Source organism: Rhodococcus sp. C-2 (genome assembly GCF_027854095.1).
GTDB classification, from domain to species: Bacteria; Actinomycetota; Actinomycetes; order Mycobacteriales; family Mycobacteriaceae; genus Rhodococcus_F; species Rhodococcus_F qingshengii.
The window spans coordinates 114,357-172,027 of sequence record NZ_JAQGFI010000015.1 but is presented as its reverse complement, the minus strand read 5'-3'; the positions used below and the strand labels follow the sequence as shown (position 1 = coordinate 172,027).

Annotated in this window: 47 protein-coding genes (2 of these 47 cut by a window edge); 21 read left to right on the top strand and 26 right to left on the bottom strand. The window is 62.6% G+C overall.

What is annotated here, in order from left to right; genetic code table 11:
- Positions 1-241, top strand: the final stretch of a protein-coding gene (locus PCS43_RS28110; protein ID WP_054827480.1) for a GlxA family transcriptional regulator. 731 nt of this gene lie to the left of the window's left edge; the window shows 241 of its 972 coding nt (coding positions 732-972); its start codon lies off the left edge, out of view; its stop codon occupies positions 239-241.
- A 30-nt stretch (positions 242-271) separates the two neighbouring features.
- Positions 272-649, top strand: coding sequence for a DUF5313 family protein (locus PCS43_RS28105; RefSeq protein WP_003943558.1), 378 nt, complete (start codon positions 272-274; stop codon positions 647-649).
- A 7-nt stretch (positions 650-656) separates the two neighbouring features.
- On the opposite strand, the gene PCS43_RS28100 is transcribed toward PCS43_RS28105, so the two are convergent.
- Together PCS43_RS28100 and PCS43_RS28095 are read right to left on the bottom strand one after the other, a co-directional pair.
- Positions 657-2,384: an oleate hydratase gene (locus PCS43_RS28100; protein ID WP_270923143.1), complete on the bottom strand. Its 1,728-nt coding sequence runs from the start codon at positions 2,382-2,384 to the stop codon at positions 657-659.
- A gap of 46 nt (positions 2,385-2,430) precedes the next feature.
- Positions 2,431-3,309, bottom strand: coding sequence for a TetR family transcriptional regulator (locus PCS43_RS28095; RefSeq protein WP_230359344.1), 879 nt, complete (start codon positions 3,307-3,309; stop codon positions 2,431-2,433).
- Positions 3,310-3,472: 163 nt separating this feature from the next.
- Between PCS43_RS28095 and PCS43_RS28090 the strand changes: the two genes are divergently transcribed.
- From PCS43_RS28090 to PCS43_RS28080, 3 genes are all read left to right on the top strand, one after another.
- Complete coding sequence (locus PCS43_RS28090) at positions 3,473-4,426, top strand: cyclase family protein (RefSeq protein WP_003943547.1); 954 nt, start codon at positions 3,473-3,475, stop codon at positions 4,424-4,426.
- Positions 4,423-6,072: a class I adenylate-forming enzyme family protein gene (locus tag PCS43_RS28085; protein ID WP_209910737.1), complete on the top strand. Its 1,650-nt coding sequence runs from the start codon at positions 4,423-4,425 to the stop codon at positions 6,070-6,072. Before PCS43_RS28090 ends, PCS43_RS28085 begins: the two co-directional genes overlap by 4 nt.
- A 378-nt stretch (positions 6,073-6,450) precedes the next feature.
- Entirely contained in the window at positions 6,451-7,899 is a 1,449-nt protein-coding gene (locus PCS43_RS28080) for a histidine-type phosphatase (protein WP_209910734.1), read from the top strand.
- Here PCS43_RS28080 and PCS43_RS28075 read toward each other — a convergent pair.
- Entirely contained in the window at positions 7,845-8,228 is a 384-nt protein-coding gene (locus PCS43_RS28075; RefSeq protein WP_143542652.1) for a helix-turn-helix domain-containing protein, read from the bottom strand. The two genes, PCS43_RS28080 and PCS43_RS28075, sit on opposite strands and share 55 nt — an antisense overlap.
- A 152-nt stretch (positions 8,229-8,380) precedes the next feature.
- Positions 8,381-8,839 carry a hypothetical protein gene (locus PCS43_RS28070; protein WP_003943607.1) on the bottom strand — a complete coding sequence of 153 codons (459 nt, stop codon included), beginning with the start codon at positions 8,837-8,839 and terminating at the stop codon, positions 8,381-8,383.
- Positions 8,840-9,010: 171 nt separating this feature from the next.
- On the opposite strand from PCS43_RS28070, the gene PCS43_RS28065 reads away from it, so the two are divergent.
- Positions 9,011-9,907 carry an oxygenase MpaB family protein gene (locus tag PCS43_RS28065; protein WP_209910730.1) on the top strand — a complete coding sequence of 299 codons (897 nt, stop codon included), beginning with the start codon at positions 9,011-9,013 and terminating at the stop codon, positions 9,905-9,907.
- Positions 9,908-9,969: 62 nt separating this feature from the next.
- Here PCS43_RS28065 and PCS43_RS28060 read toward each other — a convergent pair whose 3' ends face one another.
- Positions 9,970-10,428 carry a GNAT family N-acetyltransferase gene (locus PCS43_RS28060; RefSeq protein ID WP_063315305.1) on the bottom strand — a complete coding sequence of 153 codons (459 nt, stop codon included), beginning with the start codon at positions 10,426-10,428 and terminating at the stop codon, positions 9,970-9,972.
- Between the two features lie 148 nt (positions 10,429-10,576).
- Here PCS43_RS28060 and PCS43_RS28055 point away from each other — a divergent pair, with 148 nt between their 5' ends.
- The gene (locus PCS43_RS28055) at positions 10,577-11,152 is read left to right on the top strand and encodes a hypothetical protein (protein ID WP_064113858.1); all 576 of its coding nucleotides are present in this window, start codon (positions 10,577-10,579) and stop codon (positions 11,150-11,152) included.
- A gap of 10 nt (positions 11,153-11,162) precedes the next feature.
- On the opposite strand, the gene PCS43_RS28050 is transcribed toward PCS43_RS28055, so the two are convergent.
- From PCS43_RS28050 to PCS43_RS28040, 3 genes are read right to left on the bottom strand one after another with little or no spacing between them, the layout of a single operon-like run.
- Positions 11,163-12,107, bottom strand: a complete 945-nt coding sequence (locus PCS43_RS28050) for a tyrosine-protein phosphatase (protein ID WP_050794040.1) — start codon at positions 12,105-12,107, stop codon at positions 11,163-11,165.
- Positions 12,108-12,158: 51 nt separating this feature from the next.
- The gene (locus PCS43_RS28045; RefSeq protein WP_003943541.1) at positions 12,159-13,322 is read right to left on the bottom strand and encodes a hypothetical protein; all 1,164 of its coding nucleotides are present in this window, start codon (positions 13,320-13,322) and stop codon (positions 12,159-12,161) included.
- Positions 13,319-14,527, bottom strand: coding sequence for a phosphotransferase family protein (locus PCS43_RS28040; protein WP_209910727.1), 1,209 nt, complete (start codon positions 14,525-14,527; stop codon positions 13,319-13,321). Before PCS43_RS28040 ends, PCS43_RS28045 begins: the two co-directional genes overlap by 4 nt.
- 124 nt (positions 14,528-14,651) lie before the next feature.
- Here PCS43_RS28040 and PCS43_RS28035 point away from each other — a divergent pair, with 124 nt between their 5' ends.
- Positions 14,652-15,275, top strand: a complete 624-nt coding sequence (locus tag PCS43_RS28035; protein ID WP_099696863.1) for a TetR/AcrR family transcriptional regulator — start codon at positions 14,652-14,654, stop codon at positions 15,273-15,275.
- A gap of 76 nt (positions 15,276-15,351) precedes the next feature.
- Here PCS43_RS28035 and PCS43_RS28030 read toward each other — a convergent pair whose 3' ends face one another.
- The 4 genes from PCS43_RS28030 to PCS43_RS28015 form a co-directional block, all read right to left on the bottom strand.
- Positions 15,352-15,732 (bottom strand): MerR family transcriptional regulator, encoded by a 381-nt coding sequence (locus tag PCS43_RS28030; protein ID WP_007735825.1) that lies wholly within the window; start codon positions 15,730-15,732, stop codon positions 15,352-15,354.
- Positions 15,729-16,943, bottom strand: coding sequence for an LLM class flavin-dependent oxidoreductase (locus tag PCS43_RS28025; RefSeq protein WP_209910724.1), 1,215 nt, complete (start codon positions 16,941-16,943; stop codon positions 15,729-15,731). Before PCS43_RS28025 ends, PCS43_RS28030 begins: the two co-directional genes overlap by 4 nt.
- Positions 16,940-18,196 carry an MFS transporter gene (locus tag PCS43_RS28020; RefSeq protein ID WP_245361516.1) on the bottom strand — a complete coding sequence of 419 codons (1,257 nt, stop codon included), beginning with the start codon at positions 18,194-18,196 and terminating at the stop codon, positions 16,940-16,942. The genes PCS43_RS28025 and PCS43_RS28020 overlap by 4 nt, the downstream gene beginning before the upstream one ends.
- Before the next feature lie 68 nt (positions 18,197-18,264).
- On the bottom strand, positions 18,265-19,248 hold the full coding sequence (locus tag PCS43_RS28015) for a DUF2332 domain-containing protein (RefSeq protein WP_007735820.1): 984 nt from the start codon (positions 19,246-19,248) through the stop codon (positions 18,265-18,267).
- A 150-nt stretch (positions 19,249-19,398) separates the two neighbouring features.
- Between PCS43_RS28015 and rraA the strand changes: the two genes are divergently transcribed.
- A complete protein-coding gene (gene rraA, locus PCS43_RS28010; protein ID WP_003943552.1) occupies positions 19,399-19,875 on the top strand; it encodes a ribonuclease E activity regulator RraA in 477 nt (158 codons plus the stop codon).
- A gap of 15 nt (positions 19,876-19,890) precedes the next feature.
- Here rraA and PCS43_RS28005 read toward each other — a convergent pair whose 3' ends face one another.
- Entirely contained in the window at positions 19,891-20,118 is a 228-nt protein-coding gene (locus PCS43_RS28005) for an RNA-binding S4 domain-containing protein (RefSeq protein WP_003943569.1), read from the bottom strand.
- A gap of 88 nt (positions 20,119-20,206) precedes the next feature.
- On the opposite strand from PCS43_RS28005, the gene lysX reads away from it, so the two are divergent.
- From lysX to PCS43_RS27985, 4 genes are all read left to right on the top strand, one after another.
- Positions 20,207-23,563, top strand: coding sequence for a bifunctional lysylphosphatidylglycerol synthetase/lysine--tRNA ligase LysX (lysX, locus tag PCS43_RS28000; RefSeq protein WP_003943575.1), 3,357 nt, complete (start codon positions 20,207-20,209; stop codon positions 23,561-23,563).
- Positions 23,564-23,576: 13 nt separating this feature from the next.
- Positions 23,577-24,467: an alpha/beta fold hydrolase gene (locus PCS43_RS27995; protein ID WP_081305484.1), complete on the top strand. Its 891-nt coding sequence runs from the start codon at positions 23,577-23,579 to the stop codon at positions 24,465-24,467.
- Between the two features lie 78 nt (positions 24,468-24,545).
- The gene (locus PCS43_RS27990) at positions 24,546-25,955 is read left to right on the top strand and encodes a GGDEF domain-containing protein (RefSeq protein WP_209910718.1); all 1,410 of its coding nucleotides are present in this window, start codon (positions 24,546-24,548) and stop codon (positions 25,953-25,955) included.
- A gap of 5 nt (positions 25,956-25,960) precedes the next feature.
- Positions 25,961-26,560 (top strand): histidine phosphatase family protein, encoded by a 600-nt coding sequence (locus PCS43_RS27985; protein WP_003943544.1) that lies wholly within the window; start codon positions 25,961-25,963, stop codon positions 26,558-26,560.
- Here PCS43_RS27985 and PCS43_RS27980 read toward each other — a convergent pair whose 3' ends face one another.
- The 6 genes from PCS43_RS27980 to PCS43_RS27955 all read right to left on the bottom strand — a co-directional run bounded on the left by PCS43_RS27980 (position 26,561) and on the right by PCS43_RS27955 (position 34,212).
- Complete coding sequence (locus tag PCS43_RS27980) at positions 26,561-27,550, bottom strand: ABC transporter ATP-binding protein (RefSeq protein WP_050656379.1); 990 nt, start codon at positions 27,548-27,550, stop codon at positions 26,561-26,563.
- The gene (locus PCS43_RS27975) at positions 27,550-28,647 is read right to left on the bottom strand and encodes an ABC transporter ATP-binding protein (protein ID WP_021342346.1); all 1,098 of its coding nucleotides are present in this window, start codon (positions 28,645-28,647) and stop codon (positions 27,550-27,552) included. Before PCS43_RS27975 ends, PCS43_RS27980 begins: the two co-directional genes overlap by 1 nt.
- Complete coding sequence (locus PCS43_RS27970) at positions 28,644-29,738, bottom strand: ABC transporter permease (RefSeq protein ID WP_007735813.1); 1,095 nt, start codon at positions 29,736-29,738, stop codon at positions 28,644-28,646. The genes PCS43_RS27975 and PCS43_RS27970 overlap by 4 nt, the downstream gene beginning before the upstream one ends.
- The gene (locus PCS43_RS27965) at positions 29,731-30,687 is read right to left on the bottom strand and encodes an ABC transporter permease (RefSeq protein ID WP_003943571.1); all 957 of its coding nucleotides are present in this window, start codon (positions 30,685-30,687) and stop codon (positions 29,731-29,733) included. The genes PCS43_RS27970 and PCS43_RS27965 overlap by 8 nt, the downstream gene beginning before the upstream one ends.
- 127 nt (positions 30,688-30,814) lie before the next feature.
- Positions 30,815-32,434 carry an ABC transporter substrate-binding protein gene (locus PCS43_RS27960; protein ID WP_003943605.1) on the bottom strand — a complete coding sequence of 540 codons (1,620 nt, stop codon included), beginning with the start codon at positions 32,432-32,434 and terminating at the stop codon, positions 30,815-30,817.
- Positions 32,435-32,616: 182 nt separating this feature from the next.
- Positions 32,617-34,212, bottom strand: coding sequence for a Na+/H+ antiporter (locus PCS43_RS27955; protein WP_030536674.1), 1,596 nt, complete (start codon positions 34,210-34,212; stop codon positions 32,617-32,619).
- A 26-nt stretch (positions 34,213-34,238) separates the two neighbouring features.
- Between PCS43_RS27955 and PCS43_RS27950 the strand changes: the two genes are divergently transcribed.
- Together PCS43_RS27950 and PCS43_RS27945 are read left to right on the top strand one after the other, a co-directional pair.
- Complete coding sequence (locus PCS43_RS27950; RefSeq protein ID WP_003943615.1) at positions 34,239-34,559, top strand: UBP-type zinc finger domain-containing protein; 321 nt, start codon at positions 34,239-34,241, stop codon at positions 34,557-34,559.
- A gap of 292 nt (positions 34,560-34,851) precedes the next feature.
- Positions 34,852-37,164 (top strand): transketolase-like TK C-terminal-containing protein, encoded by a 2,313-nt coding sequence (locus tag PCS43_RS27945; protein WP_099696871.1) that lies wholly within the window; start codon positions 34,852-34,854, stop codon positions 37,162-37,164.
- 91 nt (positions 37,165-37,255) lie between these two features.
- Here the strand turns inward: PCS43_RS27945 and PCS43_RS27940 are convergent, their stop codons facing one another.
- Together PCS43_RS27940 and PCS43_RS27935 are read right to left on the bottom strand one after the other, a co-directional pair.
- Entirely contained in the window at positions 37,256-38,875 is a 1,620-nt protein-coding gene (locus PCS43_RS27940) for an ABC transporter substrate-binding protein (protein WP_042453342.1), read from the bottom strand.
- Between the two features lie 173 nt (positions 38,876-39,048).
- Positions 39,049-39,339 carry a putative quinol monooxygenase gene (locus PCS43_RS27935; RefSeq protein WP_003943546.1) on the bottom strand — a complete coding sequence of 97 codons (291 nt, stop codon included), beginning with the start codon at positions 39,337-39,339 and terminating at the stop codon, positions 39,049-39,051.
- A 71-nt stretch (positions 39,340-39,410) separates the two neighbouring features.
- Between PCS43_RS27935 and PCS43_RS27930 the strand changes: the two genes are divergently transcribed.
- The gene (locus PCS43_RS27930) at positions 39,411-40,313 is read left to right on the top strand and encodes an SDR family NAD(P)-dependent oxidoreductase (protein ID WP_209910715.1); all 903 of its coding nucleotides are present in this window, start codon (positions 39,411-39,413) and stop codon (positions 40,311-40,313) included.
- Position 40,314: 1 nt separating this feature from the next.
- Here PCS43_RS27930 and PCS43_RS27925 read toward each other — a convergent pair whose 3' ends face one another.
- Positions 40,315-41,040 carry a hypothetical protein gene (locus PCS43_RS27925; RefSeq protein ID WP_042453658.1) on the bottom strand — a complete coding sequence of 242 codons (726 nt, stop codon included), beginning with the start codon at positions 41,038-41,040 and terminating at the stop codon, positions 40,315-40,317.
- A 149-nt stretch (positions 41,041-41,189) separates the two neighbouring features.
- The gene (locus tag PCS43_RS27920; protein WP_209910711.1) at positions 41,190-42,062 is read right to left on the bottom strand and encodes a hypothetical protein; all 873 of its coding nucleotides are present in this window, start codon (positions 42,060-42,062) and stop codon (positions 41,190-41,192) included.
- Between the two features lie 213 nt (positions 42,063-42,275).
- On the opposite strand from PCS43_RS27920, the gene PCS43_RS27915 reads away from it, so the two are divergent.
- Positions 42,276-42,824 carry a DUF732 domain-containing protein gene (locus PCS43_RS27915; RefSeq protein WP_083058058.1) on the top strand — a complete coding sequence of 183 codons (549 nt, stop codon included), beginning with the start codon at positions 42,276-42,278 and terminating at the stop codon, positions 42,822-42,824.
- On the opposite strand, the gene PCS43_RS27910 is transcribed toward PCS43_RS27915, so the two are convergent.
- The 3 genes from PCS43_RS27910 to gltB form a co-directional block, all read right to left on the bottom strand.
- Positions 42,825-43,721: a cutinase family protein gene (locus PCS43_RS27910; RefSeq protein WP_007735797.1), complete on the bottom strand. Its 897-nt coding sequence runs from the start codon at positions 43,719-43,721 to the stop codon at positions 42,825-42,827. It abuts the gene before it with no gap.
- A 184-nt stretch (positions 43,722-43,905) separates the two neighbouring features.
- On the bottom strand, positions 43,906-45,357 hold the full coding sequence (locus PCS43_RS27905; RefSeq protein ID WP_003943594.1) for a glutamate synthase subunit beta: 1,452 nt from the start codon (positions 45,355-45,357) through the stop codon (positions 43,906-43,908).
- Positions 45,350-49,948 carry a glutamate synthase large subunit gene (gene gltB, locus PCS43_RS27900; RefSeq protein WP_209910708.1) on the bottom strand — a complete coding sequence of 1,533 codons (4,599 nt, stop codon included), beginning with the start codon at positions 49,946-49,948 and terminating at the stop codon, positions 45,350-45,352. The genes PCS43_RS27905 and gltB overlap by 8 nt, the downstream gene beginning before the upstream one ends.
- A gap of 555 nt (positions 49,949-50,503) precedes the next feature.
- Here gltB and PCS43_RS27895 point away from each other — a divergent pair.
- From PCS43_RS27895 to PCS43_RS27880, 4 genes are all read left to right on the top strand, one after another.
- Positions 50,504-51,943, top strand: a complete 1,440-nt coding sequence (locus tag PCS43_RS27895; RefSeq protein WP_209910705.1) for a phytoene desaturase family protein — start codon at positions 50,504-50,506, stop codon at positions 51,941-51,943.
- Between the two features lie 817 nt (positions 51,944-52,760).
- The gene (locus PCS43_RS27890; RefSeq protein WP_209910702.1) at positions 52,761-54,506 is read left to right on the top strand and encodes an HsdM family class I SAM-dependent methyltransferase; all 1,746 of its coding nucleotides are present in this window, start codon (positions 52,761-52,763) and stop codon (positions 54,504-54,506) included.
- Positions 54,507-54,526: 20 nt separating this feature from the next.
- The gene (locus PCS43_RS27885; RefSeq protein ID WP_209910698.1) at positions 54,527-55,774 is read left to right on the top strand and encodes a hypothetical protein; all 1,248 of its coding nucleotides are present in this window, start codon (positions 54,527-54,529) and stop codon (positions 55,772-55,774) included.
- On the top strand, positions 55,774-57,671 hold the 5' portion of the coding sequence (locus PCS43_RS27880; protein ID WP_209910694.1) for a type I restriction endonuclease subunit R. The gene runs 1,237 nt beyond the window's last position; only the first 1,898 of its 3,135 coding nucleotides appear in the window; its start codon is at positions 55,774-55,776; its stop codon lies beyond the right edge, outside the window. Before PCS43_RS27885 ends, PCS43_RS27880 begins: the two co-directional genes overlap by 1 nt.

The following is a 57,671-nucleotide window of genomic DNA, read 5'->3' as shown; positions in this document are numbered from 1 at the left end:
CATGAGCGTCCGCACGTTCAGCCGTCGATTCCGCGACGAAGTCGGAACCACACCGAACCGCTGGTTGACCAGCAGACGCGTCGATCGGGCGCGGGAACTACTGGAGGAATCCGATCTGTCGATCGATGCGATTGCTGCTCGAACCGGCTTCGGGACTGCGACATCCATGCGTCAACACATGAACGAGGCCCTCGGCGTTTCACCGAGCGCCTACCGACGCACGTTCAAGGCACCGGTGTAAGCGGCAGTACCAGGCACTATCCTGGATGCCATGGCCGAACAGACTCGCCCGAACTTTCCTCAGTACTGCGGATACCTCCTGGGGAAGACGCTCCCCGACCGGTATCAGGACTGGGTACGGAACGATCTCGTCGGCCCGGGCGCCCAGGCCCGCTACATCATCCGCTTCACCGTGCCGGCGACGCTGATCCTTCTGCTGTTCCTCTTGATCCCGGGACCGATCTGGATTCCCTTGGCCATGATGGCCTTGTTGCTCATCCCGCTCGCGTACTTCGTCGTGGCGCTCGGGACCATCTACCGCCGTCACCGCCTGCTGAGCCACGGACTCGATCCCGAACTGCTCGACGAGAAGGCCCAGCGCCGTGCCGATCGCACTCGCGAGGACTACGAGAAGCGGCACGGTCGCTGAGCACCCCTCAGCGGAACATCGTCACTGCGGCCTTGGCGAGGACCTTCGGATCCTTCTCGTAGTGATGCATCTTGGTGAGCTTGTCTTCTGGAATCCCCAGGAACTTGTAGACGGCTACCTGAGCGCAGCGCACCGAGTACTGCTCGGTGAACACCATGTCGAACGGCAGCTCCGCGAACTGACTGATGAACGCCAGGTTCTTGGAGTGCTTCGGCACCACCAGCGGCCGGTCGCCGACGGCGCGCCGATTGAACAGCGCACTGGCGTAAGGCATATGGCTGGGAATCGAATTCACGACGCTGTCCATAATCTCTTGTCGACGCGCGGCGAGCGCACCGCTCTCGTCGAGCGCCTCGAGGTGACCGAGCGTCTCTTCCAGCATTTCCCGCCCGGTCATCTCGATGAACGGCTTCTTCACGTAGTCGCCGTCCTTGCGCGGGAACAGACAGTAACCCCAGAAGACTCCTTCGTTCTCCTTCTGCGCGTGGTAGTGCGGCTGATGGTGGACCACGATCGAGAGAAGCACGTTCGAGTCCACGAATGTGTTGAGCGCATTTCCGGGGAGCTGCTTGGTGATTCGGGAAATCTCGTTGATGAGCTCGTGTGACGAAGTGGTGACGGTGAAGCTGGTCCACTCACTCTGCGCCCGGTCCCCGAAGAACTTGTCGGGATTCCCGAGATCGTAGAAATGCTCGGTGGCCTGCTTCCACAGCAGCGCACTCGGTGCGTATCTCATGTCTTCGACGATCGGGGTGTCGAGATCGCCGATCGAAGAACTGTCGGTGATGCTGCCGTTGGTGTCGAAGACGAAATCGCCCTCCGCCACGTCGATTCGGCCCTTCTCACCGGTGCGGACGTTTTCGTAATCGAGTCCCGTCACGGTGATCTCGTCTCGTAGCGGGGTGTCCTTGAACACGAACTCCGTGATCTTCAGTTCGTTGACGAACTTCACGCCCTTGCCTTCGAGGAAGGCCCGCATCGGCAAGATGATGCTCTCGTACTGGTTGTACGGGGATCTGGTGACACCGGCAAGAGTTTGAATGCGACTGAACTCGAGAATCATTCGGTTCATGTACCGGCGCAGCTCCATCGCCGAACTCACCCGCTTGAAAGCAAATGTGGTCTCCCACATGTACCAGAAGTTGGTGGTGAAGAAGTGCGGAGTGTCCTCGAACCACTGCTCGATACTGATGTCGTCGAGTTTTGCCTCGTCCGACTCCGGCATCGTCATCAGCTTCGTCAACAAGTACCGATCCTTGTTGTCGAATTGCATGTGCTTGTAGTCGTTTTCACCCTTGTTGCGAATGCCGTCGCGATCGATCAATCGTGCGACGTCGTGCGTTGGATGCGCGTGGTCGAAATCGAGAATGTCATCCGTCACCGATTTTCCCGGGTTGTCCAGCGACGGAACCACACTCAGCACGTCCCAGAGGTTCTCACAAGTCTCCTCGTTGAGCATGCGACCGCCACGATTGATGAAGCCCGTGTCGTTGCCCAGCTCGCGATGACCGTACTGGTGCTGGAAGGTAGCGGCAGATTCGCCGTCGTTCGCTCCATGCATGTCCAGCCCCATGATGGTGATGTCCTCACCGCTCCACTCACCGTCTCGAATCAAATAGACGGCAGCCGAGAGGTTTCCGATGCCGGCACCGATCATGTAGGCCTTGTGAGACAGCTTGGAAGACATTGGGTTTCGTTCCTTACTCGAGTCGCGGTACGGATACCTTCCAAGCATGGACCCCTTTGCCCGCTGGCGCATCACCCGAACCGGATGACGTCCGTCACGGTCGCTGAAGGCGCACCAGATCCAGTGCAAAACGCGCGTAGTCGCGTGCAATTTCCTCGGGCGTTTGCGGCCCACTCGGCCGATACCATTGCGCGACAGAGACACACATCACGACTATTGCACGCGCGGCCTGTCGCGGCCGATCCGTCCCGAACACACCGGCAGCGATTCCGTCGTCGACCTGCTTCGTCATCAACCATTGCTGGTAGTTGCGTGATTCCGTGATGCGCAACCTGTTCTCGGCTGTGAGACTGCGCATTTCGCTGGCACCGAGAAATCCTTGATCACGCCGATAGATATGGAACAAGGTCACACATTCGACGAGGAAAGCCAGCCTTTCGGAGGGACTTTCGCCCTCGTCGATTGCCGCCAACGATCTCGTGTTGAGTTCATCCATGGTGAGGTCGAGAATTTCGGCCAACATCTGCTGCTTGCTGGAATAGTGGTGGTACAGACCTGGAACACTCATCTGCGCACGTTTGGCGATCTCACGCATCGCAGCGCCGTGATATCCGGTCTTCACCATCTCCGCGAGCGCGGCCGCCAACACCGGATCGAACGGACTCGGGCCGAACCTTCGCCACTCGTTCGGCCGAGAATGTGCGTCCTGGTCGGCGTCGTCGCCTCCCCATCGCGGCTGTTCCGGCGGACGCACTATCGCAGCCGGGAGCAGAGCGTCGAAACGCACTCCGAGAATCCCGCCGATTGCCGCCAACCGGTCGACGCTGACTCTGGTCTTTCCGGTCTCGACAGCGCTGAGGGTAGCCGGGCTGACATCGAGACGCCTGGCCAATTCACGCAGCGAGAGCCCACTGTGACGCCGCGCTTGCCGGATCGACGCTCCGATCAGGACGGCATTCTCGAATTCGGTCACAGTGTTCAGTATTCCCGAACATTGGATTTCCAACAATGCGATGACCACGGCAATCGGTGAACCTGTTGACTACTGATTATCGGCCTGAACATGATGTGGATCACAAAGACCCAGGTCCGCCCGAGCGATCGTTCGGTGTCGGTAGCGAGAGGATCGAATCACCATGACCGAGGCGCCATATCTTGGAGAACTCCTGCGCGACGCGCCCAGCAACTGGGGCAAGTGGGGAGAGTCCGACGAGGTCGGTTCACTGAACTACCTCGACGCCGGACAGGTGCTTCGTGGCGTCGGAACCATCAAGCAGGGTTCCGTGTTCACGCTTCAACGGCTCATCGGCGACCCCAAGGGTGATCCGGTGTGGCCGGGACGCAGCCCTGCCGAGCGCACACAGATCTTCGACGAGAGCAGCTGGGACGGCGACGACGCACCCAACTTCCCCGGCGGTCTGCATTACGCGGACGACAAGATCGACGCTTTCCTCCAGGGTTCGACGCAGTACGACGCACTCGGCCACGTCTGGTACGACGGCGCGCTGTGGAACGGATACTCCGCTGACACGACTGTCGGCGGCCTCGAGAAGGCCAGCGTCGAACCGATTGCCGACCGTGGCGTCGTCGGACGCGCAGTACTTCTCGACATGGCGAAGTTCCGCGGCAAGGAGAACCTCGACAAGGCCGAAACCTTCACGCACCATGATCTTTTGGCCTGTGCCGAAGCGCAGGGCGTCACCATCGAGAAGCGTGACATTCTCGTCATCCGCACCAACTTCCTCAAGCTGTTCTTCGACCAGGGCGAAGCCTTCTACGAGGGCTTCTGCGAGCCCGGCTTGATCTACAGCCCCGAACTCGTCCAGTGGTTCCAGGACATGGAGATTCCGAACCTCGTCACCGACACCATTGCTAACGAGGTCACCACCGACCCCGAAAACGGTGTGGCACTGGTTCTCCACAACGCATTGATGCGCAACCTCGGTGTGGTGTTCACCGAGATCTGCGATCTGGAGAAGCTGGCCGCGGACTGCGCGTCCGACGGCCAGTACACGTTCCTGTACGTCGCCGCACCACTCAAGGTTGCCAAGGCCAGCGGCTCTCCCGTGAATCCGGTTGCCATCAAATGACATACGAAGATCGCCCTTGGTTGGCGTTGTACCGCAACGACGTTCCCCCCGACATCGACGTCGAACACCCCACGATGCTCGAAATGTTGGCAGCGGCGGTCCGCTCTGATCCGGACGCCACGGCTGTGAAGTACTTCGACGATCAACTCAGTTTCGCTGAACTGGATCAGCAGAGTGACGCCCTGGCCCGAGCACTCCGAGCCTGTGGACTGGTGAAGGGTGACCGCGTCGCTCTGTTCCTCCAGAACGTTCCGCAGTTCGTGCTTGCGCTCGCCGGAATCTGGAAAGCCGGCGGCGTCGCAGTCTCGATCAATCCCATGAGCCGTGAACGAGAACTGGGATACCAACTCGAAGATTCCGGAGCAGCGGTTCTGATCGCTCTCGAGGGGCTCTACGAGTCCGTCGGCCGCAATGTCGTCTCCGACTCGCCGGTCAGGCGAGTTATCACCACCTCGGAACTCGAGTATCAAAGTCGCAACGATCCGAGGATTTTCGACGGAATCGTCAAGAAGGATCTCGGTACCGACGATCTTGCGACGCTGATCGACGAACATCGTCTCGGCGATCCGATCACCACTGACGCTGCACCGGAAGACATTGCGGTACTGACGTATACGTCGGGAACCACGGGTCCGCCGAAGGGAGCGATGACCTCTCACGCGAATATGACCTTCAACGCCCAGGTCTACCGGGACTGGCTGGGGCTCACCCCGAAAGACACGGTTCTCGGAGTTGCACCGCTCTTCCACATCACGGGGTTGATCGGTCACATCGCGGTGTCCGTCCTGGCGAGAATGCCGCTGGTGCTGGCCTATCGCTTCCACCCCGAGGTGATGCTCGACGCGATTCGTGAGCACCAACCGACATTCACAGTCGGCGCCATCACTGCGTTCACCGCACTGCTCAACACTCCGGGATGCGCGCCCGAAGACTTCACCTCCATGCGGTTGCTCTACTCCGGCGGCGCACCCATCTCGCCGACTGCCGCCGAGGCCGTCCGCGCCATGACCGGTGCTGCGCTGCACAACATCTACGGGCTGACCGAGACCACGTCGCCGACCCATGCCGTTCCCGTTGGTGCGGATACGCCGGTCGACCCCACATCCGGAGCGCTGTCTGTCGGCGTTCCCGTACCCAACACCGTGGTCCGCATCGAAGACGAGGGCGGTGCGGTCCTGCCGATCGGAGAGATCGGCGAACTGGTCGTCCGAGGTCCACAGGTGGTGCGCGGTTACTGGAACAAGCCGGAGGAGAGTGCGTCGGCCATTCGCGACGGGTGGTTCCACACCGGCGACGTGGGGTTCATGGACGAAGCCGGCTGGTTCTACGTCGTCGACCGTAAGAAGGACATGATCATCGCGTCCGGCTACAAGGTGTGGCCACGCGAGGTCGAGGACGTTCTTGCCGAGCACCCCGCAGTCCGTGAGGCGGCAGTCGTCGGGATCGCCGACGAATACCGCGGTGAGACGGTGAAGGCGTTTGTCAGCCTCGTCGCGGGGGCGTCCGTCACCCCGGAAGATCTGATCGATCACTGCAAGCAGCGGATGGCGGCGTACAAGTACCCACGCTCCGTGGTGCTGGTGGAGGAACTGCCCAAGACCGTCACCGGCAAGATACTGCGACGGGAACTGCGCACGATCTCTTGATCGCGGGGCAGCGGGCGGACTTCGCGGTCCGCCTGCTGTCTGATCGCGCACAGTTTCCGGTCGACCGCGCCATTGGGGTAATGGAACAGTAATATGTGCTGAGTACCCACGGACAAACGGGAGACATCAGTGAGCAAGTTCGGACGTAAGAAGCAGCCCACGCCCAAGAGCTACCAGTGGCTGGCCATGACCCTCATCGCTTTGTCGCTCTCCGTGTCGATCGGGATTGCCGCCAAACCCTCCTGAGCTTCGCGAATCCGAAACTTGTAACCCCGCGTCCATCTGCACATGGGCAAGTAGGTGCAATTCGGACGCTTAGCTGTTCTAACTTTCCTTCCGTCGTGTCACCTCGGCACCGACGGAGAGGATCAACTCACCATGCGAAGCTCACGCTTCGGCGTGCTGGCCGCTGCCGGCGCTGTCGGACTAGTGCTTGTCACCAGCAGCGTCCAGTCCATCGCCACGGCGTCACCGTTCGGTTCGCTCGACGCCGGTTCGAGCTCCGGTTCGACAGAGATACCAACCGTCAGCGACGGCGGCTTCACGTCCAAGACGCCCTACACTCCCGGCCAGCGCATCGCCGACTATCAGGCGCCGCCGACGGGATACTCCCCCGTGTACACGGAAAGTGTTGCGCGCCATGGTTCCAGAGCACTGTCGAGCCTGAAGTACGACGACCTGAGCCTGCAGCTGTGGGAAATCGCCGAAGCCGAGAACGCATTGACTCCCGTCGGCAAGGAATTCGGCCCGGCCCTCCGTGATCTCATGGCCGCCAACAAGAAGCTGGGGTACGGCAACCTCAGCGGACGCGGGATCACCGAACACAGACAGCTCGGCGCGCGGGTCACTGAACGCCTCCCCCAACTGTTCGACGCCATCGCAGCGCAACAGGGCACCATCACCTTGACCTCGTCGGGTGTGGACCGTGCCGTGGACAGCGCCGAGAACTTCGCGCAAGGGCTGACCGGTGCGTTTCCAGCCGTCGCCGGCGATGTTGCACCGGTGACCACGGATGCCGACCTTCTCTACTTCCACGACTCGGATGCAAACGCCGACTACAAGGACTACGAAGAGTCCGATCCTCGACTGAAAGCCGTCGACGACCAGATCGCCGATCTTCCCCGCACCCGCGAGGTCTCGCGGCACATGATGCTCAGGCTCTACTCGGAGGACTTCGTGAACCGGCTGAGTGCGGGCGAGTTCTCACTCGTCGACCGTGGCAAGGGTTCCAGCACGATCGACAACGAAGTCGACGCCGCGTACATGCTGTACAACACGTACATCATCACTCCGGGCATGGCCGAAGAAGGCAAGTGGAATTTCGAGCGGTTCATCGAACCTGCTGACGCGCAGTGGCTCGCATACACGAACGATGCCGAGGACTTCTACGCCAAGGGCCCGGGCTTCACCGGTGAAGACGTCACCTACCGGATGGCAACTGTCCTGCGCGACGAGTTCCTGCGCGGCCTGCAGAAACATACCGGCGACGACGCCGTCCCGGGAGCGGATTTCCGGTTTGCACACGCAGAAACGATCATCCCCTTCGCAGCACTCTTGAAACTGCCGGGAAGCACCGCCTCGCAGGCGGAGGGCGACCTCTACACCTATGCGAACAACCCCTGGCGCGGATCACAGGTCAGCCCGATGGCTGCGAACGTGCAGTGGGACGTCTACGCCGGACCGGAGGGTAAGCGTCTGGTCCGAATGCTTTACAACGAGCGCGAGACAGCATTTGCTGCCCCGTGCGCTCCGGTGAGCGCCGGGAGTTTCTTCTACACGCCGGACGAACTGGCCCGCTGCCTGCCGGAGATTTCACCGGCAGCCTGAGATCCGGCAACTCGGGATCCAGCCAGCGGTCGACGAGGGCGCGCCCATACCTGGTGCAATGCCAGCATGCGCGCCTTCTCGTCGTCTTCCATCAACAAGGCGTCGCAGATCCTCACGATGACCGGAGCCGAAACACCAACGGACGTACCCTGTTCCAGCCGCTGATAGTGATTGAAACTGATGTCGGCAATCTGCGCGACATCGCGCCGACTGAGGCCGTGCATTCGGCGAGCACCCTCGCAGCGCATGCCGACCATTTCGGGCGCAAGACTGTTTCGTTTTTCGACGAGCATCTGGCTCATCAACTGACGCGCGCTCGACCCGTTCACGTCGCCACCTTTTCCATCCCTGAAATATGCTTTCACCTAACATGTTTCAGAATATGGGATGGGACGGACCCGGCGGTATCTCCGAGATGACAGATAATCACGCGATACCGCCAACCCTGTGCCCGTCCAGGCTGTGACGATCAGGCTCAAGATCAGGCTATGAACCTGCCGATCGTCGGATTCGACTGGCAGATGGGACTACTGCCCCAGTTGATCGAACCGAACGCCGTCGCAACGACATTGCCGACGCCGGTGTTCACCGTCGCGGACAGGTACGGATAGGTACCGACCAGGTCGACGATTCCGGACTTGCCCGTGTCGGTGTTGACCCACGCAACAGTCACCTGACCCGCCGCCGGGATGGGTGCAGCGGCCGGGAACGAATCGAAGCGAATGTCACCCTTGGCGATGGGCGGATTGGATTCTGGCCCGGACTGGCCGGTGAGCCCGGTCAACGAGGCCAGCGACCCCTGATTCGGACACCCGATAGTGACGGCGGCGCCGCCGAAAGGGTGGGGCGGATCAGCCGAGGCGACTCCGGCGAACATGACGCTCGCGGCAATCGGTAGTCCGATGGCCGCAAAAACCCCGGCCGTGCGTGTGACGCTCATAGCTGCTCCTCGGGTCGACAACACTTTCCGGATACCCCTGGTACAACGCCCGAAACGAAGGAAAGACGACTATTCACACCCCCTAGACAACGCGTGTTGTCAGAACTACAGTCGGTGGTGCAGCTCACACCTATCTCTGCCGCGCGCAGACCAGTCCCAGGGAGTGTTCAGATGAAGCGCTACGACCTCCGCAGTCGCACGGATCAACTCGATCCCGAAACCGATTACGAAGAGATGTCGCGCATTCTCGCGGCGCAAGAGTTTCCCTGGGACATCAATCAGGCGCTCAGCTTCGCACTGTTTCGTACATACGCTGTCCCCTCGATCGGCAAGCTCCTCTTCTCCACGGGCGAGTTCACCGACAAGGTTCAGAAGCGCTACGACGACACCAGCCTGATCCTCGACGCCATCCTCGAGCACGGCCTCAGCAGCACCGAAGGCCGCAAGAGCGTGCGTCGAATGAATCAGATGCACGGCTCGTACGACATCTCCAACGACGACATGCTCTATGTCCTGGCCACCTTCGTCGTCACGCCGGTCAGATGGCTCGACGAGTACGGCTGGCGGAAGATGACCGACAACGAGATCGTCGGGTCGACGAATTATTACCGCCACCTGGGTCGGTACATGAACATCAAAGACACGCCGGACACCTACGAGGGCTTCGTCAAACTTCTCGACGACTATGAGCGCGAACACTTTTCATTCGATCCCGGCGCCCGAGCCGTCGCTGATTCCACCCTCGACCTGATGTGCACCTTCCCGCCCAACAACCTGGCACCGAAGGCTCTGGTCAAGGGATTCGCCTTCGCGCTCATGGACGATCACCTACTCGACGCCTTCCACTTCAAGCACCCGAGCACTGCGATGCGCGTCGTCTCACGCGGTGCGCTGAAGGTCCGCGCGCGCCTGCTGCGGTTCTTCCCCGTGCGTACGAAGCGGAAATTCGCCCGCGAGCTGCCCAACATCCGCAGCTACCCGAACGGTTACAAGGTCGAAGACCTCGGCACCTTCCCCACGGGATGCCCGGTCAAGCACCTGCAGGCAGACCAGCAGGCCCAAGCGTAAGCAGGTTCCCATCGTGGAGTGGTGGAACTCCTGGCACCCGGGCTGATTCGCGTTTCTCATGCCTAGATGAGGGAGGAGTCGCGACCAGTACGACGAAGGGTGATCAATTCATGGTTCGTCTCGGCGTCGTGTCGACGCCCCTCTTCTTCGAACTCCATCAGCGCATAGAACCTGCGGGCGCGATCGTTGAGCGTGTAGACCTCCAGTGTCACCTCGCCGTGCATGGTTGTGGCGTGTTCGACCAACGCCCGCCCGACGCCCAACCCTTGTGACGCCGGCGCGACGAACAGTCCCCCGATTTCGGAGCCGATCATTCCCAACAGTCCAACGACAGCGGAGTTGTGCTCAGCGACCCAATTGTCGGCCTGAATCAGATAGACCTCTCGCATCTTCTGCTCGCGTTCGCCCGTCCCCTCACCCGCAAGGAACGGATGGGCTTCACGGGCAGCGCGCGACCACAGGTCGACGACCACGTCCTCATCCGAGGGCTGGTAGCGGCGAATGATCAGATCCTGGTTCACAATCCGACCATACCCTCAGACATTAGAGGACTGGCTGGCGCCGAAAATGTTCAATTCGCGGATCTACGCACGACGACCCCGACGTATATCAGTGGACGATTCCGTTCGTTGCCGCTCCGCAGTTACTGCGGTGTGCAAGGGTTGTCCGATGACTGACGGTGATCCGACAACTGAGCGTGGAGGTCCGGCATCCTGGTGGAAGGTGACAGCGATTGTCACCGCAGTGCTTGTCACTCTCACATGCGGCGTCATCGTGTGGTCCTTCATGCCGCCGGTTGTGTACTTTCCGTTCTTTGCGCTCGCAGCCTCAGTACTGCTCGGTTTGGGCGGAGTGTGGTTGATACTCAGCCTGATTGGCTGGATGAAGTACAAAACTCTGCGTTTGAGCACGATCGCGCCGGTGATCGTGCTCGTCACCGGTGCGCTCGTGACCTTGTCCGTCCCTTCGCATGTTGCGTTTGCATTGTCGAAAGATTCGCTCGAAGCAGTGGCCGCGGATTGCCAGAAGTCGTTGGAAAACCGAACAATTGGCGTCTACCGGGTCCTGCAGGTCTGGCCCGTCGGCAACGGGTGCCGCTTCCACATCGAGGGTGGTCTAATCGATTCGATCGGATTGGCGTACTTACCTGACGGCGCACCATATCTCGGCAAGCCCCGCCGCGACGGCGAGATCGGATACCAGGAGTTCGACGGCGACTGGTACTCGTTCGTTCAAGCGTTTTAGCAGCGAGAAACTAGCCGACCAGCTTGGCCTTCAGAAGCGCGATCGTGTCCGCAGTGAGTCCGAGACCTTCGGTGAGATAACCGTCGACGGTTCCGTAATCGCTGGCTACCTGCGCGAGTCCAGCTTCCAGGTACGAAGCGTCGACACCGAGGGCCGGCTCGAGATTGGTCGCCACCTGCGGGCTCAGGGCCTGAGAGATCTGCGCAAGGATCTTCTCGTTGGTCGCCTGAAGGTAGGTGTTGCTCAACAGATAGTCGTCCATGATCGTCTGGGCGGGGACACCGGCGATGGACTGCAGCAACATCGCGGTCCAACCCGTGCGGTCCTTGCCTGAGGTGCAATGGAACAACTGCACCCCGTCACTCGCAGCGATGTCCGAGAGGACCTGCTTGAAGCCGGCACGGCGAACGGGATCGGTGACAAAACTGCGGTTGGTGTCGACCAAGAACTGCTTGGCCTCCTCCGGCGACTTGATCGTCGTCGCGAGCTGGGTGAGATCCTTGAACTCGATGGGGATGTTCGTGTACGTCACACCGTCCGGGAGTTTGTCCGCGCCACCGATGAACGGGTTGGAGATCTCGGTTGCGCCGCGCAGGTCATAGGCGTCGGCAAGCCCGAGGCCGGTGAGTGTCGTCTTGTCTGCGTCGGTGGTAGCGGTCAGCGCATTGGACCGGTAGATGACGCCGCGCTTGAGGTGTGAGCCGTCGACGGTGGCGTATCCCCTACCGTCGTTGCCGGCAACGTCGCGAAAGTTGGCCACGGAGGCCAAATTCGGTGTCGGCGCGAGGACAGGATCGAGCGAGCCGAGATCGACCGCTCCAAGCGAGCCTGTGTTGAGAGAGCCCAGGTCGAGCGGGATTGCCGTGGCGGGAGCAGCAAACATCAGACCACCTGTAACAACTAATGCGGCGGCCTTTGCAGTGCGAGCGAACAACATTCGTGTGCGTGTGGACATGTGGCAGTGCCTCTCTCTGCAGTTTGGGATTTGTGGTGTGGTGATCTGGAGTTACGGAGCGACATCACCGATGCCGGTAAATCCGTATCGCTGGTGAGGTCCGATGACTGCTACCTCGAACAGGCCTGTCCCGGTGCGGGTTACGCCGTCCTCGACGAGGGTGAACCGAGCCAGGTTGTCGACCGGGCACAGCATCTTCTTCCACGATTCGATGTCCGAAACCTTTTCCCGCAGGCCTTGAACCACCAGTTCGCCCTGCCACATCCCGTGGCGCCAATCCTGCTCGAGTCCGTAGCCCGTGCCGACACCGATGTAGTTGGGCAGTATCGGTTCGCAGGTGATCTCCAGGATGTGGTCGGATTCGCCTGGTGCACCGGGGCGCCGGAAGTACAGAGTTCCGCTCTTCACCTCGCGAGTACCGGAAATGAACGTGAGCTGGTGGTCCGGTCGACCCAACCACTCCGGCTCGCGCGAGCGGTCCGCCCAGACGCGAGTCGCATCTTCGAGGATTCGGCGTCCCTGCTGATCTTCTTGAACGATCGTGACGATGGTGAAGTCGCCGAATTGCATGATCGAGTAAATCCAGAAGAAGTTCTGACTGCCGGCTATCGCCGGATCTGCCTTGCGTCCAGGCGGTTCCGCTTCGCCGACCGGTCGCACACCCCAGGACCGATCGCGATTACCCCGCCACGTCTCCGGGGTGACCGGGATGACGTCGCCGTCGACGGTCAGGGATCCGGACCATGTTCCGGTCTGCACGAATCGTTGCGTGTCGAAGGTGACTCGTTCGAGCTGGCGATGGAAATGTCTGGCCTCGAGATTGGCGGGGCCGTCGGACTCGAAGGTGAGGTCGAAGCTCAGGTCCGGCGCTTCGGGACTCGGGTCCAACACCACACGTAGGCGGTGCAGACCCTCGATGATTTCGATTCGCAGCGGGCCTACTGACAGGTCCATACGATCGTCACCCAAGGCTCGGGATGCCCGGAAGACAATATGGTCTTCGCCGCGCCGAAGAACCGCAAAGCCGTCGCATACACCAAGATTGGGGTACTGACCGAGACCGATGATGAGAAACAGTGGCTCGGTGTCGCCGTCGACGCCTGCATGGCAGTTGAAGTAGTAACGGTCGTAGAAGTTTCGATCCGAGGTGCCCACGTGGCGGATGGTCTCGGCGATCTGATGTACCGGGTAGTCGTCGAGCGGGGACAGTGTCATCGTGCATCTCCTGTTGTGAGCGGGGATGTTGCGAGCGACTCCCAGTAGGTGCCGTCGAGCATGGCTTCGAGTGTCTTGTGGTGCAAGATCATCTCGTCCGGGTTGTCGGGGAATTCGGCCTGACCGAAAGCCACTGCGCGGCTTTGGACTCGGAACATGATCACCGCATGCCGCAGCGCGGCGTACACGATGTAGAAATCTAGATCCGCAACCTGGTGGCCGGAAAGCGAGCCGTAGGCCTCTGCCACGTCCTCGCGACGAAGGAAGTCCGGCATTCCGGGGAGTCCTGCCATGGCAGCGAGATCCTCGAAGAACCTGTGCTGGAAGATCATCCAGCCGAGGTCCAGCTCACGCGGCCCCAGTGTGGCCATCTCCCAATCGAGGACCGCCGCCGGCTCGAAGTCGCGGTAGATGACATTTCCGATCCGCGAGTCACCCCAGCAGAGCACTGCGGAACCGGCATCGACGGGAAAGTTCGCTTCGATCCAGTCGAAACCGCGCTCGATCAAAGGAGATCCTGGTCCGTCGGCTGTTGCCCACTCGTAGTAGCGTCGCTGGTCCTCGAGGTGCGCGCGAAGCGCTTCTGCCCCAGTCGGTTCGGCACCCTCGCGGCACAACTCGGGGAGTGCGAGGTGCGGATCGGCCATAGCGTGTAGCTCGGCGAGCACCCGGACCGATGACTGCTGGAGTCGAGAACAGTCGTCGGCCGAAGCTTCCGAGAGCCAGGATCCGAACGTGTACGGCATGACATCGGGCGGGATTTCGCCCTCGCGCCGTTCCATCACGAAGAACTCGCCGCCGAGCGCGTCCGGGTTGCTCTCGGACCAGTACACCCGCGGGATCGGCACCGACGTGTGAGCGGCGACGGCACTCATGACCCGAAACTGCTGGTCCAGGTTGTAAGACGGAAAGATCGGTACCGCACTGTCCCGCGGGGCGATACGGGCGACCAGGCGATGCACGGCTCGAATCCCGTCCTCGATCCACGTCGCATCGAAAAGCACAGTCTCGTTGGACATGCCGTTCGCGGCCGGCACCTCGACCGAAGTCACCGAAGGTTTCGAGCCTCGCCACAGCACGGTTGCGAGCCAGCCTTCGAGGCTGCGCCGCATGTCCGCCGGGTCGTTGCGGGATTCGCCGGGCCTGGCAAATTCGGCGTAGTCGGGATCTTCGCCGGAGTTTTCTGTTTCGGTTCGAAGGTTCATCACCACTCCTCGTGGTTCGGTGGCGCCGATGCGCACGTGCCGATTGTCGATACAATATGTATCGACTAAAGCCGTGACAGAATGTAACGGCCATCACAGCGATACCGCAAGGGATTTGCCCAAAATGTCCAAAGATTCCGAAACTCAGCACCGCCTGGGCCCGCAACGAAACCCTGCAATCGACGACGCAGTACTGGACGCGACCAGGCAACTGTTGGAAGAAAAGGGGTATGCGGGCACGTCCATCGACGCCATAGCCACGCGTGCCGGAGTGGGGCGTCCTGCCATCTACCGTCGGTGGCCGTCGAAGGCACACATCGTCAACGACGCGATCTATCCCGTACTCGACGTCGAACAGGGCGCGGACATCGACACCGAACTCGGCACCGAGGGCACGATCGCGGATCAGATCCGCGCGCTGGTGCACGGCGCGGTTGCTCTGTTCGCAGCTCCCGCCACACGAGCCGCTGCTCCCGGATTGATGAGCGAAGTGCGAACAAACGCGGAATTACGCGACGTTCTCGTGGTGCGGCAACTGGCCGGAGTCCGCGTCGAGCTGAACCGTCGACTCGAGGCGGCGAGAGAGCGCGGCGACATCCGAAGCGGCGTCGACGCCGACGCTCTTCTCGACATCATGGCGGGCGCGGCCATCTTCGCGCTGTCGGTTCGTGACGTCTCGGACCCGGGACCGTTTGCCGATTCTCTTGCCGACATAGTGCTGAACGGCATACTCCCCGAGGCTCACTGAACCGCTGGTTTGCGCTGCCATACGCGGCACGATGGGCATAGGCATGCTCTGAACCAACCGGCAGCTCGCTCAGTGTTCATCCATCGAGTGGGACAGTCTGTCGCTGCCTCACTTCTGCGATGTATTCACGGATGGCGTCGCGGTTTTTCACAAGAAAGCTGATCTTCTCGTCAAGTCCCGACGCCTCCGCCTCGAGCATCGACAGCATCTCCGGTGTCACATCGCTCATGTGAATGACGCGTTCTTGGTCCAGGCAAGGAAGGATCTGCCGGATCACCCGCGTCGGGAAACCCATGTCCAACAACCCACGTATCTGAAATACCCTGTCAACCATTCGTTCGTCGTAGTCTCGGTAACTGTTTTCGGATCGTCTCGGAGCAATCAAGCTCTGTTCCTCGTAGTACCGCAAGAGGCGGCGGGACACCCGTGTCGCTTCTGACAGCTCGCCGATCTTCATTTGGCCGCCGATGTTTCGAGCGACGCTGCCTGGAGTCGCTCTCTCAACGTGCTCACCCGGGTGCTCGCCCCGAAGACAGCGGCAAGCTGTTCGAGGACAAGTGGGATGTCCCGGCCGTTGACCGCCGGCCGCAGTCGCACACCGTGTGCGCCAGCGGATACGAGTTCGTCGATCCGGTGGATCAGCTCATCTACCGAACCGACAAAGATGTCGGTGTCAGACGAGTACGGTGCGCCTGACAGCTCGTCGAGGGCACGCTTCTGCTGTACAGCCTCGAAGTGGGTCTTGCCGAGGAAAACCACGAGATCCACCAGGATCGCGAGCGGCTCATCGATCAAATTTCTTCGCACTGCATCACATTCAGCGTTGACGGCGTCGAGTACATCGCCGATGGTGACGCCATTAGCACTCGGAGTGGGTGTCACCAGGATGGCATCAGCCGACGCAACCGCCAACCGATAAGGAACTTGGGCGTGATGTGCGAGCGCGAGAACGACAGGCTTCAAGCCTTCGACGACAGGGGTGGCGAGTGGTCCGGCGACCTCGAAAGTCTTTGTCACAATCAACTTGTCAGAGATCTTGTCGATATCGACAAATCGGCCATCGGCGCCTTCTTGGAGTGCGCCTTCCGACCAGGTCGACCACAATCCTCGGAGTATTTCGATCGACTCGGTTGCGCTCGAGAAGACCGGTTCGAGTCTGGTTCCAATCCGTTCAGGGAAGTAGATGTCGGACTCTCTCAGCTCCGGCACCGGTTGCGGGCGAACGAAATGACGTCTGTCGATGCTTCGCGAAGTGACCTGGGCACGGAGGCCGACTCGGCCCCCGCTCAAGAGATTGAGCGATGCGATTTCGGTGGCGATACTGTATGGCTCACTGTGAGTCAGATTTCTCGTGGCGATCACGCCGAGTCTCTGCGTCTCGAAAACAGCCAGTGCCGTCAGCGCTACCGGCGACAACCGACCACGAACCTGGTCTTCCTTGTCATCGATTCTCCTGAAGTCCGACGACTGCAACCCAATCGATTCTTCGAAAGTGACAAAATCGACAACAGATGAGTCAATGTCGCGCAACAACTCCGACCAGTAACGAGCACTGAAGAGTTCGGCGGGGGCAATTCCCTGCAATCGCCAGGCCGCTGGATGCCAGCCGGCTGGTTCCAGCGCGATGCCGATGATCGGTGACCGATGGATCGACGGCGTTGTGTTCATGCGTGTGCCTGACCTTCCTGATGGATTTGGGCCGGAGATCGAAACCCGTCTCCGCGGGCGGTCCACATGATCACCACGGATAGCAGCGCGAGTGCTACCGTCCACCACGGGAGAGATCGAGCACCGTTGAGAGACAAGAGAACTCCACCCATCACTGCACCTGCTGCCATGGCAGCGTTCCACAGCGTCGTGAGAACCGCCTGAGCCTCGTCTGCGTGTGAGCCCGCAGCAACCGCTGCTGAGGTTTGCAACAGAGTCGGAATTCCGCCCCACCCCAATCCCCATACGGCAGCTGCTATGTAGACGAGCAGCGCATCCTCAGTGGTGACTGCCAGTGCGGTTGCGGCGACTGAAATCAGGACGGCGCCGACAAGAGCAAAAGTCCGTAGTCGTGCGTAGATTTGTTTGCCCACAACAACAATGCTGATTAGACATGCCACTCCGAAGGTCAACAGAACGAGGTCGTTGTCGTCTCCCATTCCTATCGATTCGAGAAACGGAGCGATGTACGCATACAGGATGGTGTGACCCAACACGACGATGAACGTCACGATCAGAACTGCGTCGACACCAGGAATGCGTGCCGCCTCGAGCATGCTTCGCCGTTTACGGCCGCGGGGCCGACCTGGACGATCGGGAACCGACACCGCGATTGCAACGAGAAGCGCAACAGCCAGTATCGACATGAGGTAGAACGGTGCCCGCCACCCGGTAGCGTTGCCCAAGTATGTCCCGAACGGAACGCCGAGCGCGAGAGCGAGCGGAATTCCGGCCATCGCGAACGCGATGGCGCGACCCTCGAGATGTTTCGGGGCAAGACTTCTGGCGTATCCGGCGAGCAATGCCCAGGCGATACCTGCAGCAACTCCCGCAATGAACCGGGCGGTCATCGTCAGAAGGTAGTCGGAAGAAAATGCAGTGACCGTGTTGGCGAATGCAAACCCGAGAATCGAGTTCAGCAGTAACACCTTTCGCGACCACGACGCTGTCACTGCGACGAGGGGTATTGTCGTCAGGGCCGTCCCCAGCGCGTAGATCATGATCGTCTGCCCGGCGGCTGATTCACTGACATCGAGGCCTTCACTCATTGCCGGCAACACTCCCGCTGGGAGGGTCTCCGTCAGGCTGGTGATAAAGACGGACGCGAACAACGCCAGGAGGGGAACGAGTGGGAGTGCGTCCCTGCGATCCTGTTCCGCAAGAAACTGTTTCGCTCCTGATGTGTGGTGTTCTGAATCGATGTCGTCTGCCATGAAACGATTGTCAACCTTCACATCAATGTGAAGGTCAAGCCCTCTGCGAAGATCGAACCCCGAATCAATCAATCTGATGCCGTGCAGGTTTGGTCTATCCAGTCGAGGAACTGCCCATGTCCACCGGCCAGCCCGTGAGGTGTGCCGTCAAGAGAAACAACAAACTTCCCACGGCGCACCTCTGGTGATGCCGTCAACTTGGCATCGACTTCGGGCAAAACCCCGAGACCTTCGTTCGCTATCCAGCGACATGGCAAAGCGTGAACAGCTTCTGCGAATTCATCTCTGGCAGTCGGGATCAGATAGTTGAGTACCGCACTGTGAAAGACCACGATCGTTGTTTCCCGTGGCGCACGTTCGACGAGATCGGCAACAGCCGACGTGAGATCTCCGCGAACCAGATGAGGCGGATCCACACGAGCGAGTGCCGCTGCGTCGCGCAATCGCCGCCGGCGGTGGTCCTGTTCCGGCCACACAAGACTCTCCAACCATCTCATGTCGTCGGTGTCGCCTACATCGAGTGGGTTCAGGTCGATGCCCGCCCGGTACACCACGTCTGGGACTCTCTCCGGAATCGGCGGACTGCCAGTCGTCGCACACTCCAGCAGAACGGTGGACGGACCATCGACTGGATGCAGATACTTTGTGCCGTCGTAGAGAAAGCTGTAGCGGTCAGGGTAAAGGCACAGGCCCGCCGAAGCACCGACTTCGATGAGGGAGAGCGGGCCCTTCAACAACCCGAGGACGGGAAGCAACACGGCAGAGCGGCCAGCTTCATTCGTCTGTGTAGTCCTGGTCTGCGCGAGTTGTTCCACCTCGGACCAGTTGTCGCTCAGCCACCGGCGAAACAACGCATACGGCGCGACCGGGGCACCGAGGTGACGGCAGGCCCCGAATATCAGGTTGGGTTGCCTGCGGGGTTCTGGAAGCCGATCTATCAGAGCGAGGACTGCTGGATCCTCCGATACGCCGGTGCCCCATTCCTCGTAGATCGCGGAGTTCCCTCGAGCCTCCACTTCTGCGAATGATCGGTACCAACGCGAAGTGTCCACCGTCGATGTTTACCGGATGGCGCGTGGTGCTGAAAGGTTTTCGATCAGGCCGTCGCGTAACTCGCAGACGTCCCCCACGTCAGGCGTACTCGCCTGAGAACCCTCCCCGAGGCCCACTAGGCCCGAGCCCCGCCGACTATCCTGTGGGGCATGACCGAGCCTGTAGCGACCGCTGACCTTGCCGACGAGATCGGACCCGACATCCGTAGCTGCGACACGCAGTTCACCCAGTTCGGTGGACGTGAAGTCTTTGCCGGCCCCATCACCACCATCAAGTGCTTCCAGGACAACCTGCTCGTGAAGCAGACCCTCAGCGAACCCGGCAACGGCGGAGTCCTCGTCGTCGACGGTGACGCGAGTATCCACACCGCTCTGGTCGGCGACATCATTGCCGGCCGCGGCGTCGACAACGGCTGGGCCGGCGTCATCGTCAACGGAGCCGTCCGCGACTCCGCGATCCTGCGCACCCTCGACATCGGCGTCAAGGCTTTGGGCACCAACCCGCGCAAGAGCACGCAAACCGGTTCGGGCGAGAAGAACGTGCCGATCGAAATCGGCGGAGTCACCTTCAACCCCGGCGAGATCGTTTACAGCGACCAGGACGGCGTCGTCGTTCGCGAGAGCTAGTCAGAAGTCGCGGGATCAGGCGGGGGCTTCCACTTTGGCGGCCATCCCGCCGATCTCGACGACATCGCCGTCACGAAGCTGGCGGCCCCGACGATCTTCGACCTCACCGTTGACCGAAACCATGCCGTCGGCGATCACTTCCTTCGCCTCCGCGCCCGATTCGATGAGGTTCGCGAGCTTGAGAAACTGACCGAGCCGAATCATTTCGTCGCGGATGGGTACTGCTGGAATGTTGTCGGTCATGTCAATCATCTTCCTCCTCCCACAAAACTGGACACGACAGACCACACTTAGCGTGAGGATCTGATCGACCGGTAGGAGAGGAAGCTCGATGGCACCATTGACCGAGGTATCGGACACCACTGCAGAGTTGGTGGAATCGCCACCCGAAAATCCGCGCCAGGCGCGTCGATTCCGCAAAGGGCGGTTCAGCCAGGTTCCCCATATCTCGGGACTGATCCTCGGAGTCTTCTCCGTACTGGTGTTCCTGTGGAGCATCTCGCCGGTACTGCGGCACATCCTCCGCGTCCCACGCGAATACATCGACAGCTACTACTTCGACGCACCGGATACGAGCCTGTCGTGGGCGCTCGTCGTCGCCCTGCTCGCCGCCGCCCTCGCGAGCCGCAAGCGCATCGCCTGGTGGCTGTTGACGATCTACCTGTCACTGATCACCCTCACCAACATCGCCTCCGCGATCGTCGACAAGAACCCGAACAACGCCGTGGCAGTTGTCGTTTTGCTTGTCGTGATCGGAATCCTCATCGCGGCGAGGCCCGAGTTCTACACACGCGTACGCCGCGGCGCCGGCTGGAAAGCACTCGGCGTGCTGATCGGCGGCATGGCTGTCGCGACCGTGATCGGTTGGGGCCTTGTCGAACTCTTCCCGGGCGACCTACCGCAGAACCAGCGATTCCTCTGGGCCTTGAACCGCGTCACCGCGGCGGCTTCGGTCGACAACGAGGTGTTCGACGGCCACCCGCGTGTCTTCGTCAACACGGTCCTCGGTCTCCTCGGTGCCATCGCGCTACTCGCCGCCGTCATGACGCTCTTCCGCGCGCAACGCTCCAACAACGCCCTCACCGGAAATGACGAGTCCGCGATCCGCGGGTTGATCCAGAACTTCGGTGCCGACGACTCTCTCGCTTACTTCGCCACCCGCCGCGACAAGGCGGTCATCTTCGCGCCGAGCGGCAAGGCCGCGATCACGTACCGCGTCGAGATCGGCGTCTGCCTCGCCAGTGGTGATCCCATCGGTGATCCTGAAGCGTGGCCGCACGCCATCGAAGCGTGGCAGGGGCTCGCGTCGCAGTACGGCTGGGCGACGGCCGTCATGGGCGCCAGCGAAACCGGGGCGACGGCATACAAGAAGGCGGGCCTGAGCGTCCTGCAGCTCGGCGACGAAGCGATCCTGCGCACCCGCGAGTTCAATCTCAACGGACGCGACATGCGCCCGGTGCGCCAGGCGGTCACCCGCGTGAGGCGTCACGGCGTCACCGTGCGGATGCGACGCCATCGCGACATCCCGCCCGAGGACATGGCAGCCGTCATCATCCGCGCCGACGACTGGCGCGACACCGACACCGAGCGCGGCTTCTCCATGGCGCTCGGCCGACTGGGCGATCACCTCGACGGCGACTGCCTCCTCGTCGAAGCCGTCATGGGTGAAGGCACCGAGGACGAAAGCGTCGTCGGCATGCTCTCGCTCGTGCCGTGGGGACCGAACGGTGTTTCGCTCGACCTGATGCGCCGTAAGCCGACGGCGCCCAACGGTGTCGTCGAATTGATGGTCTCGGAGTTGGCCACACGTTCGGACGAGATCGGCGTCGTGCGAGTCTCGCTCAACTTCGCCGTGTTCCGCTCGGTGTTCGAGGAAGGTTCGCGCATCGGCGCCGGCCCGATCCTCCGCATCTGGCGCTCGGTGCTCGTCTTCTTCTCCCGCTGGTGGCAGCTCGAAGCGCTGTACCGCTCGAACGTGAAATACCAGCCGGATTGGGCGCCGCGCTTCCTCTGCTTCGAGGACAACCGCGAACTGCCGCGCGTCGGATTCGCGTCGGCCATCGCCGAAGGCTTTGTGGTGCTGCCCAGTTTCGGGCGCAAGTCCAGCCAGGTCGTCAAGCACACCGGTACGCATGCGGCAGTGCCCGCAGCTCTGGTGACTTCCGAAGGACTGCACGCCGACGGCAGCCCGCCGGACTCGGCGCCGACGTTCACGACCAACGGTCCGCGTCGACCCGAGCAGGTCCGCGTGCGCATGAACAAGCTCGCGCAACTGGCCGACGAAGGGATCGCCGCCTACCCCGTCGCCTATCCACCGACGCACACGATCGCGGCCGCAGCGAAGTCACCGGAGGGCACCCGCGTGCGAATCGCGGGACGCCTCCTGCGGGTCCGCGACTACGGCGGAGTGGTGTTCACGGACGTGCGCGACTGGTCCGGCGACATTCAGGTCCTGGTCGACCAGGACAACGTCGGCCGCGAGAAGCTGGCGGAGTTCGCTGCCGAGTTCGATCTCGGTGACCTGATCGAAGTCAGCGGAACCATCGGGCGCAGCCGCAAGGGCGAGCTGTCGCTCATTGCCGTCGAGTGGCGCATGAACGGCAAGTGCCTGCACCCGCTGCCGGACAAGTGGAAAGGCCTCTCGGATCCCGAGACCCGCGTCCGCCAGCGGTACCTCGACATCGCCCTCAACCCGAAGGCCCGCGAACTGCTCGAGGCCCGAAGCGCCGTCGTGAAGTCGCTGCGCGATTCACTCGGTGGTCGCGGATACCTCGAAGTCGAGACCCCGATTCTGCAGCAGGTGCATGGCGGCGCGAATGCCGCTCCGTTCCTGACACACATCAACGCGTACAACCTCGACCTCTATCTCCGCATCGCACCCGAGCTGTACCTGAAGCGGTTGTGCGTCGCCGGTATGGAGAAGGTGTTCGAGATCGGCCGCGTGTTCCGCAACGAGGGCGTCGACTTCAAACACAATCCCGAGTTCACGATCCTCGAGGCATACGAAGCCCACAGCGACTACGAGGGCATGATGCGGATGTGCCGCGAGCTGATCCAGGCGGCGGCCGTCGCAGCATTCGGTCGCGAGATCATCATGCGTCCCGGCCCGGACGGCGAACTGGTCGAGGTCGACATCTCCGGTGAGTGGCCGGTGAAGACGATGCACGGCGCCGTCGCCGAAAAACTTGGTGTCGACGTCTCCCCCGAGACAAGTCTCGAAGACCTGCAGAAGTTGTGCGACGCCAACGAGATCCCGTACCAGTCCAGCTGGGATACCGGCGCCATCGCGCAGGAAATGTACGAGCATCTGGTCGAGGACTACACGGAGTTTCCGACGTTCTACACCAACTTCCCCACCTCGATGTCGCCGCTCACCCGGCCGCACCGCAGCATCCCCGGCGTCGCCGAGAAGTGGGACCTGGTGGCGTGGGGCGTCGAACTCGGAACCGCATACAGCGAGCTGACCGACCCTGTGGATCAGCGCAACCGGCTCACCGAGCAGTCGATGCTCGCGGCCGGCGGCGACCCGGAAGCGATGGAATTGGACGAAGACTTCCTCCAAGCCCTCGAACACGCGATGCCGCCGACGGGTGGTCTCGGGATGGGCGTCGACCGAATCGTCATGCTGATCACGGGTGGCAGCATCCGCGAGACGCTGGCCTTCCCCCTCGCGAAACCGCGTCAGTAGTCCGGATTCTCGCGTGCCGGAATTGTTCCACGTGAAACCACCGGGCGAGATCTTGCAGGTCGGCGAGAGCCGACTGCATGTTCTTGCCGAGGGCGACGGCCCCGTCGTGGTCCTGTGCGGTGGGCTGGCGGGCAATTGGTTCGACTGGGATGACTGCGCGCGTCATCTTCAGTCGGACCACACCGTCGTCCGCTTCGATCGCCCGGGCTTCGGGCTCAGCGAGCCTACTTCCGAAGTTCCGACCGTCCGCGGCGAAGCTGAGCGGATCCGCGACGTGCTCGACACTCTGGGACTGAGTGGTCCGGCCGTGGTGGTCGGCCACTCCATCGCCGGCTTCTACGTCGAAGGCTTCGCGCGCCTGTTCCCCGATCGGGCGGCGGGGATGCTGCTCCTCGATTCCAGTGCCGAGAAGGAGCCGAAACGTCTTTTCCCCCGCGACCTGCTGCTGATCGCCTCCCGGGCCGCCGCGGCTTCGTTCAGCACCACCGGGCTCCAGCGACTCCTCGGTACGACGACGCGCAAGATCCTCAACCAGTCCGTGCCGCCGAGCGGGTCGTCCGAAGCCACTCTCGAATGGGTCCGGAAGATCTACCGCGAGCCTCATTATCTGGAAGCGGCGATGATCGAATACGTCGCGTACACCGATATGGCGCTGGAGCTCACCGCTTTACGACGCTCGAGCAAGCATCCACTGCCCGACATCGACCTCAGCGTCGTCGCCGCACACACTGGCCACACCACTCCCTGGTCCATCGCCTGGATGGCAAAGCAGCAGAAACTCGCCACCTACCTCGGTGGGAGTTTTCACGTCCTGCGCCCGGCGCATCACCACGCCATGATCGATCAGCCCGAGGAGTTGGCGAACTTGATCCGACGCCTCACGCAGCCGAACCGTCGGGGATGACACTTAAAGTTACAACTCGGACAGTAGCCGGATCATTGCTAGTCTCGGACAGCTTCTGCTTTCTACGACAGGCTGACCATGGACCGTTCGACACGTCGGGTGCGCTCGTGCCTGATTTTCGTGGCGATCCTCGTTGTCGCCCTGGCGGGCATCGCCGCCCGTCCGCCCGGTTTTCTGTCGACCTTCTGGCCCGCCAACGCAATCCTTCTGGGCATTCTCCTCCGTAACCCGCGCTCATTTGCGCCGATCGGACTCGCTGTCGGCGGCGCCGCGCTGCTGACGGCGGATCTTGCGACCGGAAGCCCCGTGCAGAGGGCCTTCGAACTGAATGCGATCAATCTGGTCGGCGTCACGACAGGATTGATCGCCGCGAACTTGCTCGGCTGCTTTCCGCGGCAAATCTCCGAGACGAAGTACACGGCCAGAATCTTCCTCATCTCGGTTCTGGCGTCGTTCACGGCTGGGTCCGCCAGCGCACTACGCACTCAACTCCACGAAGGAAGCGGTGCGGCAACGGAATTGGTGGGGTGGTTCTTCGCCGACCTGTGTACGTATCTGATCGTGCTGCCGATCGTTCTGTCGGCACCGACGCTCGAACACATTCGAAGAACCTGCGGGCCGTCCGTGCGGCAGAGTCTGCGCTTGAGGCGGCTCGTACAGATCCTGGCACCTCTGGCCGCTCTCCTGGCCTGTCTGCCACTCGCCCTGGAGGTCCAGGGAGCCCTTGCGCTGCTGCTGCCGATGCCGGCGCTCCTGTGGTGCGCAATGCGTGTCTCACTGTTCAGCACTTCGCTCCTGGCAGCCGGATGGAGCGCGTGGGCACTGGTCATGGCGGGTAAGGGACGTCTGGCACTGGCAGATCCGGTGCACCTACTCAGTGAGGGGGTGACCACCCGGATCTCCGTCATCTTGATGGCACTCTCCCCCATCGCCGTAGCCGTCGCCACTGGCGCACAGCGGCGCGCTGAGCGAGAACTCCAACGCATCGCCGAATGCGACGCCCTCACCGGAACGCTGAGTCGCCACGCGTTCTGGACCCAATCGCAGGAACTCCTCGACGCCCAGCACGCGGCGCAACGACCGATCGCCGTCATGATGCTCGATCTCGACCACTTCAAATCGATCAACGACAACCTCGGCCACCTCACCGGCGATTCCGTCCTCGAACAGTTCGGAAACACCCTCCTCGCCGCTACCGAAGGGCTGGGACTCTCCGGCCGACTGGGTGGTGAAGAATTTGCCGTCGCCGCCGCCGACTGCACCTTCGAGGAAGCCATCCAGCTCGCGGAGCGCATCAGAGAGGCGCAAGAGGCCCACGCGCGATCCATTCGCGGTTTCGCGGGAACGGTCAGTATCGGCGTCGCCTGGGCCGATCGCGCGATGCCGGGCATGGAGACTCTGCTCGATATCGCCGACAACGCGATGTACCAGGCAAAACGCGACGGCCGAAACCTCGTGGTGGCGTTCGATCTCTACATGGCAAGGTGACGTAGGTGCAACTACTCCTGATCCGACACGCGCTCCCCGAACTGGCCGAGGTCACCGAAGGCCGCGCAGATCCCTCGCTGACCGACGAAGGTCGTGCCCAGGCACTACGGCTGCCCGCAGCACTGGCGCCGTACCGGATCACCGGACTCTTCAGCAGCCCGCAAAAGCGCGCACTCGAGACCGCAGCCCCGGTAGCGCAGATATTGGGCCTTCCGGTCACCCAGCGCGAGGGTCTGGCGGAATACGACTACGAGCAGCCGCACTACATCCCGATGCACGAGGTCCTGGAGCGGGCGCCGGAAACCTATGCGCGAATCAAAGCCGGCTGGCTCCCCGAGTCGGTGGACGGCGACGCCTTTCGTGCGCGAGTCCTCGGTGCGATCGACGAGATCGTCGCGGCAACGGACAACGACGCCACCGTGGCGATCTTCTGCCACGGCGGCGTCGTCAACATCGTTCTGCAGGAACTGCTCGGACTGGAGCGCCCGTTGACCTTCCCGATCGAGTACGTGTCCGTCACGCGCATTCTCGTGTCGCGAAACGGAAGCCGCAGGGTCGGGTCGATCAACGAAACCGGTCACGTACGCAACATGCTTCGCGTGTAGTCACACGTTGTGGCACGCCACCTGATGGCCGCCCTCGACGAGACGCAGCTCGGGAACTTCCTCGGCGCAGAGATCAGTAGCCAGCGGGCACCGCGTGCGGAAGCGGCAGCCACTGGGCGGATTGAGCGGCGAGGGCAGTTCGATGACCTTCTGCTCGACGTTCTGCGCCGCGGTGACGGTGGCGTCGGGATCGGGAATCGACGCCAGCAGTAGCTGCGTGTACGGGTGCAGCGCGCGGTTCTGCATGTCTTCTGCGGGAACGATTTCGCAGACGCGACCCAAGTACATGATCATCACGCGGTCACTGATGTTCTTCACGACGGCCATGTTGTGCGCGATGAACAGCAAAGACAGCCCGTGACGCTTCTTCGCGTCCTCGAGCAGGTTCAGAATCTGCGCCTGCACGGACACGTCGAGGCTCGAGACCGGCTCGTCACAGATCAGGACCTTGGGGTCGAGCATCAATGCGCGGGCGATGCACACGCGCTGGCACTGACCACCCGAGAGTTCGCGTGGGGTTCGATCCCACACCATGTCCGGGTCCAGACCGACCTCGGCAAGAACCTCGCGCGCCCGAGCTTCGATGGCAGCCTTGTCTTTTCCACCCCAGATCGACGGACCCTCGGTGATGAGAGCCTTGACCTTGCGACGGGGATTCAGGGAGGAGATGGGATCCTGAAAGATCATCTGCAACTGAGTGCGGCTGCGACGCAATTCTTCCGCGCCCAGTGCCGTCATTTCCGTCTCTCCGAGGCGGATCGAGCCCGACGTCGGTGAGGGCAACTGCATGATCGCCCGGCCCGCCGTGGACTTGCCACAGCCGGATTCACCGACCACGCCCAAGGTTTCGCCCGGAGCGACGGTGAAGCTGATCCCGGACACGGCGTGAACGGTCTGGCCCTTGCCGACGTTGAATTCGACGACCAAGTCCTCGACCGTCAGGGCCGCGTCCACCGTCTCGGACTTCCTGGTATCCACTGATGCAGTCATCAGACCATCTCCTTCACCGCGAGCGTCAGGCCCGCTGCGGTAGTGCCGGCCTTCTCGTTGGCGACCAATGCCGTTGTGCCTTCGGGGGTGTCGACCGGGTAGTGGCACGCGAACGTGTGGCTTTCGGTTGTGTTGTCCCCCGGTCCGCCGGGAGCCAGGGCCGGGTCGCCGGTCAGGCAGTCGTCCTGGGCGTAACGGCAGCGAGCGGCGAAGCGGCAACCGGTGATCGGCTTCGTCATGTCCGGGAGCCCACCCGGAATTGTTTGCAGCACTGTGTGCGTCGGTGATTCGAGTCGCGGAATCGCGGCCATCAGCGCTTCGGTGTACGGGTGGCGAGGACGAGTGAACAACTCTTCGGTCGCCGACGTTTCCACGACGGAACCGGCGTACATGACGGCGACACGATCGGATCGGCCCGAGACCACACCGAGGTCGTGACTGATCAGAATGACGGCCATGTTGAGCTTGTCGTTCAGTGAGGCGAGCAGATCGAGAATCTGCTTCTGCACCGTCACGTCGAGAGCGGTGGTCGGCTCGTCCGCGATCAGCAGTTTCGGCTCGCAGGCCAGCGCCATCGCGATGACCACACGCTGTCGCATACCTCCCGAAAGTTCGTGGGGGTACTGGTCGAGCCGACGCTTGGGCTCGGGGATACCCACCATCGACAGGAGTTCCGCTGCGCGATCGCGCGCCGCGTCCTTCTTCAGACCCAGGTGGAACTTCAAGGATTCGGTGATGTGGGTACCGATGCGCTTGAACGGATTGAGCGAGGTCATCGGATCCTGGAAGACCATGGCGATCTCGGGTCCCCAGAAGTGCTTCATCTCCGACTTCTTCATCGTCGACATGTCGCGGCCGGCAAACGTCACCGTCCCGCTGATGTCGAGAGCCGGACCCTTCTGGAGCAGTCCCATGATGGTGCGCCCGAGAACCGACTTGCCGGAACCGGATTCACCCACGATGCCGAGAGTCTCGCCGGCGGAGACGTGGATCGAGACACCGTCGACTGCTCGCAACTGGCCACGGGGAGTGGCGAATACGGTTCTGATGTTGTCCGCCTGCAGTAGCGGAACGCCGTGCTGAGCTGAAGTGGTCACAGCTTACTCCGATACTTCTCGCCGATGAGGTTGAAGGAGAACACCGTCAGGAAGAGGAAGACGCCTGGTACCAGGACGATGAACGGATGCTTCTCCACGATCCCGCCCTGACCTTCCGCAATCATGTTGCCCCAGGTCGGATCAGGTTGTGCGATACCGAGTCCGAGGAAGCTCAGTGATGCTTCCGCGACGATCAGGCCGGAGACGGCCACCAGGCCGAGCGCGGCGACGGGAACGAGGACGTTGGGAACCAACTCGCGCCAGATGACGCGCCATTTGGTGGCGCCCATGGCTCTCGCGGCAAGCACGAACTCCCGTTGGGCGACGACGATGGTGTTTGCCCTGGCGATTCGAACCATGCTGGGAATGCAGAGAATCGACAGTGCGAGGGTGATGTTGCGCAGGTTCGACGTGAGCACCGCGGCCAGTGCGATGAGCAGCACCAGAGAAGGAATGGCCAGCAGCGAGTTGGTCAGGATTCCGACCACGGCGTCGACCTTGCCACGGAAATAGCCGGCCATGACGCCGATGGTGCCACCGATGATCATGCCGATCAGCACGGCGCAGATGGCGACAGTCAAGGAAGCGCGCGCACCGAACAGGGCGCGGGCGAGCAGGTCGAGACCGAAGTTGTTGGTACCCAACGGATGATCGGAGAGCAGGCTCGGCGATGCGAAGCCCGGCTCGGCCAAGGTCTTGACCGTGTCCTTGTACTCACCGAGCGGCAGCAGCGGCGCGAAGATCGCGGCCAGGATCAGCGCGACCAGCCAGATGCACGCCAACCAGTACGAGAGATCGAACTGACTGCCCCACTTGGACGTACCGAGTTTGCCGAGCCCCTTGAAGAGGAAAACCAGGGCAACGAGCGCGAGCACGATGCGGACGGTCATCATGATCGCTGAACCGAAGAGTGCGGTGCCGAGCAGCGCAACGCCGACCACTGTGAGAATCGATCCGATCAGGACCAGATTCTTGGGCTGTTCCAGCGTCTCGACGGGACCGGGAGCCAGCAGGACTGTCTGCTGCCGGTATGTCATCACCTCGGACGGGGCCGGCGACGGGGCCGCTCCGTCTGGCGTCACTTCAGACATGGACACGACGACTCCTCGGGTCAAGATAGGTGTACAGAACATCGATCGCACTGTTGACGAGGACGTAGATGACCGCGATCACGACCACCGCGCCGAGCAGCATCGGCGAATCACCCTGCTGCGCTGCGCGGACGATGAGCGTGCCCATTCCGGGCAGCGAGAACAGCGTCTCGACGATCACGGTGCTGCCGATCATGCCGCCGAGAGCCAGACCCATCATCGTGATGAGCGAGAACGACGACGGGCGGAGCGCGTCACTGAAAAGCACTCGCAGCGTGGGCATTCCCTTGGCCTTCGACGCGAGGATGTAATCCTCACGGAGCGTCGTCACCAGGTCGGATCGGAGAACGCGAGTGAACATCGCCATCTCGAGGAGGCTGATGGTGATCGCGGGAAGTATTGCGTGTGAGAGGTTTCCGGAGAGGCTGTCGCCGATGCGCACCCACTGTGATCGCGGGAACCAGCCGAGCCAGTTGACGGTGACCATGATCAGCAACAGACCGGCGAGGAAGCTCGGGACGGAAAGAACACCGAATGTCGCGGCGCTGATGACGCGGTCGATGACGCCGCCTTCGTGGTGCGCCGACCAGAGTGCGAGCGGAACTGCGACGACGAGTGCGATGACCAGACCCATCACTGCCAACTGAACGCTGACGGGGAGAGCGGAACTGATCGCGGTGAGGACGTCCTGCTGCGGGGGAACGAGCGAGTTGCCGAGGTCGCCCTGGAGAGCGCTGGTCAGCCAGTCCCAATAGCGAACCAGGAGTGGATCGTTGAGTCCGAGCTGCTGCCGAACTTCCTCGTACTCGGCAGGCGTTCGGCCTTCACCGAGAACGGAGACAGCGGGATCGCCGGGGATCAGTGATGCCAGCACGAAGGTTCCGAAGCTGACGATCAGGATCACAATGACGAGCTGGCCCAATTTCTTACCTATTGCGCCGATGTTCATCGATTTCGTCTCCTTCGGACAGCGAGCTCGCAATACACAGCAGTTCCTCTGATTTCATTTCTTCGTTCGCAGCCGGCCCCGATCCGCTGCAATACGGGCGCGGGGCCGGCTGTGAACTTCAGGCTCTCTAGGACTTCCAAGCTCCGTCGAAGAGCACGATTCCGTCGAGGCTCTGCTCGAGTCCGTGAACGTTCTGGTTCCACACGTCGAGTGCGGCGACGTTGCCCCACACCTGCCACGGGACGGTCTCGTTGGCGCGTTCCTGGATCTGTGCCAGGACTGCCTTCTTGTCCTCGTCGGTGGTTGCGACGCCCAACTTGTCCAAGAGAGCATCCATTTCGGCGTCGGAGTAGCCGGTCGCGTTGTTACGGCCACCGGACTTGATGCCCGTGTACAGACGCTCGTAGGGATCGGCCTCGGCGAGGCTCAGTGCTGCGGTGCTCATGTCGTAGTCGTGATCGGCGTACATCCGCTTGACCAGATCACCTGCACCGGTGACGTATTCGATCTGAGCGTCGAAGCCGACTGCGTTGAGCATCGCCTGGATGGCCAGAGCCGTTGCCTGTGCGGACGGTTCCTGGATGGAGAGGAAGGTGATCTTTCCGTCGTAGCCGTCGGCCTTGGCCTGATCGAGCAGTTCCTTCGCCTTGGCGGGATCGACGCCGATCGGTGCGACGTCGTTGTGCCAGCGCGAGGTGTCCTGGAAGATCTCCTGGCCGGGCAGTCCCTTGCCGTTGTTGACGCGGGTGTTGAGCGTCTCCGGATCGACGGCCAGCGCCATCGCCTGGCGGACACGGACATCCGAGCCCGGGCGGCCCGGGGCCATGTTCACGTTGGCGATGTAACCGAGCGACGGGATGTCGACGAAGCCGGGGTAACCCGACTCGATCAGATCCAGGATCGGGGTGAGCGTACGCATGTACGCGGCGTCGATGCCGCCCGTCTTGAGTGCTTCGGCGGTGGGCTGAGCTCCGACGATGCTGATCAGCTTGAGCTTGTCGATGTTCGGTGCGCCGTCGTAGTAGTCGGGGCGAGCAGCCAACAGCAGTTCCTCGTTGGGAGCGAACTTCTCGAGGGTGAAGGCGCCGGCGCCGATCGGGGTGAACTGGTCACCCTGCTGGGCGCTCGGGGCGACGATCATGCCGGGTCCGGTGGCGAGCATCGACTGGATGCCTGTCCACGGATCAACGAGGTTGAAGACCACGGTCGTCGCGTCGGGGGTGTCGATCGAGGCAACCTTGGAAGCCCACAGGCTCGACTGAGGTCCCTTGTTGGTGACGTAGCGGTTGATGCTGTCGGCGACGGCCTTCGAGTCGAGAGCTGTACCATCGCTGAACTTCACACCGTCGCGGAGCTTCAGCGTCCAGGTCTTGCTGTCCGAACTCGCTTCGAGCGACTGAGCGAGCTTGGGCTCGAACTTCTGCCCGATGGGGTCGTAACGCATGAGCACGTCGTAGATGGCGCTGAGCTCGCTGCCACCGGTGGCGCCGGCAACCTGAGCCTTCGCGGGATCGAGAGTCGTGACCGCCGAGTAACCGCTGAACGTCAGCGTGCCGCCCTTGGTGGGAGTGCCGGGATCAGCCTGCTCGTTGACCATGCCGATCTTCAGCGAGGAACCGGAATCAGCGGATTCGCCGCCGCCATTGCTCGAGCCGTTGTCGGCGCACGACGCCAGGAACATACTTGCGGTGATCGCCAGCGCAGCCGCAGCCAATCTGCGACTTCCGCGGCGGGAACTACGACTCATTCGAATGCCTCCAAGGCGGGGTAAGACCGTGACGTGATGTTGAACACGAAACAGTCTGTGATGGGAGGCACAGAAAATTGGATCGAGTCTCGCTCAGTGGAATCGGTTAAGTTGCAGGCCTCAACAGTCAGGTAAACCGACCCTGGCCAGCGGTTACCTTCGTGGACAGCAGACCAGCCGGTCTAGTCCCGGTCGAGCGTCGCTTCCTCGAGATCGAGCTCGCGAAGTACCTTCCGGAGGACCTCGTCGTCGATCCGGCCGGCATCGCGTTCGGCGATGAAGACGCCTCGCTCGGCATCGATCATCTCGAGGCGCAGCGAGCGGAAGGCGTTCGACGGGCTCTCCCCCAGATCCTCGTCGCTGCGTCCCAGTCGCTCCCACGCCGAGTTCGCGCGGTGGGTGTTCCAGCTTCGCAAGATGTCCGCGGCACGATTGCGGACCTGAGGGACGTCGTCGGCGTCGGCTCCGACCAATTCGTCCAGCCGCGCCGCAGCGGCCCGTGCAGCCTTGTCCTGGGCTGCCGCCTCGGCGCGGGCGTCGGACTGCTCTTCGTCCCCCTGCACGCCGAGGACACGGATCACCCACGGCAACGTCAGGCCGTGCAGCAACAGCGTGCCGACCACGACGACAAACGTCAGGAAGAGGATCAGCGAACGGCCCGGGAAGTCCTCCCCACTGTTGACCGTCAGCGGAATGGCGAAGGCAGCTGCCAGCGACACGACCCCTCGCATACCGGCCCACGACACGACGAACACCGCCCGCGCCGAAATCTCCGGCTCTCGCGCTCGAATACGCGGCGACAGCCAGCGCGGTACGTACGTGAACGGGAACACCCAGGCGATTCGGACCACCACGACGGTCACGAGAACGGCAACCGACGCCCAGACGACGATCGAAGTGCTGTACCCCTGCAATCCGTTGACGACACTGGGCAATTGGAGACCGATCAACAGGAAGACGAACGACTCCAGGATCAGGTCGACGGCCCTCCACACTGCCGTGTCCTGCAAACGCGTCGCATAACTCGCGCGGGTGGAGCGCTGGCCGAGGAACAATCCGGCTACGACGACCGCGATGACGCCCGACGCGTGGACCTCTTCCGCAGCCAGGTAGGTGAAGAACGGCACCACCAATCCGATTCCGCTCTCCATCACCGGATCCTGGAGCTTGCCGCGAACCTTCGAGATGACGAACCCCACCGCGAGGCCGATCACCGTTCCACCGACCGCCGCGACGAGGAAGGTCTCGAAGCCGCCGATCAGCGTCGCACCCGTACCGACGGCAGCCGCGAGAGCGACCTTGTACGCCGTCAGAGCGGTGGCGTCGTTGAGCAGGCTCTCCCCGCCCAGCAGGGTCATGATCCGGCGCGGCAGGCCGAGCTTGCGTCCGATTGCGCTCGCGGACACCGCGTCCGGCGGCGCCACGATGGCGCCGAGAACCAGAGCAGCCGCTATCGAGAACTCCGGCACGATCAGGTAGGCGACAAAGCCCACCGCAGCCGTCGTCGCCAGGGGAAGCCCCACCGCGAGAAATCCGATCGGACGCAGATTCGAGCGCAAAGCCAGGTATGAACTGTCCAGTGCTGCCGAGTACAGAAGTGGAGGCAACACGACGAACAGGACGAGGTCGGGATCGAGTTCCAATTCCGGAACACCCGGTATCTGACAGGCGATCAAACCGACCAGGACGAGGATCAGCGGCGAAGACAGCCCGAACCTTCGCGCGACCGCCGCCACCAGCAACGCCGCTACTACAACCCCCAGTAATATGCCGTTCACCCTGGCAGCATGCAGTATGGAAGGCGATGAAGAAAATCCTGAAGCGAGCAGCAGCTCGCACACAGCAGCCCGCACCCGCTCCCACCGGTTGCGAGGAACTAACCAATGCGCCCGAAACGGACCCGGCGGCGCTTACGCCCGGCGTCTGCCAGGAGTGCGCCGAGTTGGGCGAGGATAACTGGTCTCACCTGCGCATGTGCCTGTCCTGCGGCCACGTCGGATGCTGCGATTCCAGCCCTCATCAGCACGCCACCAACCACTACCGCGAAACCGGGCACCCGGTCATGCGCTCACACGAGCCCGGCGAATCCTGGCGCTGGTGCTACGTCCACGACCTGATGGACTGACCGCGCGCGACTGGCGGTGCACTGCGCATAGTGCCCACCTGTCACGGCGCACAGCCCTCGGTGTTGCGCACATTGCTCAATCCACCGGGTAGCTATTGCTCAATCTGTATGCCGATGATGGACTTTGACGCAGAATCTGCACAACAGATCGACAGGTGCGGCTGGACTTTGCCGCACCGAACGGTTCGGCCTCAGGAAGTCCTGCCAAACATCACAACCACATCGTCGGCCCCACGATCTGGGGTACAGGCGGTGCGGTGATCGATGTCCACTACTGAAGGCAGGACCGGCCGTGAACAGCCCCAACATCGACCAGAACGCTCCCGAGTCACTGGCGGAGATCGAGAAGCGCGTTCTGTGGTTGTCGACCGCGATGATCCATCACGCCAACCGTGTCCGTCCGAATCCCAGCGGGCTCAAGGTCGGCGGCCATCAGGCCTCGTGCGCGTCGATGGTCTCGATCATGACGTCCCTGTGGTTCGGCCAACTTCGTTCCGGCGACCGGGTTTCCGTCAAGCCGCATGCGGCGCCGGTGCTCCACGGCATCAACTATCTGCTCGGCGAACTCGACGAGTCCTACCTGACGACTCTGCGCGAATTCGGGGGCCTGCAGAGCTACCCGAGTCGATCGAAAGATCCTGATCCGGTGGATTATTCGACCGGTTCGGTGGGTATCGGCGCGACGGCTCCCATCTGGGGCGCCATCGCTCGCCGATACGTCGACGCCTCCCTCGGCGGCGCCGGAACCGGGCGTCAGTACTCCCTGGTCGGTGACGCCGAACTCGACGAGGGCGCTGTGTGGGAAGCAGTTCTCGATCATTCGGTTGCCGAACTGGGTGAGATCGTGTGGATAGTCGACCTCAACCGCCAATCACTCGACCGGGTGGTGCCGAACATCGCGGCAACCCGCCTGGAGCGCATGTTCTCGGGTGCCGGTTGGCAGGTCATCACCGTGAAGTTCGGTGCGCTGCTGGAATCACTGTTCACCCGGCCGGGCGGCACCGCGTTGCGCGAACGAATCCTGGACATGCCGAATCCGGAGTATCAGCGTCTGCTGCGATGCACGGCCGACGAGGTACGTCTGAGACTGCCCGGCGACGCGGCGGACGCCGACGCGATCACGGCGCTGATCGACGACCTCGACGACGCCACGGTGCTCGAGGCCATCCGCAATCTCGGTGGCCACGACCTCGACGCTCTGCGAGAGGCGTACGCACAGATCGACGACACCCGTCCCACCGTGATCATCGCGTACACGATCAAGGGTCGGGGTCTGCCGACGCAGGGTCATCCGCAGAACCACTCGTCGCTGCTCACCACCGAGCAGTTCGAGCACCTGGCGTCGGAACTCGGCATGGATCCGTCGAAGCCCTGGGAACGGTTCGAGACCGACAGCCCGTCCGGCCGCATCTGCGCCGAAACCGCTGGGTGCCTGGCTCGCCCGAAGGTGGAGCATCTGGTGCCCCCGGCTGTTCCGAAAGACATCGGCCGTACGCCCTCCGGCACGTCCACCACTCAGGCAGCTCTGGGCCGGGTACTACTCGACCTGAGCCGCGAAGCGCCGGACGCCGCGAAACGTGTTGTCACACTGAGCCCGGACGTCAGTTCCACCACCAACCTCGCAGGCTGGCTGAACAAGGTCGGCGTGTGGTCCCCCGACGAGCGGCACAACTGGTTTGCCGACGACGCCGAAACGATCATGCACTGGCGTGAGAAGCCCACCGGTCAGCACATGGAACTCGGCATCGCCGAGACCAACCTGGTCGGACTGATGGGCGAACTCGGTGCAACCTGGAGTCGTTGGGGCCAGCCACTCTTCCCCATCGGGGTGATGTACGACCCCTTCATCGAGCGGGCTCTCGAACCGTGGTCGTACGGCATCTACGCCGGAGGGCAGTCGATCATGGTCGGCACTCCGTCGGGCGTCACCTTGGCCGCCGAAGGTGGTGCGCACCAGTCGATCAAGACCCCGTCCATCGGACTGGAACAGCCGGGTTGCACCAGTTTCGAACCGGCATTCGCCGTCGACGTGGAGTGGACGCTCCTCGACAGCATCGGACGCCTCGGTCGCCCGGACGGCAGCTCGTCGTATCTGCGCCTGTCGACCCGTCCGGTCGATCAGGCCCTGGCCGCGGTACCGACCGATCCGGCTGCGCGAGAACGCCGTCGACGTCAGGTGGTGGCCGGGGCATACACACTGCGGCACAACCCTGATCCGGCCGTCACCCTGGTCGGCATGGGTGCCACCGTCACCGAAACACTGGTCGCAGCCGAAAGACTGGGCGAGCAAGGTATTTCCGCCGACGTCGTGTGCGTGACCAGCCCCGGCTTGCTCTTCGAAGCGCTCCAATCGCGGCGCGGTCTCGCGGACGGTCCGTCGTGGATCCTGGATCAGGTCTTTCCGAGCAGCCGGTCCGCGCCGATGGTCACCGTTCTCGACGGGCACCCGCACACCCTCGCGTTCCTGACGGGAATCAACAACGTTCCGGGTGCTGCGCTCGGAGTGAGCCGGTTCGGTCAGGTCGGTTCGCTCGAGGACGTCTACCGGTACCACGGCCTCGACTCCGACAGCATCGTCCGCGCCGCCCTCGATCTCACTTCTTGATCGATCACACTCTCTGATGCCGAGAAGCGTCCCCGCAGGGACGCTTCTCGGGTCCAGTCAGTTCTTAAGTTCTTCAGTTCTTCAGAAGCCTTCAGTTCTTCCAGGCCTTGTCGAAGAACATGATTCCGTCCAGGCTCTGCTGAATGCCGTGGACGTTCTGTCCCCACACACCGAGCCACGGGGTGTTGCCGTAAACCTGCCACGGCACAACCTCGTTGGCGCGCTCCTGGATCTTGGCGAGCACCTCGATCTTCGAGTCGGTCGACGTCGCGACACCCAATTGATCGAGCAGCGTATCCATCTCGGGGTCGGAGAAGCTCGTGGCGTTGTTCCGTCCACCCGACTTGAGATTGGAGTACAGACGCTCGAAAGGATCGGCTTCCGCGAGGCTGGCGGAACCTGTTGCCATGTCGAAGTCGCGGTCGGCGTACAAACGCTTGACGACGTCGGCAACCGAGTTGACGTACTCGATCTGGAAATCGAATCCGACGGCGTTGGCCATCGACTGCAGTGCGAGAGCCATCGCCTGCGCCGAATTCTCCTGCAGCGTCAGGTATGTGATCTTGCCGTCGTAACCGTCGGCCTTGGCCTCGTCGAGAAGCTGCTTCGCCTTGGCGGTGTCGACGCCGATCGGAGCGACGTCGTTATGCCAGCGGGAGGTGTCCTGGAAGATGACCTGTCCGGGCAGACCCTTGCCCTCGTTGAGTCGGTTGTCGAGTGCGACGGGATCGGTTGCGAGCGCCAATGCCTGACGGATGCGCACGTCGGCACCGGGACGACCGGGTGCCGTGTTGACCAGCGACAGGTACGACAGCGACGGAATGTCGACGAAGCCCGGGTAGCCGGAGTCGATCAGATCCAGCACGTTCGGTAGCGAACGCATGTATGCGACGTCCGTGCCGCCGCTCTTGAGCGATTCGGTGGTGGACTGCGAACCGACAATGCTGATCAACCGCAGCTTGTCCACGTTCGGGGCACCGTCGAAGTAGTCCTCCCGAGCGTCGAGGATCAATTCCTCGTTGGGAGCGAACTTCTCGAGGGTGAAGGCACCCGCGCCGATCGGGGTGAACTGATCACCTTGCTGGGCGCTCGGCGCGACGATCATGCCGGGGCCCGTCGAGAGCAGTGACTCGATACCGGTCCACGGGTCGACGAGATTGAAGACGACCGTCGACGGATCCGGAGTGTCTACCGACGCGACCTTCGACGCGTACAGACTCGACTGCGGTCCCTTGTTGGTGACGTAGCGATTGAGGCTCGCCGAGACGGCCGCCGAATCCACCGGCGTCCCGTCGCTGAACTTCACACCGTCACGCAGTTCGAGGGTCCACGTCTTGAAGTCGGAACTCGGCTCCATCGACTCTGCGAGCTTCGGAACGAATTCCTTGGACGCCGGGTCGTACCGCAGGAGCGTGTCGTAGATCGCGCCCAACTCCGAACCGGCGACCGAACCGGCGATCTGAGTCTTCGCCGGATCGAGATTGGTGACGGCGGAGTACCCGCTGAACGTGAGGGTGCCGCCCTTGACCGGATCGCCCTCGCCGGACTGCTCGTTGACCGGGCCGATGGACAATCCCGAACCGGAGTCCGGTGCGTCGCCGCTCCCACCCCCGTTCCCGCTGTCAGCGCACGACGAGACGAACAGGCCGGCGGAGACTGCCAGCGCGACGGCGGCAACCTTGCGGTGACCGCGCCGAGAACTGCGACTCATTCAAAACCTCCAGGTCAGAAACTGTGATGTGAAGCATTGTCGAGACAGTTTGTGACTTAAGGCACAGGTATTAGTCGCAGGTCCCGCTCAGTGGAATGAAGCGCGACGATTCGTCAGTTTCGAGCGACATTCGCAGGTCAGACCCTTAGCGAAGGTCAGGAATTCATTCTGATTCAGGCGCCTTTCAACGGATGAATCGCCGGAGCGCCGTCGAGAAGTGGTCCGGCGGCGGCCAGCGCGGCCTGCAGATGCGGGGACTGCATGTGAGCGTCCAACTCCTCCTGCCCGCGCCAAGTTTCGATCGTGACGAACGTGCCGGGCGCAGCCGCTGACTCGAACAACTCGTACGACACACAGCCGTCCTCGGACCGACTCGCCTCCGCGAGAGTTGTCAGAGCCGATCGGACGTCGTCCTCGGAACCGGACTTGGCCGGGATGGTTGCAACTACACGAAGCTCGCTCATCGGATACCTTTCGCAGAGGGGAAGTCAGCTAGAGACACACGCCACAAACGTACACACGAAAAGGGCAACCAATGGGGCTACTCAAGGACGTCACCGGCTGGCGACGCGGAACGAAGTTGCAGCGTCGACTGCGCGATCTCACCGGCACGCTGGTGGTGATCACCGGTGCGGGCAGCGGCATCGGGCGTGAAACGGCCCTCGCCTTCGCCGCCCAGGGAGCTATCGTCGTGGTCGCCGACATCAATCTCGAAAGCGCGCAGGACACTGCGGCACTTGTAAACATCCCTTCGCAAGCGGGCGGCGCCGAAGCAGTGTTCGGTGGCGGTGCCCACGCCTATCAGGTGGACGTGTCCGACGAACAGGCCGTGATTCGGTTCGCGGAGACGGTCGCGGCACATCACGGCGTACCGGACATCGTCGTCAACAACGCCGGAATCGGGTTCTCGGGAACGTTCGCCGACACCGAGCAGCGCCAGTTCGAGCGCGTCATGGACATCAACTTCTGGGGAGTTGTCTACGGCTGCCGGGCCTTTACCCCGATGATGATCGACCGGGGAACAGGTGGGCACGTCGTCAACCTGTCCTCGGCCGCCGCGTACACGCCACAGAAGGCGCTCACCGCGTATTCGACAAGCAAAGCAGCGGTATTCATGCTCTCGGATTGCCTACGGGCAGAACTGCTTCCACACGGCATCGGCGTCAGCACCATCTGCCCTGGCCTCGTTCACACGAACATCCTCAAAACCACCGAATTTGCCGGGACCACCGCCGAGGAACAACTCGAAAATCAAACCAAGGTCGACAACTTCTACCGCAAGCGGAACTTCACTCCTGATCGAGTGGCCAGTGCCATCGTGAAAGCAGTTCGCACGAACAAGGCCGTCGTGCCCGTGACCGTCGAAGCCAAGCTCGGACGCACGATCAGCCGGTTGTCTCCCGGGTCGATGCGCGTCGGAGCTCGGTTCGAGATCTAGGTCAGCTTCCGAAACTCAGGCTGCCCGTGAAACCCTGCTGCACATCGGCTTCCGAGCGGGGAAGAACCTCGTAGGTGCTGGCGTACTGGCCACTGAAACCGGTGACGGTGATCGGGCGTCCGACGGCGACGGCATCGAGGTCGATTCCGGTCTGTGTGTTGACGAAGATGACGGTGTTTCCCTCGGCGCCCGAGACCAGGATCTTGTGACCGTACGGCAGATCGTCGACGACGGGTCCGCTCACGATTCCGGACACCGTCACGAGACGACCTTCGCTACCCTCACCGATTGCATTGAGGGGCAGTCGCGCCGGGCTGATCTGGGAGGTCGTGCCGATTACCTCGACGGCAGTCGGGCGGACGACGAGCAGGCCTTCCTGATCCGCGAGGACTCCGGTGACCTGAACCTGATCGCCGAGAGCAATCCCGGAGTTGTTCGGATCGCTGATGTAGATGCCCGAATTTCCGCTCTGGAGACCAAAGCCCTTGTCGTAGAAGCTGGATTCGAAGACTCCCGACGGCGTAGTCGCGGTTCCCACGACGGTGACCGTCGTTCCGATGGCCTGCGCACGGGCTGCCGCGATGGAGTCCGCGGACACCTCACCGACGACTGCCGCCGGCTCCGCCGTTGCCGCAGTACCGACAAACATCGTGGCCGCGGCCGCAACTGCCAGTGCTGTCACACCCCGGCGCAGGACCGGACTCGCAAGAACGCTGTCTCGAAACATGTTTGAGGACTCCCCTGTGATTTCGTGGCCGCGCAGGTCCTCCTGATGGAGTCCGCCTTCGCCCACCCTGAGGCACAGGTTATTACAGGTCGGACGCCGCAGCGGTGGTGACATTCCGTCACCACCGCTGCTTCAAGGCATCCGAGTTTTCAGGAACCGGAGCTTCCGGACGAACCGCTCGAGCCACTTGAACCGCTGGATCCTGTTCCGCCACCGAGATCGTCGAGAGGATCGCTACCGGTGAGGCCGCCCGGGTACAGGTAGGCGTCGGAGATCGTGCTGAGCGAGGTTCCCGACGTGGCCGGTACCTTTGCTCGCCAGTTGACGATCGGGTTCAGCACTCCGAACGGTCCGCAACCACTGGCGGCGGGCAGCGCGAAGCCGGTGGCCTGGTTCCCGACCGGGCTCACCTTCAGTGCATTGTCCGGGAGCACCGTGTAGGTCGGTACCACCGACGGGTCAGGCGCGAGACGAAGATTCACCGGCGCCGCCGCGGAACCCAGGTAGCAGTTGTCACCGAGGAACGCGTTGTTGATCTTCATCCGCACCGGGATGCTCAGATCCATGTCGGTGATGATTCCGTTGAGGGTCGGCGCAGCCGTTGCCTCCACTTCGGCCGTTACTGCGGCCAGGCCGAAGAGATTGCCGAACGGAAGATCGATTCCCAGGACTCCACCCGGAACGGTCAACGGCTTGGAGTAGACACCGTGGTGTCCGTCGTCGCGCGGGAGAAGAACGGTGGACTCACCTTCACCGGAGCCGGCCTCGGCGGCGATGATCATGTCGCCTTTTCCGATCGGGAGGTTGAAGCCGTTGTTGTCGAAGGTTCCGCTCTGAACCACAACCGACACACAGGATTCTGCAGTAGCCGGACACACTGCGGCGCCCGGTACCGAATTGTCGACCGGGTCCTGAGCCGAGGCCATCGGCGCCGCGAACGCGAGGACCGCACCTGCGGTACCTGCAATGACGGCCACGCGCGTGCCGAGACGTCTGTTGCCGTTCTTGTGAGATTTCTGCACTGATTTCTCCCTGCCGTTTATGTGATGGGGGACGAAACTCGCAGTCATTGCTTGTGTTTCGACCGCCGCCGACAAGGTCTTTGCGGTGTGCTCCTACTCACAAGTAACAACTGAACAGATGTATATCACAGGACTTCGACTTAAAAACAGGGCAAAAGGGAGTTTCCTTAAAACGGACAAAATAAGCGGTACGGTATGTAACACTCACGGGTGATGAACACGAACAGACTGGTCCTCTGCGTCGCGGCAGCGGGCCTACTCCTCAGCGGCTGCAGCAGCCAATCCGACAGCGACGCAGCGGAATCCACATCTGCTGCCACCAGCACGTCGATCGCGGCAACGTCGAGTTCAGCTGCCCCCGAGTCCCTGTCGGCGCTGGCGACCAGCCCACCCGCCGCAACTCCGGAAGCCGCGCCGAGCGTCGTCGAATCGACGCCCCCACCGGTGTCGCTACCGGTAGCGCCAGCGGCCAATGCACCGATCGACGCCCGCTCACCGGAAGAGATCGTCGCGAACGCCGGCGAGAAGGGGCAGCGGTACATCGCCGCTCTGCGTCTGGCCGGGATCCCGCCCGCCGGAATGGATTCCGCCGAGATCCTCTACGCCGACGGCACCTGCAAGGCTCTCGCTGACGGTATGCCTCGGTCCGAAGTGCTGGCGGAGTTCAACTCCGTCGGCGAGGTGTACTCACAGATCACGCCGATGTCCTCGCAGCGCATTGCCGAGATCTACGTCGACACGGCGGAGCAGACGTACTGCTGATCAGGCCTTGCCGGCCAACCAGCCGTGCAGCCAGGATGTAGCCGAATTGCCTGCGCCGTCAACGACGTAACGCGTGTAGTCGGTGTGGACCTGCGAGCCGTAGAAGTCAACCAGCTGATCGATGCGACGCGAATTCGCGCCCGGATCGAGCTGGGCCATCAGAGCGGGGAGCCCGCCTGCGGTGATCAGATCGTTGACGATCACGGCCGCTTCGTCGCGCAGCGCGAGCGCACTGGCCGGAGTGGGATCGGACGCCTGAGCCATGAATCCGGCCAGGCGCATCACAAAATCGTCCTTCGGCGTCGAGCAGTACAGGTCACCGACCGCGCACAGCGTCACCGTTTTGCCTGACAGCCAACCGAATCCACCGATGCGAGGGCCGCTGGCACCGTTACCGCCGACAGCGGGGCCGATCAGGACGTCGGACTCGGAACGACGGGGATCGGACAGCAAGCCGACGCCCTCGACGCGAGTCGGGGGGACCACGCCGATGCCGGTTCCGATCTCGGCGGCGAGATCGCCTGCCGCGTCGGCGCCCTGGCTGTATCCGACGATGGCGAAGCGAGTGTCACCGCACGAGGCGGCCATGGCGCCGATCATGCCGCGGGCATTGTCGACGGCCTGCTGCTTCGACTTGGCGTAGACGTTGGATTCCCAGGGGAAGGCCGTCGCCGAGTAGGTGACGTAATCGGTGCGTACGGAGCCCGGAAGCCCGTTGGTCACCGGGGCGAGCATGCCGGCGCCGGGCCTGGTGCCCGAGGGCTCCCAGGTTCCCGGGATGGCCACGACGTACAGGCTGGGGCAGGGATCAGCCGACGCCACGGGAGCACTGACAACCGGTACCACTACTGCCGCAGCAAGTGCCGACAACACCGCAACGAGACGCCTCGCACGCATGAAACTCCCCTGTTTTACCTTCAGCAACCCATACACCACTATCGGTGCTCCGGAATCATACTGTCTGGGCGTTGTGTCTGTCCGATGCACGATTGATGAAGGTTTGTTACAGATCGTGCGAATTGCTTGCAGAAACAAAGCCGCACCCCACCGAATGCGGTGGGGTGCGGCTTTGTGAGAGCCTCTAGCGCTGCGGAGCCGCTGTCGGGTGGATCGGTGACGGAAGGGCCGTGACACCCTCGAGGTAGGTGTCCACAGCGGCTGCTGCGGAACGTCCCTCGGCGATGGCCCAGACGATCAGGGACTGGCCGCGGCCCATGTCGCCGGCCACGAACACGCCGTCGACGTTGGTGTTCCACTTCGACGTGCGGGCGACGTTGCCACGCTCGTTCAAGTCGACACCGAGATCGGTGAGCAGACCCGGCTTCTCGGGACCGACGAAGCCCATGGCCAGGAGCACGAGATCGGCTTCGAGCTCGAAGTCCGAGCCCTCGACCTTCTCGAAGCGACCCGACTTCATCTCGACCTCGTGAGCCTTGAGTCCGGTGACCTTGCCGTTTTCACCGACGAAGTTCTCGGTGTTGACGGAGAACAGACGCTCGCCGCCCTCCTCGTGAGCCGAAGCCACGCGGAACATGAGCGGGTACGTCGGCCACGGAGTCTGCTCGGCGCGAGTCTCCGGCGGACGCGGCATGATCTCGAACTGGTGGACGCTGGCCGCACCCTGACGGTGCGAGGTGCCGAGGCAGTCCGCTCCGGTGTCGCCGCCGCCGATGATGACAACCTTCTTGCCCTCAGCGGTGATGGTGGGAGCGTCGAGGTCACCCAACTGCACGCGGTTGGCGATCGGCAGGAACTCCATCGCCTGGTGGATGCCGTCCAGTTCGCGGCCCGGGATCGGAAGATCGCGAGCTGCGGTGGCGCCGCCGGCCAGAACCACTGCGTCGAACTGCTCACGCAGCTCGTCCGCGGTGATGTCCACGCCGACATTGACGTTGGTCTTGAAGACGGTGCCTTCGGCTTCCATCTGCTCGAGACGGCGGTCGATGTGCCGCTTCTCCATCTTGAACTCGGGGATGCCGTAGCGCAGCAGGCCGCCGATGCGGTCTGCCCGCTCGAAGACCGTCACTGCGTGACCGGCGCGGGTCAGCTGCTGCGCTGCAGCCAGACCGGCCGGACCACTGCCGACAACCGCAACCTTCTTGTTGGTGGCGTGCGCGGCGCGAACCGGCTTGACCCACCCTTCGTCGAAGGCCTTGTCGATGATCTCGACCTCGACCTGCTTGATGGTGACCGGATCCTGGTTGATGCCCAGGACACAGGACGCCTCACAGGGTGCGGGGCACAGACGACCGGTGAACTCCGGGAAGTTGTTGGTCGCGTGCAGACGCTCGATGGCGTCGTGCCAGTGGTCCTTGTAGACCAGGTCGTTCCACTCGGGAATCAAGTTTCCGAGAGGGCAACCGTTGTGGCAGAAAGGAATTCCGCAGTCCATGCAACGGCTGGCCTGGGTCTTGAGGGTTTCCTTCGGGAACTCCTCGTAGACCTCTTTCCAGTCGAGCAGGCGCAACGGCACCGGCCGGCGAACCGGAAGTTCGCGCGACGTGTGCTTCAGGAAGCCGCTTGGATCACCCACGAGCTGCCTCCATAACTGCCTCGTCCACGTTCTTGCCATCCTTCTCTGCGGCCGCGATGGCCAAAAGAACCTTCTTGTAGTCGCGGGGCATCACCTTTGCGAAGTGACCCACCTGCTGCGACCAGTCAGCGAGGATGCGCGTTGCAACCTCGGAGCCGGTTTCGTCGCGATGACGTTCGATGGCGCCCTTCAACCAGGTGAAGTCGTCACCCGAAAGATCCTCGAGGTCCACCAGTTCGGTGTTGAGGTTCTTCTCGAATGCCTTGTCGGGGTTGTAGATGTACGCGACGCCACCGGACATGCCGGCGCCGAAGTTACGTCCGGTGGCTCCGAGGATGACCACCTTTCCACCCGTCATGTACTCGCAACCATGATCGCCCACACCCTCGACGACGGCAGTGGCGCCGGAGTTACGGACTGCGAAGCGTTCGCCGACGACACCGCGAAGCAGAGCCTCGCCGCTGGTGGCGCCGAACAGGATGACGTTGCCACCGATGATGTTGTCCTCGGCGACAAAGCCTTCCGCTGCATCGAGCGGCGGGCGTACGACGATGCGTCCACCCGAGAGACCCTTGCCGACGAAGTCGTTGGCGTCGCCGTGCAGGCGCAGGGTCATACCGCTGGGCACGAAAGCACCGAAGCTGTTACCGGCGGAACCGGTGAACGTGATGTCGATGGTGCCCTCGGGCAAGCCCTCTCCACCGAACGCCTTGGTGACCTCGTGGCCGAGCATGGTGCCGACCGTGCGGTTGACGTTGGTGATCGCGGACTCGAAGGAGACCGCCTCACCCTTGTCGAGTGCGTTGCGGGCCGAGACGATCAACTGCTGATCGAGTGCCTTGTCGAGACCGTGATCCTGCGTGCCGGTGCAGTGGACGTCCTGGTCCATGAACGCGGACTCGACCTGGGTGAGGATCGGCGACAGATCGAGATTGCCTGCCTTGCTTCCCTTCCAGTGATCGAGAGCGCGCGTGGTGTCCAGCATGTCGACCTGGCCGACGGCTTCGAGCAGCGTGCGGAAGCCGAGTTCCGCGAGAAGCTCGCGAACCTCTTCGGCGATGAACATGAAGAAGTTCTCGACGAATTCCGGCTTGCCACTGAAACGCTGACGCAGCAACGGGTTCTGCGTCGCGACACCGACGGGGCAGGTGTCGAGGTGGCAGACGCGCATCATGATGCAGCCCGAGACCACCAGCGGTGCGGTGGCGAAACCGAACTCCTCGCCGCCGAGCAGGGCAGCGACGACGACGTCGCGACCCGTCTTGAGCTGGCCGTCGACCTGCACGACGATGCGGTCTCGGAGACCGTTGAGCAGCAACGTCTGCTGGGTCTCGGCGAGGCCGAGCTCCCACGGTGCGCCCGCGTGCTTGACGGAGGTCAGCGGGGTGGCACCGGTGCCACCGTCGTGACCGGAGATCAGAACGACGTCGGCATGTGCCTTGGAGACACCGGCCGCGACGGTTCCGACGCCGACCTCGGAGACCAGCTTCACGTGGATGCGGGCCTGCGGGTTGGCGTTCTTCAGGTCGTGGATCAGCTGAGCGAGATCCTCGATCGAGTAGATGTCGTGGTGCGGCGGCGGCGAAATCAGGCCGACGCCAGGCGTGGAGTGCCGAACCTCGGCCACCCACGGGTACACCTTGTGAGCCGGAAGCTGGCCGCCCTCACCGGGCTTGGCTCCCTGCGCCATCTTGATCTGGATGTCGGTGCAGTTGCTCAGGTAGTGCGAGGTGACACCGAAGCGTCCCGACGCGACCTGCTTGATGGCACTGCGACGCAGATCGCCGTTCTCGTCCGGCGTGAAGCGCGACGGATGTTCGCCGCCCTCACCGGAATTGGAGCGGGCGCCCAGACGGTTCATCGCGATGGCGAGAGTCTCGTGAGCCTCGGCGGAGATGGAGCCGTAGCTCATCGCGCCCGTCGAGAAACGCTTGACGATCTCGCTGGCCGGCTCGACCTCGTCGATCGAGATCGACGGCCGCTTGCCGATGTTGAAGTCGAACAGACCACGCAGAGCGGCAAGGCGCTCCGACTGGTCGTTGACCATGGTCGTGTACTCCTTGAACACCTCGTACTGACCTGTGCGAGTTGCGTGCTGGAGCTTGAAGACCGTGTCCGGGTTGAACAGGTGGTACTCGCCTTCACGACGCCACTGGTACTCGCCGCCGACCTCGAGCTCGCGGTGAGCGCGCTCTTCGGGACGATCGAGGTACGCGATGCGGTGACGTGCTTCGACGTCGGCTGCGATCTGGTCGAGGCCGATGCCACCGAGCTGCGACTGCAGACCGGTGAAGTACTCGTCCGTCAACTCCTGCGAGAGGCCGATGACCTGGAACAGCTGAGCACCGGTGTACGACGCGAGCGTCGAGATGCCCATCTTGGACATCACCTTCAGGACACCCTTGCCGGCTGCCTTGATGTAGTTCGCGATGCCTTTCTCGAGGGTCAGACCCTCGAGCTCGCCGTTCTGCAGGAACTCGTCGATGGTCTCGAAAGCCATGTACGGGTTGACCGCTGCGGCACCGAAGCCGATGAGGAGCGCCATGTGGTGCACCTCGCGGGCGTCGCCGGCCTCGACGATGAGGCCGACCTTGGTGCGCGACTTCTCACGAACCAGGTGGTGGTGCACGGCCGAGGTGAGGAGCAGCGACGGGATCGGTGCGTAGTCCTCGGTGGACTCACGGTCCGAGAGCACGACGATGCGTGCGCCACCCTCGATTGCCTGCGAGACCTGGTACTTGATGCCCTCGAGCGCACGACGGATGCCGTCGCCGCTTTCCTTGACGGGGTACAGGCCACGGATCACGACGCTGCGGAAGCCCGGGAATTCGCCGTCGTCGTTGACGTGAACGAGCTTCGACAGGTCGTCGTTGTGCAGGATCGGCTGCGGGAGCGCAATCTGCTTGCAGGAGTCCGCATTCGGGTGCAGCAGGTCGCCCTCGGGGCCGATGGTCGCGCCGAGGCTGGTGACGACCTCTTCACGGATCGCGTCGAGAGGCGGGTTGGTGACCTGAGCGAAGAGCTGCGAGAAGTAGTCGAACAGCATCCGGGGACGTGACGAGAGCACGGCGATCGGAGTGTCGGTACCCATCGAGCCCAGTGCCTCGGCACCGGAGAGTGCCATCGGCTTGACCAGCAGGTTGACCTCTTCGTTGGTGAAACCGAAGAGCTGCTGGCGCAGGACGACGCGCTCGTGCGACATGTACGTGTACGGACGGTCCGGCAGGTCGTCCATGTGGATCAGACCTTCGTCGATCCACTGCTGGTACGGGTGCTCGGCAGCGAGTTCGTTCTTCAGTTCCTCGTCGCTGATGACCCGGCCCTGCGCGGTGTCCACGAGGAACATGCGGCCGGGCTGGAGGCGGACCTTGCGGACCACGGTGGACGGATCGATCGGCAGGACGCCGACCTCCGACGCCATGACGACGAGGCCGTCTTCGGTGATCCACAGACGCGACGGACGCAGACCGTTGCGGTCCAGCACGGCGCCGATGACGGTGCCGTCGGTGAAGCACACCGACGCCGGTCCGTCCCAAGGCTCCATGAGTGCCGAGTGGTACTCGTAGAACGCCCGACGAGCGGGGTCCATGCTCTCGTGCTTCTCCCAGGCTTCCGGGATCATCATGAGAACTGCGTGCGGCAGGCTGCGGCCGGCGAGGTGCAGCATCTCGAGCACCTCGTCGAAACGAGCGGTGTCACTGGCACCCTGGGTGCAGATCGGGAAGATCTTGTCCAGGTTCTCGCGGCCACCGAAGACGTCGCTGTCGATGAGGGACTCGCGAGCGCGCATCCAGTTCTCGTTGCCGGTGACGGTGTTGATCTCACCGTTGTGAGCGACCCGGCGGAACGGGTGCGCCAGCGGCCACGACGGGAACGTGTTGGTGGAGAAGCGCGAGTGGACCAGGCCCAGGGCGCTCTCGACACGATCGTCCTGCAGATCGAGGTAGAAACCCTTGAGCTGCGGGGTGGTGAGCATGCCCTTGTAGACGAACGTCTGGCCGGACAGGCTGGGGAAGTACACGGTCTCGCTACCCGGGCCACCCTTGCCGGCGCCTTCGGAGCCGAGTTCGTGCTCGGTGCGCTTACGCACAACGTACGCACGACGCTCGAGATCCATGCCGGTGTACTTGTCACCCTCGGAGCCGATGAAGATCTGACGGAACGTCGGCATCGCGTCGCGCGCCAGTGCGCCCAGCGAGGAGTCGTCGGTTCCGACCTCGCGCCAGCCGAGAACCTTCAGGCCCTCTTCGACGACGATCTTCTCGACTGCAGCAGCAGCCTCGTGTGCATCGGCATCGCCCTGCGGGAGGAATGCGATACCGGTTGCGTACGCGCCTTCGGCGGGCAGCGCGAAGTCCACGACAGCTCGGAAGAACTTGTCGGGAACCTGCAGCAGAATGCCCGCACCGTCACCCGTGTTGGGTTCTGATCCGGCAGCGCCGCGATGCTCGAGGTTGACCAGAGCGGTGATCGCCTTTTCGACGATGTCCCTGCTGCGGCGACCATGCATGTCGACAACAAATGCGACTCCACAGGAGTCGTGCTCATTGGACGGGTGATAGAGGCCCTGGGGGCCTGGAAGTTGCTTCATACCCAGCCTTCGTATGCCATAAAGATGCACCGACGACCAGCAGCGCTGATGGCCATCAACTTGCAATGCAAGTCCTTCAAAGCACCGACACGACGATGTGTTCGGTACCACCGAAGTAGCCGCCCTGCGCAGACGCGATGGTGTGCGTTCTGGCACCCGGCGACGTGAGTCTTCGGTCGGTTGAAACTTTTGTGAGTCAACCGTGTAACGAAAACGATAATTCAGAACCCCGGCACGGGCGCAACTAAGGTAGCCCTATAATTGCTCTGAACTGCGGCGATGCAGGGAGCCAGAAGGCCCCTCGACAGATTTCGGAGCTGCGTCTGTGCAGAGAAGTTCCGATTCACAGGATACCGAATCCGCAGGAAACAGGCGCGATGGGCGATGAATGCAACAACTGGCCGCAGCGATAAGAATCAGCTGCGGCCAGTGCGCCTCGAACTGTAACAAAAGTTGATCGATCAACCAAGGTCCAGGCCTGAATTGTTTGCTCGCAGAATGCCATCGCTGTAATTTCCGTAGGCTCACCCTTGAGAGACGGGTGGCGAAGAGCAAATGACAACAGCAGCAGTGGTGGGCAGTGGCCCCAACGGCCTCGCGGCGGCGATCGAACTCGCCCGCGCCGGAATCGACGTCCATGTCATCGAGGGTGCGGACAAGATCGGCGGTGGCACCCGCAGTAGCGAATACATAGTCGACGGACTCGTCCACGACGATTGCTCCGCCTTCCATCCCACCGCTTTGGCTTCTCCTTACTTCAAGGAACTCGACCGCGAATTCGGGCTCGCCAAACATGGCCTGACGTGGCTGTGGCCCGAGATCGATCTGGTCCATCCACTCGACGACGGCACCGCCGGGGTTCTGTGGCGTGACATCAACCGGACGGCTGACGGATTGGGTGCCGACGGTAAGAGGTGGCTCGACGTCTTCGGATACCTCTCCGAGAACTTCGACGAATTGGTGCAGGACGTCTTCAAGCCGATCGTGCACGTTCCGAAGCACCCGCTGATGCTCGCCCGTTTCGGCACGGGCGCTCTGCTTCCCGCGACGGGTTTCGCTCGGATGTTCAAGACCCCACAGGCGCGGGCACTGTTCGGCGGCGTCGCGGCGCACATGTTCGGGCCGCTGAACCTCCCCCTGTCCAGCGCTGTCGGCTCGATGCTCACTGCTGGAGCCCATGCTCACGGTTGGCCTGTGGCACAAGGTGGTTCGGGGTCAATTGCAGCCGCGCTCGCCTCGATTCTGCGCAGCCTCGGTGGCACCATCGAAACCGGGAACTGGGTCACCAACTACTCCCAGATCGCCGACTACGACATCGTCATGCTCGACATCGCACCCGATGCGGCCGGGCGCCTGCTCGACGGCCGGCAGCCTGATCGCATTGCCCGGGCCTACCGCAAATTCCGCTACGGCACCGCCGCCTACAAGGTCGACTACGCCGTGCGCGGTGACTCCGACGGAAGCGTCGTGCCGTGGACGAATCCGCATGCCCGCAAGGCCGGCACCCTGCACCTGTCCGGGACGATTTCGCAAACTGCTGCTGTCGAACGTCAGACCGTTCGGGGTCAGATGCCGGACAAGCCCTTCATTCTGTTGGGCCAGCAGTTCTTGGCCGACCCTTCCCGTTCCGTCGGAGACATCCATCCCGTGTGGGCGTATGCGCATGTGCCGCATGGCTATCCGGGCGACGCGACCGATGTAGTCACGCGTCAGATCGAGCGGTTTGCGCCGGGGTTCCGGGACCGGATCGTGGGCGTCCACGTGCGCAATGTGCCGCAGATGCAGGCGTACAACCCCAACTACGTGGGTGGCGACATCTCCGCGGGTGCGAACACGGCGCGGCAGATCATCGCGCGCCCCAGGTTCGGGCTCGACCCCTATGCCACCGGGGCCCCGGGCGTGTACCTCTGCTCGTCCGCGACTCCCCCGGGCGGCGGGGTCCACGGGATGGGTGGGTTCAATGCGGCGCGGGCGGCGCTGAAGGCGCTGGGTTGAGGCGTCCCCGATGGGGACGACATTTCGGACACACGTAGACGGAAAGCAGCGGGCGAATGCTTCGAACCATCGGCCTTCGCAGCAGGGATCCAACCAGCGACCGGGGGTGGCCGGAGGAGTCCTTAGAAATCAAGTGGATTCAGGCGAATTAAGCCGAGGTTTTCACACCGGCAGGTAGCGCCACGGTGTCGGGCCAGCCATGGGGAAGGTAGTTGTCTTGAGCGTTCCAGGAAGTCTAATTACTTCGGCCACATATGGTCTTTTCCGAAATCAGCAATCTGCATAAAGTCCGCAAGATGGTCCACACCACATAGGCGGCCATGACCCGAGAAGTCTTTGGCCGTGGTGCCGAGCTCGGCCACTGGACTCGCCATCCTGGAGCGCATCGCATAGTGACGATGGCGTCACCTACGAGGTGTGCGGTGTGGGTCGCTGTACTACTGGAACGGTCTCTTAAGTCGGCACATTGCACAATGCTGGGACGCTAGTTTTGGTACGTACTTCTGAGACACGACGAGCTGGGGCAAATCTCGATCTCACACCCGAACGGCCGGGTGTTCAATTCCAAGGAAATGAGACACACTCTCCGGGTATCCGGACCGGGGCGCCAGGGAACTTTCACTGCGAGGAAGGCAACCGCGACGGATTCGCTGAACCTGCTGACCGCGCGGCACGCGCGGGCCTCGAGGTGCGCAATGATGTTCGTGTGACGCACCGACTGCTGCCGCAGACTGTGCGCCGCCTGTTCGGACGGCATGCACGGGCTCGCGCTGCGCGTCCAATATTCGTCGTAGAGTGAGCCTCGTAAAGGAGCATTGTGAGCACCCTCGGTAGCTTCATCTGGTCGATCGCCGACCAACTTCGGGGTCCCTACCGCCCCAACCAGTACGGCAACGTGATCCTCCCGCTCACAATCCTGCGCCGCCTCGACTGCATCATCGAGCCCGACCGGGATACGGTGCGCGCGCTGGCCGCGAAGTACGACAACCCCAACCGGCTCAAGATCGAGGTCAAGAAGGCCACCGGGCGGCCGTTCTACAACACCTCGAACTACTCGTTCGCCAACCTCCTCAAAGACGCCGACGGGCTAGCGGACAACCTGGCCGACTACATTGACCGGTTCTCGCCCGATGTCGATGTGTTCGAGTACTTCGACTTCAAGAAGGAAATCCTCGCCCTCGAGAAGGCGGAGCTGCTGCGCGAGGTCATCACGTCCTTCAAGGCCGTCGACCTGCACCCGGACGTCGTCTCCAACGCCGACATGGGTGACGCGTTCGAATACATCATCCGCAAGTTCAACGAGACCGCGAACGAGACCTCCGGAGACCACTACACCCCACGGGACGCGATCCGGCTCCTGGTCGACTTGCTCTTCGCCGAGAAGGACGCCGACCTGACCGAAGCCGGCATCATCCGTACCCTGTACGACCCCACCGCAGGCACCGGCGGCATGCTCGCCCTGGCCGAGGAACACCTCCTCGAACAGAACCCCGACGCGAAGCTGAGCCTCTACGGCCAGGAGTACAACGGGCAGTCGTACGCCATCTGCAAATCTGACCTGCTCGCCAAGGGCCACGACGCCACCAACATCGCCTTCGGCAACACCCTCACCGAGGACGCATTCACCGGCAGAAAGTTTGACTACGGAATGTCGAACCCGCCTTACGGGGTCGACTGGAAGCAGTACGCCAAGGCGATCACGAAAGAGCGCGACGAGGCAGGCCCCTACGGCCGGTTCGCCCCCGGCCTCCCGGCGACCTCGGACGGGCAGATGCTCTTCCTACTCCACCTGGCCCACAAGATGCGCGCCCCCGAAGACGGCGGCGGCCGCGTTGGGATCGTCATGAACGGCTCGCCCTTTTTCAACGGCGCCGCCGCGTCCGGTCCCTCCGACATCCGCAAGTGGCTACTGGAGAATGACCTGGTCGAGGCGATCGTCGCGCTGCCGACCAACATGTTCTTCAACACCGGCATCGCCACCTACATCTGGATCCTCGACAACACCAAACATCCTGACCGAAAGGGCCTGACCCAGCTCATCGACGGCACCTCGTTCTGGACCAAGATGCGCAAGAACCTCGGCTCCAAGGGCCGCGAAATAAGCGACACCGACCGCGCCAAGATCGTGAAGCTGTACGCCGAATTTACCGACGCCGACCCCGACTACTCCAAGGTGCTGCGCAACGACGAATTCGGCTACTGGACCATCACCGTCGAAAGTCCCCTGCTCGACGAGAACGGCAACCCTGTCGTCGACCGCAAGGGCAAGACCAAGGCGGACTCGAAGAAGCGCGACACCGAGAACATCCCCTTCACCTACGGCGGATCGACCGCCGGAGCCGCGGGCAAGACCGAGGTAATCCAGGCATACTTCGACGCCGAGGTGAAACCCCACGTCCCCGACGTCTGGATCGACTGGACCAAGGTCAAGACCGGCTACGACCTCCCTTTCACCCGCCACTTCTACAAGTACGTCCCACCCCGCCCCCTTCTTGAGATCGACGCAGACCTGGAGAAGCAGGTCGCCAAGATCCTGGATCTCTTGCGGGAGGTTGAACAATAATGACGCGCTTCGGGCATGCAATGGAGAAGATCGACGACCGTATCCCCGGCATTGACCTTCCGCTGATGTCGGTCTCTCAGACCAGGGGCGTCATCCGACGCAGTGAGCTAACGGATGCGCCTCAGCGCGCGGAGTCGCTAGACGCCTACAAGGTATGCCGCCGGAACGACATCGTTTTCAACAAGATGAGCATTCGCGCCGGCGCTATGGGCGTCGCCGCTGAAGATGGTCTCGTGACCTACCACTACGAGGTCATGCGGCCACGTGAAGGAACTAGCCCGAACTTCATCGCCTACTTGATGAAGTCCTCCTGGTTCACCGAGGAACTCATCAAACGCGAACGCGGGATCGGCGCAGGAGATCAAGCCAACGTCCGGACTACCGAGGTACCCTTCTCAGTCCTTAAGACCGTCGACGCATACATCCCCACATATGCCACGCAGCGCGCTATCGCCGAGTACCTCGACCGCGAGACCTCCCTCATCGACATGCTCATCGAGGAGCAACAGAGATTGGTCGAGTTGCTGCATCTGCGCCGGCGTGCGGTCGTTGATGCGGCTTTATCGAAGGGCCTGGATTCAGAGGCTGGGCACTCCGAAACCGGGAGCCCGTGGTTCCCGGAGCTACCCGATGGATGGAAGGCTGTTCGCGCGAAACGAGTGCTGTCGTTTGGCCCTGCAAACGGCGTTTCTCCCGCGACTGGAGACACCGATGGCTTGAAGTCTCTGTCCCTCGGAGCGATCAGAGACGGGCGGGTCACAATGGGACCCAAAGTGACCAAGTTCGTCGACGGTTCCAGCCTCGCCAGTACGGACGCGCTCAGGCTTCACCCCGGCGATATCCTCCTTGTCCGGGGAAACGGCAACGTAGACCTCGTCGCGCGCGCGGGACTCGTCGGTCCTGAGTTCGCAAGCGAGGAGTACATATATCCCGACTTGCTCATTCGCGTCCGTGTGAACTCGTGCATGCTCCCCGAATTCTTCGTGTGGGCATGCAACGCGAGTGCAACGCGAGCACAGGTTCGGGCCCAGGCACGAACAGCCGTAGGCACCTTCAAGGTTGCGGGGGGAGACGTCCGTTCGCTGGTCCTACCCCAGCCTCCGCTGGACGAGCAGCGAGCCATCGTGGCGTACCTCGACGAGCAGACGTCGAAGATTGACGTACTTATCGAAGAGTCTGAGCGGTTCGTTGAGCTTTCGAAAGAGCGTCGTTCAGCGTTGATCACGGCTGCGGTGACGGGTCAGATCGACGTACGGGAGATGGTGTGATGGCCGATCACAACGAGGTCGTGTTCGAGTCCGAGATCTGTGAGTACCTGCGCTCCCACGGGTGGCTGTACTTGGCGAACGATGCCGGCTACGACCGGGAGCGGGCGCTCTTCCCGGAGGATGTGTTCGTCTGGTTGCAGGAGACACAGCGGGCGGCGTACGAGAAGGCGTTGAAGGCGGCGGGGTCGCAGGCGAAGTTCCTCGACGTGCTGGTCGCGGCGCTCGACAAGCCTCTTGAGCATGGTGGTGGGACGCTGAACATTCTGCGTAACGGGGTGCAGTACATCGGCGGTGGCCGGTTGAAGACAGCGCAGTTCCGGCCCGAGACCAGCCTGAACGCGACCACCAGCGAGCAGTACGGGGCGATGAGGGTGCGGGTGATGCGGCAGGTGCATTTCTCCACCGCTGACCGGCGCAGCATCGACCTGGTCTTCTTCGTCAACGGAATCCCGGTCGCCACTGTGGAGCTGAAGACCGACTTCACCCAGTCTGTTGACGAGGCGATCAACCAGTACCGCAAGGACCGGAATCCGCTGACCAACGGGCGCACGGAGCCGCTGCTGTCGTTCGGGCACCGGGCACTGGTCCACTTCGCGGTCTCCAACGACCTGGCCGCGATGACCACCCGGCTCGAGGGCGAGAAAACACACTTCCTGCCGTTCAACATGGGGCACAAGGGCGGCGCGGGGAACCCACCGGCCGAGGGCGGGCAGTCGGCGACGGCGTACCTGTGGGAGCGAGTCTGGGACAAGGACGCCTGGCTCACCATCATCGGCCGGCTGATGATCGTGGAAACCAAGCAGGAATGGGACGTGGCGACCGGGACGTCGGTGTCGCGCACGAGCATGCTGTTCCCTCGGTTCCACCAGTGGGAAGCCGTGACGAACATCGTGGCCGCCGTGCGCGAGGAGGGGGTGGGGCAGCGCTACCTGATCGAACACTCGGCAGGGTCGGGGAAGACGAACACTATCGCCTGGACCGCACACCGGCTCGCACGGCTGCACGTGGACGACGAGAAGGTCTTCGACTCGGTGATCGTGGTCGTGGACCGCACCGTGCTCGACGGTCAACTCCAGGACGCGATCCGGCAGATCGACGGGTCGGGGAAGATCGTGGCCACGATCAGCCCGGAGGATGTCCGCAAGTCGGGGGCGAAGTCGAAATCCGGGCTGCTGGCGACCGCGTTGAAGAGCGGGGAGCTGATCATCGCGGTGACGGTGCAGACCTTCCCGTTCGCCCTCGACGAGATCCGGGCCGACTCGTCGCTCAAGGGGCGGCGGTTCGCGGTGATCGCCGACGAGGCGCATTCCTCACAATCCGGCCAGATCTCCTCCAAGCTCAAAGCCGTCCTGACCGCGGAGGAGGTCAAGGAGATCGAGGAGGGCGGTGAGGTCGACGTCGAGGCGATCCTGGCATCGGAGATGACCGAGCGGGCCGAGTCGGAGAACATCTCCTACCTCGCCTTCACCGCGACACCGAAGAACAAGACCCTCGAGCTCTTTGGCCGCAAGGGTCCTGACGGGAAGCCGGTCGAGTTCCACCTCTACTCGATGCGCCAAGCGATCGAGGAGGGCTACATCCTCGACGTGCTCAAGGGCTACCAAACCTACGACACTGCGTTGAAGATTGCTGGCAAGGCGGAGAGCGGCGACGGCGGTGAGGTGGAGGAGTCCGCGGCGCGTAAGGGGCTGATGCGGTGGGTGAAGCTGCACCCGACCAACATCAGCCAGAAGGTGCAGATCATCGTCGAGCACTTCCACACCAACGTCGCCCACCTGCTCGAGGGCAAGGCGAAGGCGATGGTTGTGACCGACGGGCGCAAGGCTGCGGTGAAGTACAAGAAGGCGATCGACGCGTACATCGCCAAGCGGGCCGCTGAGGACGCCTCGTACAACTA

Coding starts and splice junctions, on each gene's coding strand:
- PCS43_RS28105 (WP_003943558.1), top strand. CDS start 272: ATGGCCGAACAGACTCGCCCGAACTTTCCTCAGTACTGCGGATACCTC.
- PCS43_RS28100 (WP_270923143.1), bottom strand. CDS start 2,384: ATGCTTGGAAGGTATCCGTACCGCGACTCGAGTAAGGAACGAAACCCA.
- PCS43_RS28090 (WP_003943547.1), top strand. CDS start 3,473: ATGACCGAGGCGCCATATCTTGGAGAACTCCTGCGCGACGCGCCCAGC.
- PCS43_RS28085 (WP_209910737.1), top strand. CDS start 4,423: ATGACATACGAAGATCGCCCTTGGTTGGCGTTGTACCGCAACGACGTT.
- PCS43_RS28080 (WP_209910734.1), top strand. CDS start 6,451: ATGCGAAGCTCACGCTTCGGCGTGCTGGCCGCTGCCGGCGCTGTCGGA.
- PCS43_RS28070 (WP_003943607.1), bottom strand. CDS start 8,839: ATGAGCGTCACACGCACGGCCGGGGTTTTTGCGGCCATCGGACTACCG.
- PCS43_RS28065 (WP_209910730.1), top strand. CDS start 9,011: ATGAAGCGCTACGACCTCCGCAGTCGCACGGATCAACTCGATCCCGAA.
- PCS43_RS28055 (WP_064113858.1), top strand. CDS start 10,577: ATGACTGACGGTGATCCGACAACTGAGCGTGGAGGTCCGGCATCCTGG.
- PCS43_RS28050 (WP_050794040.1), bottom strand. CDS start 12,107: ATGTCCACACGCACACGAATGTTGTTCGCTCGCACTGCAAAGGCCGCC.
- PCS43_RS28045 (WP_003943541.1), bottom strand. CDS start 13,322: ATGACACTGTCCCCGCTCGACGACTACCCGGTACATCAGATCGCCGAG.
- PCS43_RS28040 (WP_209910727.1), bottom strand. CDS start 14,527: ATGAACCTTCGAACCGAAACAGAAAACTCCGGCGAAGATCCCGACTAC.
- PCS43_RS28035 (WP_099696863.1), top strand. CDS start 14,652: ATGTCCAAAGATTCCGAAACTCAGCACCGCCTGGGCCCGCAACGAAAC.
- PCS43_RS28030 (WP_007735825.1), bottom strand. CDS start 15,732: ATGAAGATCGGCGAGCTGTCAGAAGCGACACGGGTGTCCCGCCGCCTC.
- PCS43_RS28025 (WP_209910724.1), bottom strand. CDS start 16,943: ATGAACACAACGCCGTCGATCCATCGGTCACCGATCATCGGCATCGCG.
- PCS43_RS28020 (WP_245361516.1), bottom strand. CDS start 18,196: ATGGCAGACGACATCGATTCAGAACACCACACATCAGGAGCGAAACAG.
- rraA (WP_003943552.1), top strand. CDS start 19,399: ATGACCGAGCCTGTAGCGACCGCTGACCTTGCCGACGAGATCGGACCC.
- PCS43_RS28005 (WP_003943569.1), bottom strand. CDS start 20,118: ATGACCGACAACATTCCAGCAGTACCCATCCGCGACGAAATGATTCGG.
- lysX (WP_003943575.1), top strand. CDS start 20,207: ATGGCACCATTGACCGAGGTATCGGACACCACTGCAGAGTTGGTGGAA.
- PCS43_RS27990 (WP_209910718.1), top strand. CDS start 24,546: ATGGACCGTTCGACACGTCGGGTGCGCTCGTGCCTGATTTTCGTGGCG.
- PCS43_RS27980 (WP_050656379.1), bottom strand. CDS start 27,550: ATGACTGCATCAGTGGATACCAGGAAGTCCGAGACGGTGGACGCGGCC.
- PCS43_RS27970 (WP_007735813.1), bottom strand. CDS start 29,738: ATGTCTGAAGTGACGCCAGACGGAGCGGCCCCGTCGCCGGCCCCGTCC.
- PCS43_RS27965 (WP_003943571.1), bottom strand. CDS start 30,687: ATGAACATCGGCGCAATAGGTAAGAAATTGGGCCAGCTCGTCATTGTG.
- PCS43_RS27960 (WP_003943605.1), bottom strand. CDS start 32,434: ATGAGTCGTAGTTCCCGCCGCGGAAGTCGCAGATTGGCTGCGGCTGCG.
- PCS43_RS27950 (WP_003943615.1), top strand. CDS start 34,239: ATGAAGAAAATCCTGAAGCGAGCAGCAGCTCGCACACAGCAGCCCGCA.
- PCS43_RS27940 (WP_042453342.1), bottom strand. CDS start 38,875: ATGAGTCGCAGTTCTCGGCGCGGTCACCGCAAGGTTGCCGCCGTCGCG.
- PCS43_RS27935 (WP_003943546.1), bottom strand. CDS start 39,339: ATGAGCGAGCTTCGTGTAGTTGCAACCATCCCGGCCAAGTCCGGTTCC.
- PCS43_RS27930 (WP_209910715.1), top strand. CDS start 39,411: ATGGGGCTACTCAAGGACGTCACCGGCTGGCGACGCGGAACGAAGTTG.
- PCS43_RS27925 (WP_042453658.1), bottom strand. CDS start 41,040: ATGTTTCGAGACAGCGTTCTTGCGAGTCCGGTCCTGCGCCGGGGTGTG.
- PCS43_RS27915 (WP_083058058.1), top strand. CDS start 42,276: ATGAACACGAACAGACTGGTCCTCTGCGTCGCGGCAGCGGGCCTACTC.
- PCS43_RS27910 (WP_007735797.1), bottom strand. CDS start 43,721: ATGCGTGCGAGGCGTCTCGTTGCGGTGTTGTCGGCACTTGCTGCGGCA.
- gltB (WP_209910708.1), bottom strand. CDS start 49,948: ATGAAGCAACTTCCAGGCCCCCAGGGCCTCTATCACCCGTCCAATGAG.
- PCS43_RS27895 (WP_209910705.1), top strand. CDS start 50,504: ATGACAACAGCAGCAGTGGTGGGCAGTGGCCCCAACGGCCTCGCGGCG.
- PCS43_RS27885 (WP_209910698.1), top strand. CDS start 54,527: ATGGAGAAGATCGACGACCGTATCCCCGGCATTGACCTTCCGCTGATG.